The 57,671-nt window shown below is 46.1% G+C and carries 55 protein-coding genes, 1 tRNA gene and 1 CRISPR repeat array (2 of these 57 cut by a window edge); of the genes, 20 read left to right on the top strand and 36 right to left on the bottom strand.

Features of this window, described 5'->3' with window-relative positions; genetic code table 11:
• Together dnaG and rpoD are read left to right on the top strand one after the other, a co-directional pair.
• Nucleotides 1-97, top strand: the end of a protein-coding gene (gene dnaG / locus TRQ2_RS06940; RefSeq protein WP_012311086.1) for a DNA primase. Its footprint begins 1,601 nt before the window's first position; the window shows 97 of its 1,698 coding nt (coding positions 1,602-1,698); its start codon lies off the left edge, out of view; its stop codon occupies nucleotides 95-97.
• 5 nt (nucleotides 98-102) lie between these two features.
• On the top strand, nucleotides 103-1,326 hold the full coding sequence (gene rpoD / locus TRQ2_RS06935; RefSeq protein ID WP_011943816.1) for an RNA polymerase sigma factor RpoD: 1,224 nt from the start codon (nucleotides 103-105) through the stop codon (nucleotides 1,324-1,326).
• 15 nt (nucleotides 1,327-1,341) lie between these two features.
• Here the strand turns inward: rpoD and mfd are convergent, their stop codons facing one another.
• Genes mfd through TRQ2_RS06880 form a run of 11 tightly spaced genes read right to left on the bottom strand, consistent with a single transcriptional unit; the run spans nucleotide 1,342 to nucleotide 13,814 of the window.
• A complete protein-coding gene (gene mfd, locus TRQ2_RS06930; RefSeq protein ID WP_012311085.1) occupies nucleotides 1,342-4,023 on the bottom strand; it encodes a transcription-repair coupling factor in 2,682 nt (893 codons plus the stop codon).
• Entirely contained in the window at nucleotides 4,016-4,438 is a 423-nt protein-coding gene (locus TRQ2_RS06925; RefSeq protein WP_012311084.1) for a tetratricopeptide repeat protein, read from the bottom strand. Before TRQ2_RS06925 ends, mfd begins: the two co-directional genes overlap by 8 nt.
• Complete coding sequence (locus TRQ2_RS06920; RefSeq protein ID WP_012311083.1) at nucleotides 4,425-6,014, bottom strand: hypothetical protein; 1,590 nt, start codon at nucleotides 6,012-6,014, stop codon at nucleotides 4,425-4,427. The genes TRQ2_RS06925 and TRQ2_RS06920 overlap by 14 nt, the downstream gene beginning before the upstream one ends.
• 4 nt (nucleotides 6,015-6,018) lie before the next feature.
• Complete coding sequence (gene plsY / locus TRQ2_RS06915) at nucleotides 6,019-6,609, bottom strand: glycerol-3-phosphate 1-O-acyltransferase PlsY (protein WP_012311082.1); 591 nt, start codon at nucleotides 6,607-6,609, stop codon at nucleotides 6,019-6,021.
• A 4-nt stretch (nucleotides 6,610-6,613) separates the two neighbouring features.
• Complete coding sequence (gene der / locus TRQ2_RS06910) at nucleotides 6,614-7,933, bottom strand: ribosome biogenesis GTPase Der (RefSeq protein WP_012311081.1); 1,320 nt, start codon at nucleotides 7,931-7,933, stop codon at nucleotides 6,614-6,616.
• Between the two features lie 3 nt (nucleotides 7,934-7,936).
• Nucleotides 7,937-9,568 (bottom strand): 30S ribosomal protein S1, encoded by a 1,632-nt coding sequence (locus TRQ2_RS06905; protein WP_012311080.1) that lies wholly within the window; start codon nucleotides 9,566-9,568, stop codon nucleotides 7,937-7,939.
• Nucleotides 9,555-10,382 (bottom strand): 4-hydroxy-3-methylbut-2-enyl diphosphate reductase, encoded by an 828-nt coding sequence (gene ispH / locus TRQ2_RS06900; protein WP_012311079.1) that lies wholly within the window; start codon nucleotides 10,380-10,382, stop codon nucleotides 9,555-9,557. Before ispH ends, TRQ2_RS06905 begins: the two co-directional genes overlap by 14 nt.
• Nucleotides 10,379-11,041: a (d)CMP kinase gene (cmk, locus tag TRQ2_RS06895; RefSeq protein ID WP_012311078.1), complete on the bottom strand. Its 663-nt coding sequence runs from the start codon at nucleotides 11,039-11,041 to the stop codon at nucleotides 10,379-10,381. Before cmk ends, ispH begins: the two co-directional genes overlap by 4 nt.
• Nucleotide 11,042: 1 nt before the next feature.
• Entirely contained in the window at nucleotides 11,043-11,375 is a 333-nt protein-coding gene (locus TRQ2_RS06890) for an STAS domain-containing protein (RefSeq protein ID WP_004081714.1), read from the bottom strand.
• A gap of 1 nt (nucleotide 11,376) precedes the next feature.
• A complete protein-coding gene (aspS, locus tag TRQ2_RS06885; RefSeq protein WP_012311077.1) occupies nucleotides 11,377-13,116 on the bottom strand; it encodes an aspartate--tRNA ligase in 1,740 nt (579 codons plus the stop codon).
• Nucleotides 13,110-13,814 carry a translation initiation factor eIF-2B gene (locus tag TRQ2_RS06880; RefSeq protein WP_012311076.1) on the bottom strand — a complete coding sequence of 235 codons (705 nt, stop codon included), beginning with the start codon at nucleotides 13,812-13,814 and terminating at the stop codon, nucleotides 13,110-13,112. Before TRQ2_RS06880 ends, aspS begins: the two co-directional genes overlap by 7 nt.
• Before the next feature lie 199 nt (nucleotides 13,815-14,013).
• On the opposite strand from TRQ2_RS06880, the gene TRQ2_RS06875 reads away from it, so the two are divergent.
• Genes TRQ2_RS06875 through TRQ2_RS06860 form a run of 4 tightly spaced genes read left to right on the top strand, consistent with a single transcriptional unit; the run spans nucleotide 14,014 to nucleotide 17,654 of the window.
• Nucleotides 14,014-14,769, top strand: a complete 756-nt coding sequence (locus tag TRQ2_RS06875) for a DUF4912 domain-containing protein (protein WP_012311075.1) — start codon at nucleotides 14,014-14,016, stop codon at nucleotides 14,767-14,769.
• A 4-nt stretch (nucleotides 14,770-14,773) separates the two neighbouring features.
• Nucleotides 14,774-16,360: a glycoside hydrolase family 57 protein gene (locus TRQ2_RS06870; protein ID WP_012311074.1), complete on the top strand. Its 1,587-nt coding sequence runs from the start codon at nucleotides 14,774-14,776 to the stop codon at nucleotides 16,358-16,360.
• Nucleotides 16,357-17,139, top strand: coding sequence for a 16S rRNA (adenine(1518)-N(6)/adenine(1519)-N(6))-dimethyltransferase RsmA (gene rsmA / locus TRQ2_RS06865; protein WP_012311073.1), 783 nt, complete (start codon nucleotides 16,357-16,359; stop codon nucleotides 17,137-17,139). Before TRQ2_RS06870 ends, rsmA begins: the two co-directional genes overlap by 4 nt.
• The gene (locus TRQ2_RS06860) at nucleotides 17,124-17,654 is read left to right on the top strand and encodes a glycerol-3-phosphate responsive antiterminator (protein ID WP_012311072.1); all 531 of its coding nucleotides are present in this window, start codon (nucleotides 17,124-17,126) and stop codon (nucleotides 17,652-17,654) included. The genes rsmA and TRQ2_RS06860 overlap by 16 nt, the downstream gene beginning before the upstream one ends.
• On the opposite strand, the gene TRQ2_RS06855 is transcribed toward TRQ2_RS06860, so the two are convergent.
• The 14 genes from TRQ2_RS06855 to TRQ2_RS06790 all read right to left on the bottom strand — a co-directional run bounded on the left by TRQ2_RS06855 (nucleotide 17,611) and on the right by TRQ2_RS06790 (nucleotide 32,856).
• Nucleotides 17,611-18,006, bottom strand: coding sequence for a CoA-binding protein (locus TRQ2_RS06855; protein WP_012311071.1), 396 nt, complete (start codon nucleotides 18,004-18,006; stop codon nucleotides 17,611-17,613). The genes TRQ2_RS06860 and TRQ2_RS06855 overlap by 44 nt on opposite strands.
• On the bottom strand, nucleotides 17,957-18,373 hold the full coding sequence (locus TRQ2_RS06850; protein WP_012311070.1) for a DUF1667 domain-containing protein: 417 nt from the start codon (nucleotides 18,371-18,373) through the stop codon (nucleotides 17,957-17,959). The genes TRQ2_RS06855 and TRQ2_RS06850 overlap by 50 nt, the downstream gene beginning before the upstream one ends.
• A gap of 1 nt (nucleotide 18,374) precedes the next feature.
• Nucleotides 18,375-19,586, bottom strand: a complete 1,212-nt coding sequence (locus tag TRQ2_RS06845; protein WP_041434348.1) for an NAD(P)/FAD-dependent oxidoreductase — start codon at nucleotides 19,584-19,586, stop codon at nucleotides 18,375-18,377.
• Nucleotides 19,583-21,022 (bottom strand): NAD(P)/FAD-dependent oxidoreductase, encoded by a 1,440-nt coding sequence (locus TRQ2_RS06840; RefSeq protein ID WP_012311068.1) that lies wholly within the window; start codon nucleotides 21,020-21,022, stop codon nucleotides 19,583-19,585. Before TRQ2_RS06840 ends, TRQ2_RS06845 begins: the two co-directional genes overlap by 4 nt.
• Nucleotides 21,023-21,102: 80 nt before the next feature.
• Entirely contained in the window at nucleotides 21,103-21,690 is a 588-nt protein-coding gene (locus TRQ2_RS06835) for a glycerol-3-phosphate responsive antiterminator (protein WP_049749668.1), read from the bottom strand.
• On the bottom strand, nucleotides 21,645-23,135 hold the full coding sequence (glpK, locus tag TRQ2_RS06830; protein WP_012311066.1) for a glycerol kinase GlpK: 1,491 nt from the start codon (nucleotides 23,133-23,135) through the stop codon (nucleotides 21,645-21,647). The genes TRQ2_RS06835 and glpK overlap by 46 nt, the downstream gene beginning before the upstream one ends.
• A gap of 72 nt (nucleotides 23,136-23,207) precedes the next feature.
• Nucleotides 23,208-24,908 (bottom strand): methyl-accepting chemotaxis protein, encoded by a 1,701-nt coding sequence (locus tag TRQ2_RS06825; RefSeq protein WP_012311065.1) that lies wholly within the window; start codon nucleotides 24,906-24,908, stop codon nucleotides 23,208-23,210.
• 110 nt (nucleotides 24,909-25,018) lie between these two features.
• Nucleotides 25,019-25,630 carry a redox-sensing transcriptional repressor Rex gene (locus TRQ2_RS06820; RefSeq protein WP_012311064.1) on the bottom strand — a complete coding sequence of 204 codons (612 nt, stop codon included), beginning with the start codon at nucleotides 25,628-25,630 and terminating at the stop codon, nucleotides 25,019-25,021.
• On the bottom strand, nucleotides 25,623-27,560 hold the full coding sequence (locus TRQ2_RS06815) for a [Fe-Fe] hydrogenase large subunit C-terminal domain-containing protein (protein ID WP_012311063.1): 1,938 nt from the start codon (nucleotides 27,558-27,560) through the stop codon (nucleotides 25,623-25,625). Before TRQ2_RS06815 ends, TRQ2_RS06820 begins: the two co-directional genes overlap by 8 nt.
• 13 nt (nucleotides 27,561-27,573) lie before the next feature.
• Nucleotides 27,574-29,454: an NADH-quinone oxidoreductase subunit NuoF gene (gene nuoF / locus TRQ2_RS06810; RefSeq protein ID WP_012311062.1), complete on the bottom strand. Its 1,881-nt coding sequence runs from the start codon at nucleotides 29,452-29,454 to the stop codon at nucleotides 27,574-27,576.
• On the bottom strand, nucleotides 29,447-29,932 hold the full coding sequence (gene nuoE / locus TRQ2_RS06805) for an NADH-quinone oxidoreductase subunit NuoE (RefSeq protein ID WP_011943842.1): 486 nt from the start codon (nucleotides 29,930-29,932) through the stop codon (nucleotides 29,447-29,449). Before nuoE ends, nuoF begins: the two co-directional genes overlap by 8 nt.
• A 12-nt stretch (nucleotides 29,933-29,944) precedes the next feature.
• Complete coding sequence (locus tag TRQ2_RS06800) at nucleotides 29,945-31,084, bottom strand: SpoIIE family protein phosphatase (RefSeq protein ID WP_012311061.1); 1,140 nt, start codon at nucleotides 31,082-31,084, stop codon at nucleotides 29,945-29,947.
• On the bottom strand, nucleotides 31,071-32,636 hold the full coding sequence (locus TRQ2_RS06795; protein WP_012311060.1) for a [Fe-Fe] hydrogenase large subunit C-terminal domain-containing protein: 1,566 nt from the start codon (nucleotides 32,634-32,636) through the stop codon (nucleotides 31,071-31,073). Before TRQ2_RS06795 ends, TRQ2_RS06800 begins: the two co-directional genes overlap by 14 nt.
• Nucleotides 32,629-32,856 carry an NAD(P)H-dependent oxidoreductase subunit E gene (locus tag TRQ2_RS06790; RefSeq protein WP_012311059.1) on the bottom strand — a complete coding sequence of 76 codons (228 nt, stop codon included), beginning with the start codon at nucleotides 32,854-32,856 and terminating at the stop codon, nucleotides 32,629-32,631. The genes TRQ2_RS06795 and TRQ2_RS06790 overlap by 8 nt, the downstream gene beginning before the upstream one ends.
• Nucleotides 32,857-33,122: 266 nt before the next feature.
• Here TRQ2_RS06790 and TRQ2_RS06785 point away from each other — a divergent pair, with 266 nt between their 5' ends.
• The 8 genes from TRQ2_RS06785 (at nucleotide 33,123) to TRQ2_RS06750 (ending at nucleotide 39,592) form a co-directional block, all read left to right on the top strand.
• The gene (locus TRQ2_RS06785) at nucleotides 33,123-34,271 is read left to right on the top strand and encodes an inositol-3-phosphate synthase (RefSeq protein WP_012311058.1); all 1,149 of its coding nucleotides are present in this window, start codon (nucleotides 33,123-33,125) and stop codon (nucleotides 34,269-34,271) included.
• Between the two features lie 40 nt (nucleotides 34,272-34,311).
• A complete protein-coding gene (locus TRQ2_RS06780; protein ID WP_011943847.1) occupies nucleotides 34,312-35,037 on the top strand; it encodes a sugar phosphate nucleotidyltransferase in 726 nt (241 codons plus the stop codon).
• Complete coding sequence (locus TRQ2_RS06775) at nucleotides 35,031-35,648, top strand: CDP-alcohol phosphatidyltransferase family protein (RefSeq protein WP_012311057.1); 618 nt, start codon at nucleotides 35,031-35,033, stop codon at nucleotides 35,646-35,648. The genes TRQ2_RS06780 and TRQ2_RS06775 overlap by 7 nt, the downstream gene beginning before the upstream one ends.
• Before the next feature lie 32 nt (nucleotides 35,649-35,680).
• Entirely contained in the window at nucleotides 35,681-36,412 is a 732-nt protein-coding gene (locus TRQ2_RS06770; RefSeq protein ID WP_012311056.1) for an ABC transporter ATP-binding protein, read from the top strand.
• Nucleotides 36,409-37,365 carry a SufD family Fe-S cluster assembly protein gene (locus tag TRQ2_RS06765; protein ID WP_012311055.1) on the top strand — a complete coding sequence of 319 codons (957 nt, stop codon included), beginning with the start codon at nucleotides 36,409-36,411 and terminating at the stop codon, nucleotides 37,363-37,365. The genes TRQ2_RS06770 and TRQ2_RS06765 overlap by 4 nt, the downstream gene beginning before the upstream one ends.
• A 32-nt stretch (nucleotides 37,366-37,397) precedes the next feature.
• Nucleotides 37,398-37,472, top strand: a tRNA-Val gene (locus tag TRQ2_RS06760).
• A 49-nt stretch (nucleotides 37,473-37,521) separates the two neighbouring features.
• Nucleotides 37,522-38,292, top strand: a complete 771-nt coding sequence (gene suhB, locus TRQ2_RS06755) for a bifunctional fructose-1,6-bisphosphatase/inositol-1-monophosphatase (protein ID WP_012311054.1) — start codon at nucleotides 37,522-37,524, stop codon at nucleotides 38,290-38,292.
• A 1-nt stretch (nucleotide 38,293) separates the two neighbouring features.
• Nucleotides 38,294-39,592: a glycoside hydrolase family 32 protein gene (locus tag TRQ2_RS06750; RefSeq protein WP_012311053.1), complete on the top strand. Its 1,299-nt coding sequence runs from the start codon at nucleotides 38,294-38,296 to the stop codon at nucleotides 39,590-39,592.
• Nucleotides 39,593-40,161: 569 nt separating this feature from the next.
• A CRISPR array of direct repeats spans nucleotides 40,162-40,717; the repeat unit is 20 nt; unit sequence TTCCTTAGAGGTATGGAAAC.
• Nucleotides 40,718-40,798: 81 nt separating this feature from the next.
• Here the strand turns inward: TRQ2_RS06750 and TRQ2_RS06740 are convergent.
• Genes TRQ2_RS06740 through tsaE form a run of 11 tightly spaced genes read right to left on the bottom strand, consistent with a single transcriptional unit; the run spans nucleotide 40,799 to nucleotide 53,269 of the window.
• Nucleotides 40,799-42,382 (bottom strand): bifunctional aspartate carbamoyltransferase catalytic subunit/aspartate carbamoyltransferase regulatory subunit, encoded by a 1,584-nt coding sequence (locus tag TRQ2_RS06740; RefSeq protein ID WP_012311052.1) that lies wholly within the window; start codon nucleotides 42,380-42,382, stop codon nucleotides 40,799-40,801.
• Nucleotides 42,383-42,417: 35 nt separating this feature from the next.
• Nucleotides 42,418-42,927, bottom strand: a complete 510-nt coding sequence (gene folA / locus TRQ2_RS06735; protein WP_008194941.1) for a dihydrofolate reductase — start codon at nucleotides 42,925-42,927, stop codon at nucleotides 42,418-42,420.
• On the bottom strand, nucleotides 42,915-44,321 hold the full coding sequence (gltA, locus tag TRQ2_RS06730) for an NADPH-dependent glutamate synthase (protein ID WP_008194940.1): 1,407 nt from the start codon (nucleotides 44,319-44,321) through the stop codon (nucleotides 42,915-42,917). Before gltA ends, folA begins: the two co-directional genes overlap by 13 nt.
• Nucleotides 44,318-45,151, bottom strand: coding sequence for a sulfide/dihydroorotate dehydrogenase-like FAD/NAD-binding protein (locus TRQ2_RS06725; protein WP_008194938.1), 834 nt, complete (start codon nucleotides 45,149-45,151; stop codon nucleotides 44,318-44,320). Before TRQ2_RS06725 ends, gltA begins: the two co-directional genes overlap by 4 nt.
• Nucleotides 45,135-45,755: an ABC transporter ATP-binding protein gene (locus TRQ2_RS06720; protein WP_008194936.1), complete on the bottom strand. Its 621-nt coding sequence runs from the start codon at nucleotides 45,753-45,755 to the stop codon at nucleotides 45,135-45,137. Before TRQ2_RS06720 ends, TRQ2_RS06725 begins: the two co-directional genes overlap by 17 nt.
• A 17-nt stretch (nucleotides 45,756-45,772) precedes the next feature.
• Entirely contained in the window at nucleotides 45,773-46,393 is a 621-nt protein-coding gene (locus TRQ2_RS06715) for a HEAT repeat domain-containing protein (RefSeq protein WP_008194934.1), read from the bottom strand.
• Complete coding sequence (locus TRQ2_RS06710; protein WP_012311051.1) at nucleotides 46,386-48,944, bottom strand: AAA family ATPase; 2,559 nt, start codon at nucleotides 48,942-48,944, stop codon at nucleotides 46,386-46,388. The genes TRQ2_RS06715 and TRQ2_RS06710 overlap by 8 nt, the downstream gene beginning before the upstream one ends.
• Nucleotides 48,934-50,091, bottom strand: a complete 1,158-nt coding sequence (locus tag TRQ2_RS06705; RefSeq protein ID WP_148202945.1) for an exonuclease SbcCD subunit D — start codon at nucleotides 50,089-50,091, stop codon at nucleotides 48,934-48,936. Before TRQ2_RS06705 ends, TRQ2_RS06710 begins: the two co-directional genes overlap by 11 nt.
• Complete coding sequence (locus TRQ2_RS06700) at nucleotides 50,084-50,470, bottom strand: hypothetical protein (RefSeq protein WP_011943685.1); 387 nt, start codon at nucleotides 50,468-50,470, stop codon at nucleotides 50,084-50,086. Before TRQ2_RS06700 ends, TRQ2_RS06705 begins: the two co-directional genes overlap by 8 nt.
• Nucleotides 50,467-52,830, bottom strand: coding sequence for an endopeptidase La (gene lon, locus TRQ2_RS06695; RefSeq protein WP_012311049.1), 2,364 nt, complete (start codon nucleotides 52,828-52,830; stop codon nucleotides 50,467-50,469). Before lon ends, TRQ2_RS06700 begins: the two co-directional genes overlap by 4 nt.
• Nucleotides 52,784-53,269 (bottom strand): tRNA (adenosine(37)-N6)-threonylcarbamoyltransferase complex ATPase subunit type 1 TsaE, encoded by a 486-nt coding sequence (tsaE, locus tag TRQ2_RS06690; protein ID WP_012311048.1) that lies wholly within the window; start codon nucleotides 53,267-53,269, stop codon nucleotides 52,784-52,786. Before tsaE ends, lon begins: the two co-directional genes overlap by 47 nt.
• 62 nt (nucleotides 53,270-53,331) lie before the next feature.
• Between tsaE and TRQ2_RS06685 the strand changes: the two genes are divergently transcribed.
• The 6 genes in view from TRQ2_RS06685 to pth are tightly spaced (at most 30 nt apart) and all read left to right on the top strand, a layout consistent with a single transcriptional unit that may run on beyond the window.
• Complete coding sequence (locus TRQ2_RS06685; protein WP_011943688.1) at nucleotides 53,332-54,117, top strand: DUF72 domain-containing protein; 786 nt, start codon at nucleotides 53,332-53,334, stop codon at nucleotides 54,115-54,117.
• Nucleotides 54,114-54,416 (top strand): hypothetical protein, encoded by a 303-nt coding sequence (locus tag TRQ2_RS06680; RefSeq protein ID WP_011943689.1) that lies wholly within the window; start codon nucleotides 54,114-54,116, stop codon nucleotides 54,414-54,416. Before TRQ2_RS06685 ends, TRQ2_RS06680 begins: the two co-directional genes overlap by 4 nt.
• An 11-nt stretch (nucleotides 54,417-54,427) precedes the next feature.
• Nucleotides 54,428-55,765: a bifunctional UDP-N-acetylglucosamine diphosphorylase/glucosamine-1-phosphate N-acetyltransferase GlmU gene (glmU, locus tag TRQ2_RS06675; RefSeq protein ID WP_012311047.1), complete on the top strand. Its 1,338-nt coding sequence runs from the start codon at nucleotides 54,428-54,430 to the stop codon at nucleotides 55,763-55,765.
• 1 nt (nucleotide 55,766) lies between these two features.
• Nucleotides 55,767-56,714 (top strand): ribose-phosphate pyrophosphokinase, encoded by a 948-nt coding sequence (locus tag TRQ2_RS06670; RefSeq protein WP_012311046.1) that lies wholly within the window; start codon nucleotides 55,767-55,769, stop codon nucleotides 56,712-56,714.
• A 30-nt stretch (nucleotides 56,715-56,744) separates the two neighbouring features.
• Complete coding sequence (locus TRQ2_RS06665; RefSeq protein WP_012311045.1) at nucleotides 56,745-57,392, top strand: 50S ribosomal protein L25; 648 nt, start codon at nucleotides 56,745-56,747, stop codon at nucleotides 57,390-57,392.
• A 3-nt stretch (nucleotides 57,393-57,395) separates the two neighbouring features.
• Nucleotides 57,396-57,671 carry the 5' portion of an aminoacyl-tRNA hydrolase gene (pth, locus tag TRQ2_RS06660; protein ID WP_012311044.1) on the top strand. Its footprint extends 285 nt past the window's final position, so the window shows 276 of its 561 coding nt (coding positions 1-276); it begins with the start codon at nucleotides 57,396-57,398; its stop codon lies off the right edge, out of view.

Below are 57,671 nucleotides of genomic sequence, written 5' to 3'. Positions count from 1 at the left end.
AATAGATGAGATGATAAAAAAGGTTTCAAACGATGAGGAAAGGCGTCTTCTTCTCTCTATGAAGTTGGATCTCCTCAGAAAAATAAAGAGGAGGTGATCGGTATGGCGAAGAAGGAAAAAGTCACAATGAACGAAGAACAGCAGGTTCTTCAGGAACAGCACCAGGAGCAGACGCAGGAGCAGACACAGGAACAGAAAGAAACGCTTCCTCCTCAGGTAGAAAAACGTATAAAAAAACTCATCAGTTTAGGAAAAAAGAAAGGTTACATAACATATGAGGATATAGATAAAGCTTTTCCTCCAGACTTCGAAGACTTTGATACGAATCTGATAGAGAGAATACATGAAGAACTGGAAAAACATGGAATAAACATTGTGGAAAGTGAATCTGAGGAAGAAGAAATGAGTGTTCCCGGTGACGAACAGGAACTAGAAGAACTTTTGGAGAGAGAATCCCCTGAGATACACGATTCGAGCAACGTAAGGGATTCCATCAAGATGTATCTCAAAGAGATAGGAAAAATACCACTTCTAACACCAGCTCAAGAACGTGAACTCGCAAGACGAGCACAGATGGGCGATAAAAAGGCCAAAGAGAAACTAATAACATCGAATCTGAGGCTTGTTGTCAGTATAGCTAAGCGCTACATGGGACGCGGTCTTTCTTTCCAGGACCTCATACAGGAAGGAAACATAGGACTTCTGAAGGCGGTAGAGAAGTTCGACTGGAGGAAGGGTTACAAATTCAGTACGTACGCTACCTGGTGGATCAGACAGGCAATCACAAGAGCGATAGCGGATCAGGCAAGGACCATCAGGATACCTGTCCACATGGTGGAAACTATAAACAAACTGAACAGGTTGAGAAGAGAGTACTATCAGAAACACGGTGAAGAACCATCCATAGAAGAACTCGCAAAGATGATGGGCAAACCCCCAGAAAAGATAAAGGAAATACTCGAAGCAGCGAAGGAAACCATATCCCTGGAATCTCCTATAGGTGAAGATGAAGATTCTTCCATCGAAGACTTTGTGGCTGACGATTCCATAGCCTCTCCAAAGAAAGAGGCCATGAGGATGCTCATGAGGGAAGAGCTCGAGAAAGTCTTGAAAACTCTGAGCCCGAGAGAAGCGATGGTTCTGAGAATGAGGTACGGCTTGCTTGATGGAAAACCAAAAACGCTTGAAGAAGTTGGCCAGTATTTCAATGTCACAAGAGAAAGGATCAGGCAGATAGAAGTCAAAGCACTGCGGAAGTTGAGACATCCATCGAGGAGCAAGTATCTGAAATCACTGCTCTCTCTGATGGATGAAAACGAAGGGTGAGCCCTGCTCACCCTTTCATTTTTTCAGTAAGTCCATGAGAAACTCCACCGGATTCTCCCTGGTGTAGAGAACAACACTTCCCGACCGTCTATTGTATCTCGGATGATTCAAAAACGGCGAGTCTCTGTTTGGAAAGATTTCCACCATTGAGTGATCGAATCTGATCTTCTTTACTCCCAGCTTCGAAGCTCTGATCCTCAATCTGAAGTAATCAACGAGTAACTTCACTTCTTCGGGTGGTTCTCCGAATCTATCCCTCATTTCCTCCAGTATTTCCTCAAGATCTTCCTCATCAAGAGAGGATGCGAGCCTTCTGTAAAGTCTCAACCTCTCTACAGGATTCTGCACGTAATCTTCCGGTATGAAAAATCTGCCCGGGGGATTTTCTATTTCAACGTTCACAGAGTGTTTCTTTTCGATTCGTCTTTCTTTGAATCTCGTGATGGTCTCTTTCAAGATTTCGTTGTACAGTTTCAAACCAACGGACACAACATTTCCATGCTGTTCCAAACCGAGGACATCTCCCACACCTCTCAGTTCCATATCTTTCAACGCTATTTGAAGACCGCTTCCAAAGCCTGTGTAGGATTTTAGCACCTTCAGTCTTTCAAGAGCGCTTCTTGGAGTACCCTTTGGGTACAGGAAGTACGCAAAGGCCCTTCGGTCGCTTCTACCCACCCTTCCTCTGAGCTGATAAAGCTGTGAAAGGCCGTATCTGTGTGCGTCATCCACTATGAGTGTGTTTGCATTCGGTATATCAACACCATTCTCGATAATTGTGGTACACAGAAGAACATCGATGTTCCCGCGGTAGAACTCGTGGACAATTCTCTCCATAGCTCTTCTAGACATCTTTCCGTGGGCGACTGCTATTTCCAGCTCTGGGAACATCCTTTTCAGTTTTTCGAAAACTTCCGGTAGTTCTTCCACGCGGTTGTGAACGTAGATCACCTGACCTCCCCTGTTTATCTCCCTGATCACCGCTCCCTTGACGAGATCATCGCTGTACTCTGCGACATAAACGTATACTGGTTTTCTTCCAGGGGGAGGAGAATTTATCACAGAAAAATCTTTCATTCCAGAGAGGGCCATGTGGAGGGTGCGTGGAATAGGTGTAGCACTCAGGGTTAGCACGTTCACCGAGAGTCTCAGTTTCTTGAACCTTTCTTTTTGCTCAACTCCAAACTTTTGTTCTTCGTCGATGATGACAAGACCAAGATCGGAGAATTCGATTCTTTCATTCAGCAAAGAATGCGTGCCTATGATGATGTCTATTTCTCCCTTCTTCAGCTTTTCGATGATCTCCTTCTTTTCTCTCGCTGTTCTTGAACTGTCCAGGAGTTCTACTTTTACACCGAACGTTTCCATTCTCTCTTTGAAGTTCTCGTAGTGTTGTCTTGCCAGAACGGTGGTTGGTACAAGCACCGCTACCTGTTTACCAGATACAACTGCACGGAACGCAGCTCGCAGAGCCACTTCTGTTTTTCCAACACCCGCATCTCCGCACAGGAGTCTGTCCATTGGTTTTTCAGAGGCAAGATCACTCATCACTTCCTCTATACTCTGTTGCTGATCGGGGGTTTCAATGTATGGAAAAGATTCCGCGAATTTTTCTTCCAGTTCTGGGTCACCTGGAAGAGAAAGACCCTGGGCCTCCTGTCTTTTCATGTAAAGTTCAACGAGTTCTCTGATCTTTTTCTCGATGTCTTCTCTCACTTTCTTCAGTGTTTGTTTCCATTTTCCGCGGTTCATCCGGTCGAGTTTGACCTGCGAAGGATCACCTATGTATTTATGAACTCTGTCGATCTTCTCGATGGGAACGTACAAAACTGCGTCTTCATATTTCAACTTCAAATAATCCCTCTCTCCGAGAACTCCCTTGAGCCGAACAACCCCTTCGAAAATCGCTATTCCGTGTTCTCTGTGAACTACGAGTCCACCCTCTTCGATCTCATCGACATCCAGAATGGGCAGCGATTCTTTCTTCTCAATACGTGTTGATAACGATACGGAAGCTTTTTCAACGTTTTTGAGTACCACTTCGACTACTCTTTCATCGAAGAAGTCGTTGTAGCGTTCCTTCAAAAGGTCCCTCATTTCTTTCCTGAACTTTCTGTATTCATCCAGAACCTTTTGAAGATCTTCGCAGATGAAGCGAACATCCGTTTTTACGAAATCAAGCAAGGTGCTTTCACCGTATAAATCAACAAAAGGAAGTATCAGAGTCTTGTCAGCACTCTGAAATGAACGCTGGGTGTCTACCTTGAAGAAACGGATTTCTTCGATTTCGTCCCCGAACAGCTCTATCCTCACAGGAAAGTCGTTCCCTGGAGAGTAAATGTCGATTATATCTCCGCGAATGGCAAATTCTCCCACGTTCTGAACAGTGAAAACACGTTCATATCCCATTTCGACGAGTCTTTCTGGGGACAATGTGAGCTTTGTGGATCTTGTTATCATCAGGGAGTTTTCTCTCAGAAAATCGGGTGAGAACACCTTTTCGGTGAGCGCTTTCAGGGTAGTGGCTATCTTGATGTTCTCTCCGTTTAGAAGCCTCCACAGGATTTCTATTCTTTTTCCTTTTATCTCGGGTGACAAAACAACATCTTCGAGAGGCAAAACATCTCTCGAAGGATAGAAAATGTATCCTTCTATATTCGAAAATCTTTCGTTCGGCAGCAGAAGAATCTCAACCATTTTTCATCAGGTCTTTTACAATCCTCTTCTGATCTTCATCGAGTCCTTCCATGGGGTCTGGAAGGTTGAGCTTTATCTTACACAGGGCTTTCACTATCTTCACTCTGGGATCTGTCAATCCCTGTTCCTCGGCCTTTTCCAGCAGTTTCAGAGCCTCGAAGAATTTCCCCATCTGATAGTATGCGCTTCCCAGATTGAAGAGAACGACCGGATTTTTTTGATCTATTTCCAGTGCTCTTTTGTAGCTCTCAATAGCCTTTGCCAGAAGATTCATTCTTCTGTAGATGTTTCCTATGTTGACCCAGACTTCTACTGATTGTTCTTTTTCGGCTATTTTCAAAAATTTTTCCAGGGCACTCTCCAGCTTTCCTTCTTCGAGTTCACGGTATGCTTCTTCAAAGTCACTGGAGACCAAGTTCTATCACCTTCTTTGTGACGTATATGGTATCCGAATAGTTCATGTCGAGTGTTTTGAAAGAAACGGAAATAGGAATGATCTCTTCCGTTATAGGCTTCACATAAGAAAAGCTGAAGACCCAGAGGTTGTGCTTGAGAAAATATGGTTCACCGATGCCTCCTCCTGATTTGTAGCAAAAATCTTTCAGAGCTGCGCTCGCTTCAGGAGAGGTGTAGAGCTTGACATTTTTGAGTTTCAAAACGGCGAGCTGTTCGTTTGAGAAGGTAATATCCGGGGGCACCACAACGCAGTATCCCCTTCGATCGTTTATCTGGTAGACTTTCTTAGAGAGAAACTCCTCATCGCTTATGTATACTGTGTATTCTCTCAGCTCGTGTGAAACCTCGAACGGTACTCTTCCACGCGCTTCGAAAAGATCTGAGAAGAGCTGAACCAGATCGATATCACGTCCAAAGGCATTCTCCACCCTCACGTACAGGAACATTTTATCGACAGTCAATTCAAAGGAATCGATGTGAACAAAGATAGGTTCCGAGGACTTGAGAAGAGAGATCTCAATCGAATTCTTGTCCCAGTTCATTCCAAACAGGTATGGATATTCGTACTCTATGTTCACATACTGGGGAATTTGACCCACTGTTTGAAGTTTTTTTCCATCGAAATGGAAAAGATTTCCAGACTGATCTAAGAGGAGATAAGAACCATCGTAAAAGATTTCAAAGGAACGCGTCGGAACAGGAAGGGGAATGTTTTTCTGTGATTCCGTATCCACGTTGATCACGATGAGAGAATTGCTCCACGTGTCAAGGACGACAACCTGCCTGCAGTACACCTCCGCGTCGACGATCAGGGGTTTCCCATCGATTGGTATTTCTCTCTTCAAACCGTTTTCTGAAATCAAAACGATTTTATCCACATCTGCCAGGGTAAACTCTCCAGAATTCAAAACACCTGCTCCTATCGGATTGAGAAACTTCCCTATTTCCTTTTCATTCTTGAAAACCCTTCCGTCTCTTGAGATCAAGAAGACGTTTCCGTCCCTATTGGTGAACACCTGCTCCGGTTGGAAAGATAAGGTTTTAACATTGAAATTGAAACCATCGCTTTCGATAAGACGGTTGTTGACCGGATCGACGATGTATATACTCTCACCGAAAACTGCCACATCTGTGGGTGTGAGAAAATATTCTATTCCATCTTTAAAACCTTGGAGTGTTTTTAACGTTTTCATGTTGAAAGAATCAGATTCTTTACCCTGCAGTATGAATTCCAGATTGTGAACCAGCGAGAGCACCTCTGGTTGATCCGGTACGATAACAAGCAGGTTTTTCAGATCCTCGTAAGCCTCTCTCACTCTTCCTGTTTCTATCATCAATTTTGCTCTCAAATACCAAAACTCTGCGAGATTCTCAGCGGGGATGGGTTTGTAGAAGATCTCCTCTATCTTCTGCTGTGCGGAAGATATATCTCCCTTTGCCCAGTCTATGATCGCTTCTGAGAACATCTCTCTAACGCTTTGAGAGAAAAGAGCAGAAAAGGTTAGCAGAAACAAAAGCAATATCGTTTTTTTCACGTTTTCACCTCTTGAAGAGGTTTACCTTCCTTTCCGTACCGTTCAGGAGACGCTGGATGTTTTCGGAGTGTCTGAGAGTGGAAAGAACCGCGAGAATGAGAATCAACATTCCCGTATCGTAGCCCTTGAGCAGATATCCCAGAAGAGCAGAAACGTAAAGAGCTACAAGAGATCCAAGCGAAGCGTATTTGGTGAGTATTACGATGACAAGCCAGATCAGTGTGAACACAAGTCCTGTAGGCCACGAAAGACAGAAAATGATTCCAAGAGTGGAAGCGACTCCTTTTCCGCCTTTGAACTTCATGAAGATCGAAAAGTCGTGTCCGAGGACAGTCGCGATCGCCGTGAGTGATACAATCTTCGGATCTCCTGAGAAAGTAGCGGCAATGAACACAGGGAAAAATCCCTTCAAAGCATCCAGAAGAAGGCAAATCCCTCCAACAAGAGGACCTGTGGTTCTTATAGCATTCGTCGCTCCGACGTTGCCACTCCCCACTTTTCTTACATCGATACCCTTCAGCCACTTCGGGATCAAGTAACTGAAGGGGATCGAGCCTATGAAGTAACCGAGAACCGGGAAAAACCACCAGTACACGATATCACCTGCTCCTCTTGAACTTCAAGAATATAGGAGATCCCTCGAACGGAAAGACGTAGTCCCTGATCAGTTTTCTGAGAAAAACCTTTTGTGGATTTTTTATCTTCTCTATACTGTTCACAAAGAAAAGGAAAGTTGGTGGTTTTATGTCCACCTGAAGACCGAAAAAGATCTTGAGACCACGGGGGAGATTCGTGAATGCGAGCACCTTCTGAAGAGCCGAATTAATGGCACTGGACGGTACTTTCGTTGTGTAGGAAGCGTACGCTAAATTGATAGCGTCTATCACTCTGTCTACGTTCCAGCCTTTGTCAGCGGAGGTAAAAATAAGCGGACTGTAATCGATGAAATAGAGCTTCTCTCTGAATAATTTGGTGAATTCGTCGTGTCTTTTTTCGCGGTGTTCCACGAGGTCCCATTTGTTGAAAACAACGACGCTGGCTCTTCCTCGTCTCTCAACAAGGCCGGCTATTCTCTGGTCCTGTCTTGTGATACCTTGAGTCGCATCGAGAACTATCACAACAACGTCCGCTTTTTCTATGCTGTCCACAACCCTGTAGTTGCTGTATTTTTCAACAGTCCTGGGTTCGACCCTGGATCTTCTTCTCAAGCCGGCTGTGTCAACGAATACGTATTTTTTTCCATCTATAAACACTTCCTCGTCAACGGGATCCCTCGTTGTTCCAGGTATTGGTGACACCAGAGCTCGCTCTTTGTTCAATATAGCGTTGAAGAGTGTGGATTTTCCCACATTTGGACGACCAACGATGGCAACTTTTATTGCGTCGGTGATTTCGGGCTTTGATTCTAAATCCAGCCCTTTTTCTTCGAGTTTTTTGATGATCGTCTCCAGGAGAGTATCGAGATTTATGTTGTGCTCTGCGGAAACGGGTATTGGTTCTCCAAACCCCAAACTGTAAAGCTCCGGCTTCACTTCTCTTTCGAACTCTCTGAGATTTTCCGCTTTGTTCGCTACAAGGATGGTATCAACGTTGGATTTCCTGAGAAAATCGGCAAGCGATTCATCTTCTTTTGTGATTCCTCTTTTTCCATCGACAACAAACAGAACGAGATCAGCTTCTCTGATCATGTTCAGGGTAATTTCCTTCATCTTTTGGGAAATGATGTCCTGTGGATTGTCGAAGACTCCACAGGTGTCCACGAGTTTAAAGGTTTTCCCGTACCACTCTACAATATCTTGAACGGGGTCACGGGTGACCCCTTCTTCGTCTTCGACAATAGCCTTTTTCTTCCTCACCAGTTTGTTGAACAGAGTAGACTTTCCAACGTTTGGCTTACCAACTATCAGAACCGTCGCCATATTTCACTCTCCGTTCTTTTTGAGAAGGTCTCCAATGGATTTCTGAGAACTCTCCTTCTCCACCATTTTTTTGTACTCCTCTATGTTCTTTCTCTCTTCATACCGCTTTTCGCTCAGTATCATTCTTCCGCCTAACACCTCGTCGGGGTCTATTCTGAGAACAACGAGGTTTAAAACCTTTCCCGTTTCAGGCTCGCTGAGAAGATGGTTGTTCGGCACGAACCCCTCCAAATCGTACTCTTCGACTTCCACTACCACTCCCGAGTTCACGATCTTCTTTATGGTTCCACTCACAATGGAGTCTGTTTCCAACTCTTTGAGTGCACGTTCCCATGGATTTTCCTGGGTTCTTTTTATGCTGAGAGTGATCTTTCTGTTCTCTTTGTCTATCTTCAAGATCTTCACTTTCACCTTTTCACCGATCTTTAGAATTTCTCCAGGTTCATCAATTCTTTTCCATGAAATTTCAGAGACGGGAACGAATCCTTCGACTCCTTCTTCTAACTCGACAAAAGCTCCCTGTTTTATGATTCCTGTCACCTTTCCCGTCACCACGTTGTTGACATTGTACCTGTCTTCGATGTTTTCCCACGGATCTCCCTTTGCCTTTTTGTAGCTCAAAGTGAGTTTTCTGTTTTCTTTGTCTACATTGATAACTTCAACCTTCACCAGATCTCCTGCACTCACCACTTCTTCAAGACTTTTTCTTGTGTTCCCCCAGAAGACTTCAGACCTTGGCACAAGTCCTTCCACGCCGGGCTCCAGTCTCACAAAAAATCCGAACGGATGAATCGAAATCACTTCTCCATTCACCACTTTTCCAACCGGGTACTTCTCTTCCACTTTTTCCCACGGATCGGGCATGAGCCTCTTCAAACTGAGGATGACGTTCTTTTTCTCCTTGTCCAGTTCGATAATCTTCGCTGTTATGTTCTGGCCAGGTTTCACTATGTCTTCAGGAGATATTCTGGTGTCGTAGCTGAGTTCGCTCCTGGGAATGAACCCCCTCACTCCCTCTGAAATTTCAACTTCGACACCTGCGTTACTGATCCCTTTCACGGTACCTTCTACGATGTCTCCCACTTTCTTCTCTGAGAAGAACTCCTCGATCTTCTTATCCTGGAGAGCTCTTCGCGAAACAACGATTCTTGGTCCCCGTTTCGTCTGTACCATTTCCAGAATGATGACTTCTATTTCTTTTTCAGGTATAGGATCGTTCCTTCTGAGGAGGGAGTGTGATCCTGGAAGAAAGGCAGAGACTACTCCTTTCAATAGAACGTTGTATCCTCCTTTTGTCTGCGAGACGACGCGGGCTTTCACAGGTTTCTTTTCTTCGTAATCTTTTCTCAACTCTTCAAGCGTTTTTCGAAGAACTGGTCTCCTCTCCGAGAGAATAGATCTCTCTTCGTAGTTCAGATTCAGTATTTGAAGGGTGAGATTTTCGCCCACCTTGTACTCATCTAAGGATTTGATCAGTTCGTTCACCGGTACGAATCCCTCGCTTTTTCCCCCGAAATCCACCACCACTCCATCGTCTTCCTTGCCGATAACCACACCTTTTACAATCTGTCCCCTTCTGAACTCCTCAGGCTCGTATTGGCTGAGGATTTCATCGTTGAATTCAAATGGTTCCATCTCTCTTCCCCTCCATCTCTTTCAGTTTTCTGACAACGTTTTCTATCAGAGAATTGGGTGTAGAAGTACCGCTGAACACACACACCGTACCATATTTTACTACGTCCGCTGGTAATTCGTCAGGTGATTCTATCCAGATCGTCTTTGAGTGTTTTGAAGCGATTCTGAAGAGTTTCCCGGTGTTGGAACTGTGCTTTCCTCCGACCACTATGGAAAGATCACAGATCTTCGAAAGCTCCTCCACTTCCCTTTCTCGGTTCACAGTTACGGGGCATATGGTGTTGAGGAAAACGGCTTCTTCGAATTCGTTCATCCTGATCATCGCTGCAACGAACTCTTTATATTCTTCGAGCGAAGAAGTGGTCTGAGAGAGAAAGACCACCTTTTTTTCTTCGAATTTGAATGGAACTTTCGTGACGATGGCAGGAGCATATCCTCTCAGCGCCACCATTTCCGGGTGGTCTTCTTTTCCAAAAACGATGACTTTCCTCTCTTTGGCATATCTTTGAGCGGTCTTGAACAGTTGAGAAACTATGGGACAGGTGAGATCGACGACCTCTGGAAAGATCTTTTTCAGTTCTTCGAGTCTATCTTTCGGGATACCGTGAGCCCTTACAACGAACACCTCTCCATCTGTCATCTCCGAAGACACTTTCAATCCTTTCTTTGTCAACTGCTCCATCACCTGTTTGTTGTGGACTATCTCACCATCTGTTACCACTTTCTTTCCTTCATCTAGTAACTCCTCCACGGTTCTTATCGCTCTTTCCACTCCAAAACAAAAACCGATATTCTTTGCCACTACTATTTTCAAGTGTTCATCCTCTCCCTGACCAGTTTTAGGATCCTGTCGAGCACTTCTTCCACACTCATACTGGTTGTGTCTATGATCACAGCATCTTCCGCTGGTTTCAATGGGGCTACGTTCCGTTTGGAATCCTGCTCATCCCTCGAGATGAGCTCTCTTTCAACTTCTTCTTTTGTGACCTTTAGACCTCTTTTCTGGTACTCTTTCAACTTCCTCTCTACGCGCGCTTCCAGAGACGCTGTGAGAAATATCTTCAGGTGAGCGTTTGGAAGCACAACCGTTCCTATATCCCTTCCCTCGACCACGATGTTTTTGTCGTCACATATCTCTCGCTGGATTCTGACCAGGTGCCTTCTCACAACTTCAAGCCTGGCAAAATTTGAGGCAAGAACCCCCGCCTCTGGACTTTGAATCTTTTCGGTGTAATCCTTCCCGTTGATGTAGACTCTTCCGTTCACATAGTCTATCTTCAGATTTTTCAGCGCGTTCTCGATCTCCTCTTCAGCGGAAGAGGGACTGAGCCCTTTTTCGTGCAGATAAACTGCAACGGCACGGTACGTTGCTCCCGTGTTCAGGTGATCAAAACCAAGCTTCTCAGCAAGAAGCCTTGCTACTGTGGACTTTCCAGACGCTGCGGGGCCGTCTATTGCTATCTGGAACCCCATTTCACGCCTCCTCCACTGTATCGGTGATTTTGAAGATCTTATCGAGATGGGTGAGTTTTAGTATTCTCGATATGCTTTCTTTCAGTGAGCTGAGGATGAACTCCTTTCCGTTGATTTTCGCGTCTTTCAAAATCACAACGAGTGTTCCAAGACCCGCGCTGTCCATGTAGGAGACAGACGAAAGATCGAGGACGATCTTCTTCTTGCTGGTAGTCGAGATGAAGTTTCTAAGCTGTTCCTTCAGCTCCGAAGAATTGTAAGCGTCTATGTCCCCCTGCACTCTCACGATGGCTTTGTCATCCTGTTCAACGATATCGAGCTTGAGGTTGTTCATGTTATCCCTCCTCTATTCTAATTCTGAGTTCTCTGAGTTGCCTTTCATCAACTTCAGCAGGAGCTCCCGTCAAGAGGCACACACCGTTTCCTGTTTTTGGAAACGCTATCACTTCTCTTATAGAACTCTCACCGGCTATGATGCTCACCAGTCGATCCAGTCCGAAAGCTATTCCTCCGTGCGGCGGAACACCGTACCTGAACGCTTCGAGGAAGAAGCCGAATTTTTTCTGTGCTTCCTCTTCACTCAACCCAAGAAGTTCGAAGATTTTCTCCTGAATATCTCTTCTGTGAATCCTGATGCTTCCTCCACCGACTTCGTAACCGTTGATGACGAGATCGTAGGCTTTCGCCCGGACCTTTGTGTAATCATCACCTAAGGTTTCCAGAACGGGCATTGTGAAGGGGTGGTGACGCGCCACAAATCTTTCTTCTTCCTCGCTCCACTCGAAGTATGGAAAATCAACTACCCAGAGTACGTCGAATCCTTTTGCAAGGTGTGAGAAATGCTCTTTTCCGATTTCCAGCCTCAGCGTTCCAAGGGCTTCGTTGAGGAGGTTTCTATCAGTGTGGGCCGCTATGAGACAGACGTCTCCTTCGTTCATGTTTTCCGTCTCTGCGATCTTTCTGAATTCTTTTTCGAGGTGTTTCAGGTGTGGTGACGTGATTCCACCGTCCAATTTGAACCAGATGAGTCCGCCGAGACCGAGTTCTTTCATTCTTTCCATGAGTTCTTCGCCTTTCTTTCTGCTCATCTCCGAAGCGAATCCGGGAACGATGAATCCTTTCACGCTTCCTCCTTCATCGAGGACGTTCCTTATCACCTTGAACTCCGTGGTCTCAAAAGCGTATCCAAAATCTCGAAGTTCCATTCCGTATCTTCTGTCTGGCTTGTCCGTTCCATACTTTTCCATCGCCTCGTCGTACGGGATTCTGTCGAAGGGAACCTTGAGATCGATGCCTGAAGATTCTCTGAACACTCTTGAAACCATTCCTTCGCTCACATTCAGTACATCTTCCACATCGACAAAGGACATTTCCACGTCAACCTGGGTGAACTCCGGTTGTCTATCTGCTCTGAGGTCTTCGTCCCTGAAGCATCTGACTATCTGGAAGTATCTGTCGAAGCCGGAGATCATCAAAATCTGCTTGAAGAGCTGAGGAGATTGAGGCAGCGCGTAGAACTTTCCGGGTCTGAGTCTCGAAGGTACGAGGAAATCCCTCGCCCCTTCCGGAGTGCTTTTTGTGAGAAAGGGAGTTTCTATTTCAAGGAAACCGAGTTCATCGAAGTAATCTCTGATGATTTTCGATATTCTGTATCTCAAAATGATATTTCTCTTCATTCTCTCGGAACGAAGATCTATGTATCTGTACTTGAGTCTCATTTCTTCTTTAGGTGTTTCTCCAGGATAAAAAGGAAGCGGATCGGCAAGAGACAGTATTTCTATTCTTTCGGCGACGACTTCTATTTCTCCTGTTTCGATGTTCGGATTTTCCGTCCCTTCTGGCCTTTTTCTCACGGTTCCCTCAACCAGAACGACGGATTCTCTTGTGAGTTCGTCTACAACACTGTAAGCCTTACTGTTCACATCGCACACGATTTGAGTCTCACCGTATCTGTCTCTCAGGTCGATGAATCTCACACCACCGAGATCTCTGATCCTGTCCACCCATCCGCACAGCTTCACTTTTTTTCCCTCGTCTGCTGCTCTCAGCTCTCCACACGTGTGAGTTCTCAGCATAATGTCCCTCCCTCAGGGTCGGTTATTATCGCCGTTATCAACTCAGACGGTACCACTTCAAAAAGATTTGTATCTTTCAGCTTCTTCGAACCGAATTTGAAGGGATCCGCCACAACGAAGAACGGTTTCCTCAACTCTCTGCTCAGAATGGCCAGGGTGGTGGTTCCCACTTTGTTTAAAACATTTCCCGATTCGTCCACGTAGTCGGCTCCCGTCAAGCAGACGTCAACCATTCTGAGAATCCTGTAGGCCAGCAGATCTTCCACAGGTTCAGCGCGAAGGTGTATCTTCCTCAAAGATTCTACCAGTATTTTCCCCTCTCCACCTGGGTGCGACTCGAGAACGAAAACCATAGGAGGTCTGGCTTTACGAAACACCTCCAGCAGTGTTTTGCTGTTGCTCAGCGTGAGAATTTTTTTATTTTTGAAAAAATTCGACGCGTATTCAATAGTTCGAGTGAAAGATTTTTCCACAGCCCTTTCGAATTTCTCCAGTTCTTTCAGGGAATGATTTTCCAGAAAAAAAGCCAGTTTCTCGAGAACGGCCATGGGTTTCTCTTCACAGAAAATGCCTATCTCTTTCGATACTTTCCCGGAGTCAAGTCTTTCAGAGTGCTCTTTGAGAAATTTTAACAACTTTTCCAGAACTTCCTGGGATCCCTCTGTGTTCAATTCTTTCAAAAAACTCAAAACTTCCATAACCCCACCTCTATAGTATTCTACCTCAAACTTTTTCATTCATAATTTGATAGTTGTAATTGGTCGTTTTCTTTTATGAGCAGTGATTACCAATAATTATTCGCAAATATCTCTTTGAATCTCTGAAAATCTCATGTTTACAACACAATCCATCTGTGTTATAATTTTTTAAAACGAAGATTAACTGGGGGGCGAAATCATGAAAGGAGAAGAGATACTGAAGTGGCTCGACTCAAATCCAAGTATTCAGGAGCTGAAAAAATTCGCTAAAAGTCTGGGTTTGAGAGTGAAAAAGGCCATGAAGAAGAAAGAGGTTATAAAACTCATCAAGGAACATGTGGAATCCGCTTTTTCAATGACAGATTCTTCCTCGGGTGTTTCGACGACCGTTCAAAGGAGAGAAGAGAAAGATCTAAATCTTCCCAAAACCTACGATAAAAACAAGCTCGTTCTCATGCCGGTTAATCCCTACGTGGTTTTCGCTTACTGGGACTTCGATCAAAGAACAAGAGAGCTGATGAAACAAAAAGCCAGAGAAGGAAAGGCAGTGATCAGACTCTACGATGTGACTTTCATCATGTTCAATGGAACCAACGCGCACAGAACGTTTGAACACAGACTCGATGAACTCACGCTCGACGCGGGGAACTTCTACTTCAACGTTCCTATGCCGAGGGCAGATTATCTTTCGGAAATGGGCTACCTTGACGATGAGGGAAAGTTCGTTTCAGTGTTGAGGTCCAACGTCACCAGAACCCCTGCCGCTTCTCCTTCGACCTCTTCCAGGGAAAGATGGTACGACTTGAAAAATAAAAAGCGAACGGTGGTGCTGTCCGAGGGAAGCCTTATAAAGCCTGTTGAGAAAATAAGAGGTGTTACCTCACCCGGATTTCCTTCCGGACAGGGTATGATGGCCCAGGGAATAATGTGGGAAATTTTCAGGAGTGGGAGGTAATCTCATGAGAGGAAAAATACTGATATTTCTGCACGCGCACCTTCCATACGTTCACCATCCTGAATACGATCATTTTTTAGAAGAAAGGTGGCTTTTTGAGGCCATAACAGAAACTTACATACCGCTTTTAATGATGTTCGATGAAATAGAAGATTTCAGGTTGACCATGTCGATCACTCCTCCGCTGATGGAGATGCTCTCCTCCAGAGACCTTCAGGAGAAGTACGAAAGACACATGGAAAAACTGATCGAACTCGCAGACAAGGAAGTGGAGAGAACTAAAAAGGAGCACCCGCTGAAGCATAAGATGGCTAAATTCTACCGTGAACATTTTGAAAAAATTCTGAATGTATTTCGCTCTTACGATGGAAACATCTTGGAGGGCTTCAAAAAATACCAGGAGACCGGAAAGCTGGAGATAGTAACCTGCAACGCCACACACGCGTTTTTGCCGCTCTATCAGATGTACCCAGAGGTGGTGAACGCTCAGATCACAGTTGGTGTGAAGAACTACGAAAAGCACATGAAGAAACACCCAAGGGGTATTTGGCTTGCGGAATGCGGATACTATCAGGGGCTGGATCTGTACCTTGCCCAGAACAACGTTGAGTATTTCTTTGTAGATTCTCATGCCTTTTGGTTCGCCGATGAACAACCCAGATACGGTGTCTACAGACCCATCATGACGCCAAGTGGTGTTTTCGCCTTCGCACGAGATCCGGAGTCGAGCGAACAGGTCTGGAGTGCAGCCGTTGGGTATCCTGGTGATCCAAGGTACAGAGAATTCTACAGAGATATAGGTTTCGACAGAGAGATGGAGTACATAAAAGATTACATAGACCCTTCTGGAGTCAGAATAAACACCGGAATAAAATACCACAGGATAACTTCGAAGAGTCTGGACGCTTCGCAGAAAGAATATTACGATATAGATCTGGCCATGGAAGCGGTGGAAGAACACGCGAGGGACTTCCTTCACAAAAAGGAAAATCAGGCAAGAAGATTGATGGACATAATGGGTGTCGAACCAGTCATCGTTGCTCCATTCGACGCTGAGCTCTTCGGTCACTGGTGGTTCGAGGGTGTGTTCTTCTTGAAGAGGTTCTTTGAACTGGTGAATGAATCAAAAGACCTGAAGCTCGTCACCGCATCCGAAGTTATAGACACTCTCGAAGAGGTTCAGATCGCCACACCCGCCGACTCGAGCTGGGGTGCCGGAGGATACTACGAAACGTGGCTCAACGGAACGAACGACTGGATCTACAGGCATCTCCATGAGATGATCGAGAGAATGATAGATCTTTCGAAAAAGTATTACAACAGTTCCGATCCACTCGTGGAAAGGGTTTTGAATCAGATGCTGAGAGAGCTATTTCTCGCACAATCGAGCGACTGGGCTTTCATTATGACCACAAGAACGAGTGTTCAATACGCAGAAAACAGAACGAAGCTTCACATAAAAAGATTTCTGAACCTCTACGATCAACTCGTTTCTGGAAGAATAGACGAAGAGATGCTAAGATACTACGAGTGGACGGATGCAATCTTTCCGGAGATAAACTTCAGGGTGATGGCGAGGGACGTGATTTGAAGACGTCTGATTATCTGAAAAAGTACGGTGTAAGATTGAAAAAACACCTGGGGCAGGTCTTTCTTTCGGACGATAGGATAGCGAAGCGCATCGTGAAAGCGGCTGATCTGACTCCAGAGGATGTGGTGGTGGAGATAGGAGCCGGAGCTGGAACTCTCACGGAAGAACTCACTAAGACCGGTGCGAGGGTCATCGCCTACGAAATCGATGAGAGCCTTGCTCCGATTCTTCAAGAAAGACTTTCGAAGTATCCCAATGTGGAATTGAGGTTCGAAGATTTCCTGAAAGCGAAAGACGTTCCTGAAGGCGCAATTTGTGTGTCCAACATCCCCTACAACATAACAGGTCCCCTCATGGAAAAGATCATAGAATGGAAATTCAAAAGAGCCATCGTCATGGTTCAGAAGGAAGTTGGTGAAAGGATCCTGGCAAAACCCGGAAAGAAAACGTACGGATACCTTTCGGTTGTGGTTCAGACGTTTTACGAGGTGAAAAAGCTCTTCGATGTTTCAAGATCCTGTTTTGTTCCGAACCCTGAGGTTGATTCCACAGTTGTAGATTTGAAGAGAAAACCTGTGGATCTGGATTTCGAAAAATTCAAAAAATTCGTCTCGATGATATTTGCAAAAAAAAGAAAAACGCTCAAAAATAATCTGAAGCCATTTCTTTCTATCTTCGAGGGAGTAGATTTGTCAAGAAGAGCGGAACAGCTCACCGTTGAGGAAATCGTGGAACTCTATGAAAAATGGAGGAGAGCACTCGAATGTTCAAGGGGATAATAGCTGCGCTGTGGGACATGGATTCCATGGGAGAAATAGAACCCGATGTGGTTTTTCTTTTGAAGAGCGACATTTTGAATCTGAAGTTTCATCTGAAGATTCTCAAAGACAGGGGAAAAACCGTTTTTGTTGATATGGATTTTGTGAACGGACTAGGAGAGGGAGAAGAAGCGGTTCTTTTTGTGAAAAAGGCCGGTGCCGATGGTATCATCACGATAAAGCCAAGAAATTACGTCGTTGCAAAGAGAAACGGAATTCCCGCTATCCTCAGATTCTTCGCTCTCGACTCGAAAGCGGTCGAAAGAGGTATCGAACAGATAGAAACGCTCGGGGTAGATGTGGTGGAAGTCCTTCCAGGAGCGGTGGCTCCGAAAGTGGCCAGAAAAATACCCGGCAGAACAGTGATCGCCGCCGGGCTCGTTGAAACGGAGGAAGAAGCTCGTGAAATCCTCAGACACGTTTCAGCGATCTCTACAAGTTCAAGAATCCTCTGGAAGATGAAGTTTCTACCATGATACACTTTTCAGCGGAATATTCTACGTCTTTCGAAGAGTCGAGGAATCTTTTGATCTCTTCTGAGAACGCTCCCGGTTGATACCAGAATCTTCTGAAACCCACGTCGTACGCCTTCTTTGTTTCTTCAAGTGCGACTTCGGGTGGTACAACGAAGACTATCACATCGATATCTTCAGGAAGTTCCTCCACGCTTTTGTAAACCCTGAAACCTTCTATCTCGTCGTACTTGGGATTCACCGGTAAAACCTCGAATCCCTTGGAAACCAGATCTTTAAGTATCACGTTTCCGTACTTTCTTGGATTAACCGTTGCTCCCACCAGCGCTATCTTTTTGAATTTCTTTGGATCCATCTTCTAACCTCCTCACCGTTCTTGTTACAACAAGATTCGCTCCTGTTCCAAAAAGATCTCTTAGAACAACATCACCAACTTTCACGGGGGCTTCCACTTTGATTTCTCTGACTATCTTCATGAGTTCCGATATGAATCTCTTCGGAATCGGTTTGTCCGTCTTGACGGATGCAAGTGGAAGCTCTCCGTTCAATACTCTGATGCTCGTTGGAACGACTCTTTTTGGATCTTTTATCTCATCCTTTGCGTATTCAACACCTCGTGGGCACCTGTTTCCTGTGATGGATTTTATGTGGCCGTCTTCAGTTAGCTCCACCTTAATTTTACACCCGATTGGGCACTGAACGCAAACGACATTTTTGAACATTTCAATTCACCTCCTCGACGGACACCACGATTTCATCGAGTCCTTCGAGATCCCTGTCGGAAATTTTCACCCTCAGCATCTCACTTGGCACGAGATCTTCGAATTCCCTTGCGAACCTTCCAACTACGAGTCTTCCCTTCTCCATGGGTTTCTTCACTCTCAGGTAGAGAGTGAGAGGTTCTGCAGGGGTGTACCAGATCGGATGAACCACCATCACGTTTTTTCCGGGTCTCACGGGAATCTTTTCTCGCGGGATCTCGCCTTTCACGAACTTTGCGGCGTACCGTCCCGCTGTCTCACCCTCGTAGCTCACGTAATCCACCAGATCGAAGATCACTGTACAGTTTCCAGCGGAAAAGATCCAGTCTCTAGAGGTCTGGCCTATATTTGAAACTCCCACACCTCTGGAGGTCGGATTTTTCACCACCAGGTTTTCTATCAATTCCACCTGAGGAATGAGTCCAACGGACAAAACCAGCGTGTCCACTTTGAACACCCTCTCCGTTCCCGGAATGGGTCTGAACTGTTCATCCAGTTTTGCGACCACGACTTCTTCCAATCTTTCTCTTCCTCTCACCTCAACGACTGTGCTGGAGAGGTACAAAGGTATGTTGTAGTCCTCAAGACACTGTATCACGTTCCTGAGGAGGCCTCCCGCGTACGGCAGACGCTCCACAACACCGACGACTTCCATTCCCTCGAGGGTGAGCCTTCTTGCCATGATGAGACCTATATCTCCGGAGCCCAGTATGAGGGCACGTTTTCCGGGGAGCCTGTTTTCTATGTTGATGAGTCTCTGGGCAACACCGGCTGTGAAGATACCAGAGGGCCTGTCTCCCGGGATCATGAGACTACCAAAAGGTCTTTCCCTGGCACCTGTCGTATAGACTAGCGCTCCCACTTCTACTTCCTCTATGCCTTGTTCGGTGACGAGGATCACCCTTCTGTCCTCAACACGTTTCACATAAGCGTTCGTCAGCGCTCTTATTCCAATCTTTTCCATCTTTTCCTGGAATCTTTCAGCGTACTCCGGTCCTGTGAGTTCCTGCCTGAAATAGTGAAGACCAAAACCGTTGTGTATACACTGGTTCAATATTCCTCCGGTTCTTTCATCTCTCTCGACGAGGAGAACTTCTGCCCCTTCTTCTTTTGCTTTCAACGTCGCCGCCATTCCGGCAGCTCCGGCTCCTATCACCATCACATCGACCCTCATTCTCTCACCTTCCCGTTCACAACCCAGCTATTCTCCGATTTCATCTTTATTTCCGACATATCCACACCGAGTTCTCTCTCCAGAATCTTGAGAATTCGAGCCATGCAGAAGCCCCCCTGACATCTCCCGAACATCGCTCTTGTTCTGAATTTCACACCGTCGAGTGTCCTTGCTCCTCTTCTTATGGCTTCTACTATTTCTTTCTCTGTCACTTCGTTGCAGAAGCAAACGAGTCTTCCCGCACGTGGATCTTTTTCTATTTCCCTTCTCCACTCTTCAAGAGGAAGTTCCGAATAGTGAACGATTCTCTTTCTTTCCGGTTTGAAGTCTTTTTTCTTCTCAAGAGGAATTCTCATTTTTTCCTGGATCAACTCTTCAACAACGTACTTTGCCACCGCCGGCGCTGCTGTGAGACCAGGAGATCTTGTTGCCATAACGTTCACGAAGTTCTTCACCGTCTCGCTCACTTTTATGAAGAAGTCTTTTTGTGGACTTTCCGGTCTCAGCCCTGAGAAGGTTTTCACCACGAGGGAGAAATCGAGGGAAGGTACGAGTTTTTTTGTGAATTCTCGAACTTTTTCGAGACCTTCCCTGGTGGTTATGGGTCTGTCCTTCATCTCTTCGGGAAGATCCTCGGCAGTTGGTCCCAGAAGGATTCCACCATCGACTGTGGGAAGAACGAGTATCCCCTTCGAGACCTTAGTAGGTGTGGGGAATATGACCCTTTTGACCAGACCCTGAAGTTTCTTATCGAGGAGAATGTATTCGCCTTTTCTCGGATGCAGGGGAACGTACTCTGCACCGGCCAACTTTGCTATCTCGTCTGCGTGGAGCCCAGCGCAGTTTATCACGATATCCGCTTCGTATTCACTTTTGCTGGTGTGAACTTTCTTCACTCGACCGTTGACTTTCTCAAAGCCAACGACGCTTTCTCCAAGAACGAGTTTCAATCCGTTCTGGACGGCGTTTTCCACGGCTGCTATGGCAACCATCCATGGTTCTGTGATGCCAGCAGTGGGAGCGTAGAGGGCATATTTGACCTCTGGGTTCAGATTCGGCTCCATGGAAAGAACTTCGTCTCTTTCCAGGATGGTCAAACCTGGAACGCCGTTTTCTTCGCCCTGTTTTAGGAGGCGCTCGAGTTCTTTCAGTTCCTCATCGTTGAACGCCACTACGAAAGATCCAATTCTTTTGAAATCAAAATCCAGCTCTTTCGACAGGTCTTCGTACATTGCATTGCCTGACGCGCAAAACTGTGCACGAACGCTTTCAGGTGGATCGTCGTAACCAGCGTGAACAATAGCGGAATTCGCCTTTGTCACACCCCAGCCCACGTCCAGATTTTTCTCTATGATGGTCACTTCTAGATCGTACTTCGTTAACTCTCGCGCTATCAGAGAACCAAACACTCCGCCACCTATGACGACAGCCTTCATCGTTTGCACCTCCTTAAACAAAAAGAGCCATACCCCACTCTCGTGGGATATGGCTCTCTCTTTTCTCTCTCCTTCAAGAATTATATTATCTTCCATAGATCTTTGCAACTCGTTGATATTGCTTTTGCTCCTGCTTCTAAAGCAGCAAAAACCTGCTCTTTTTTCCTTATCAACCCTCCCGCTATTATGTCTCCAGAATACCGTTTCGTTATCTCCTTGATGAACTCTGGAACTATACCGGGAAGAATTTCTAGAAAATCTGGCTCTAAGTCTTCTGCCTGAGCCAATCCACTTTCTAAAGCACCGGAATCTACCAAGAATACTCTTTGAATAATTCTCATACCCAGTTTTCTGGCTATTTTCAAAAGATGAATGTGTGTAGAAATTATACCGTCGACACCTACAATTTCTCTTAAAAATTCAAGTGAACACCTGTCTAATGAAAGCCCCTTTACGAGATCCACGTGAACGAAAACTTCTTTTTTTCCGTTCTTGAGTTTGTAGACTATTTCTTCGATGTTCATCACAGTTCCTGTTAACAAAAATATCACTTCAGAAGGTGATTCTAAGGCTTCTTCAATATCCTTTTCTGCCCTGACAGCTGGAATTACAGGATACAAGTTCATCGTTTTTCCCATCCAAGGGATCTCGACACTGCCTCTTTCCATTTTGAATACAGCCTCTCTCTTTCCTCGGAATTCATAGAGGGTTCAAATCTTCTGTCGAGTTGCCAGAGAGAAGCTATCTCTTCTTGATCTTTCCAGTACCCAACCGCGAGTCCTGCAAGGTAAGCAGCTCCAAGGGCTGTTGTTTCGTTCACAACAGGTCTTTCCACAGGGATTCCAAGGATATCAGCCTGAAACTGCATCAGAAAGTTGTTCACAACGGCTCCACCATCGACCCGGAGGGTTTCCACCTTTATATCGCTGTCTTTTTCCATGACTTCTACCACATCTCTTGTCTGATAGGCGATCGACTCAAGAACGGCCCTCACTATATGCTCTCTGGTGGTACCTCTGGTTATGCCTATGATCAAGCCTCGAGCGTACATGTCCCAATACGGTGCACCAAGCCCCACGAACGCCGGAACAAAGTACACACCTCCGTTGTCTGGCACTTTTGTGGCGAGTTCTTCGGTTTCTGCGGCGTTTGAGATGATCCTCAGACCATCCCTTAGCCATTGCACAGCGGCGCCAGTAATAAATATGCTGCCTTCAAGGGCATAGTAAACCTTCCCGTTTATTCCCCACGCGATGGTTGTGAGAAGACCGGATTTTGATTCAAATGCTTTCTCTCCGGTGTTCATGAGGAGGAAACATCCTGTTCCGTAAGTGTTTTTCAACATGCCTGGCTGGAAGCAGGCTTGCCCAAACAGTGCCGCCTGTTGATCCCCTGCGTCTCCAGCTATAGGTATTTCCACTCCGAAGATATCCTTTGCTGTGTAACCGTACACGTGACTCGACGGCATCACCTGTGGAAGCATCGCCCTCGGTATGTTTAGAAGTTCCAGTATTTCATCGTCCCAGTCGAGTTTGTGGATGTTGAAGATCATAGTTCTGGAAGCGTTCGAATAATCGGTGACGTGTACTTTCCCGCCCGTGAGGTTCCAGATGAGCCAGGTGTCGACCGTTCCAAAGAGCACCTCTCCCTTTTCTGCTTTTTCCCTCACTCCTTCAACGTTGTCGAGGATCCACTTGATCTTCGTTCCGGAAAAATACGCGTCGATGACGAGCCCCGTTCTTTCGCGGATGAACTCAGCGTAGCCCTTTTCTTTCAACTCATCGCATATGGGAGCCGTTCTTCTGCATTGCCACACGATGGCGTTGTAGACGGGTTTTCCCGTGTTTTTGTCCCAGACGATGGTTGTTTCCCTCTGGTTTGTGATCCCTATGGCGGCTATCTCTTCAGGCTTGATTCCTGCTTCTTCGATCGCCCTTTCTGCAACTTCGATCTGAGACTCCCAGATCTCCATCGGATCGTGTTCCACCCACCCGGGCCTTGGATAGATCTGTTTGAACTCTTTGTTGACCTTGGAGATCACGTTTCCCTTCTCGTCGAAGACGATCGCCCTGGAACTCGTTGTACCCTGATCGAGAGAAAGAACGTATTTCACCTTCTCCCCTCCCCAAACGTGAAAAGCCCTGGGGAATTCCCCAGGGCTCTCTGATTCTCTAAGAGTATCTTATCAGATCTTGAACTTTTCTACATCCTCTTTCAACTCATCCGAGAGTTTCTTCAGTTCTGTTCCAACGTCTGCTATTCTCTTTGCGGCCTTTTCCTGTTCTGTGATGTTAGTGGAGACCTCTTCTATTTCGTCGGCAACCGTTGTTGTTGTCTTGGCAACCGCATCGAGGGCACTGCTCATCTCTTCGGATGCGGCGCTGAGTTCCTGGGCACTCGCGGCGATTCCCTCGATCCTTGCGGCAAGATCCTCTATTCTGGATACGATCTGGTTGAAGTTTTCGTAGGACTCTTCCACCAGTTTTCTCGCATCTTTTGTGATCTCGACGTTTTCCTTCGACATCTCGTTCGTTCTTTCTACACCTTCTCTGATGTTCTCGAGGATCTGACTGATCTCTTCTGTGGCTTTCTGACTCTCTTCAGCGAGTTTTCTGATCTCATCGGCAACCACCGCAAATCCTCTTCCCGCTTCTCCTGCTCTTGCTGCCTCTATAGCCGCGTTCAGTGCTAGGAGGTTCGTCTGCTCTGCGATACTCTGGATGGTTCTTACGATCTCCTCGATGTTTCTTGCACTCTCAGTCACACTCGAAACGACATTGGCCGTTTCTCTGGAATTCTCTGAGACGTCTTCCACCTTTTTGACCGCCTCTTCGAGGACCCTCTGACCGTTCCTCGCGAAATCTGCTATGTTGTCTGCGTTTTCCGAGATTTCTTGAATGAGTTTGGAAATGTTCTGAGAGTTAGCAGAAACCTCCTCGGAACCTGATGTGACTTCCTCTATGGACGCGGAAGCGTTCTGAACCTCTTTGCTGATCGTGTCGGAAGCTCTCGCTATCTCTTCAAGGGCACTGCGAAGCTGCTGGGAGAGGGCAAATAGCTCCTCAGAAACTCTTTCCACCTCGTCCTGGGATTTGTCGATTTCCTGAACCATATTTCTGAGTTTTCCAACGGTTTCGTTCAATTTCTGTGCTATGAGACCGAACTCATCCTTCGATTTTATATCAACAGAAATAGACAGATCTCCACTCGATATCTTCTCGAGGGCAACCAAAACGGCTTTTGTCTTTCTCGAAAGCACTCTTCCATAGAAGAAGACCGCTATTATCACTGCGATTCCTATTACTAGAATTACTATCACATCTTCAAATATGAGATTTCCAACTGCTACTTTCACATCATCCACGTATATTCCAGTTCCGACGATCCATCCCCAGGGTTCGAAGAGTTTCACGTAAGAGACCTTGGGTTCTGGTTTGTCGCTTCCTGCTTTGGGCCAAGAATAAAAGACGAACCCTTCTCCTTTTTCTTTCGCTACTTTCACCATTTCGTTGAACAGGTACACACCGTTCGGGTCCTTGTAGTTGCTCAGATCCTGACCGTTCAATTCTGGTTTGATTGGATGAAACACCATCCTGGGGTGGGTGTCGTTGATCCAGAAGTAGTTGTTGTCGTCGTATCTGATCTTTCCTACGAGGGACTTTGCCAGGTTCTGTGCCTGCTCTCTTGTGAGTTCTCCTTTCTGTTCCATCTCGTATGCTCTCTCCAGAATGCCGTAGACCGTCTCAACCAGGTATTTTGCTTCATCCTTTTTCCTCTCCATGATAGTGTTGTAGACGGTTGTATTCATGAGGACGTACTGTGTCACAAAGAAAGCCAGCACAACCACCACGCCGATTACCAGGACTTTGGCAGAAATACTTCTCATGTCTGAAACCTCCTCTTTGAAGTATTTATGAAATTTTGATGAACATCAGCAAAGAAATTATACCACAAAAGAGGGGGCTGTTCCCCCTCTTTGATCGCTCGAAAATGCGGTTACTTCAGAAGGTGTTTTATCGTCAGGAGGGATTTTGTGAGGTCTTCGTCCACGACAATGACGTTTGAAGGAAGTTCAAGATGAACTCCCGTGAAGTTCCATACGGCTTTTATTCCCTTTTCGATGAGAAATCTGGCTGTAGCCTGCGCTCTGTCCTTTGACACGCACAGTGCGGCTATCTCCGCATCGAACCTTCTGATGACTCTTTCCAGAACGTCCAGTTCTCTGACAGCGAATTCTCCTATGAACTTTCCCACGTTTTCCTTCTCTGTATCGAACACGGCTACGACTTTCACACCGGCTTTCGAAAAGTCCAGGCTCAACAAAGCCCTTGCGAGGTCATTTGCTCCAACGATGATCATGTTAGTGGTGTTGTTCACTCCGAAGAGATCGTCGAGTTCTTTTCTGAGTTCTTCCACATCGTAGCCGACCCTGGGCTTTCCCTGACATTTGAGATAGGAAAAGTCTTTCCTCACGAGGTCCGGGTTTATTTCGAGGAATCTTGCGATCTCATCAGAGGAGATGTAAGGTTTTTTTGTCGCTTCCAGAACTTTTCGGTACATCTTCAACCTTTCAAAGGTAGATCTTGGAAGATGTATCATCTCAGCCATTTTTCGAAAGCTCCTCCAGCACCTTCTCAAAAGTGGCACCACCTATGATTTTATCATCCACGATCACGTTCGGAGAAGCCCCGCAGTTTTCCACACAGAACGTTCCCAGCACTTCTATTTTTCCTTCCCTATCGTTCTCTTTGACGTAATCAACGAGCTTTTTCAGTATTTCGTAAGATCCTTTCGTGTAACAGGAGGTTCCAAGACAGACTTTCACCGTTCTCTTTTCACCGTTTGGAACGGGAAGTATTTCCACATCTTTTTCCGGGTATCTTCTCCTCGGTCGGTAGGTGGTGTGGAGAATCTCATGTCTTGTGTGTTCGTCTTTCAGATCTTCTTCGTAGAGTTTCATGAGGAAGAGGTTTTCCACGGGTGTGAGGAGAGATTTTATTCCCATGGTGTCTCTTAGCACTTTTGCCCTGTGTTCTCTGATTCTGGAATCGTTCGGGTAAGGCTGTCCTCCTCCACCCACACATCCGTAGTTACAGGCCATTACTTCGATAATCTCCACGTCTTTTCTTTCTTCGAGGAACTTCTTCACCTTACCAAGACCGTATATGACGGCTCCTTTGAAAGACGTACCATCTTTGAGTGTAACTTCCGCTACCCTGATGCCATCTTCTGGAGATTTCACGTCGACTTTTTCTATGCCGATTTCCTCGTTCAACACAGAAAGAACACAGGAGAAGACCCCACCGGCTTTTCCAAAACCGAGACCCGCCTGCGAAGACACTCCGTAAGGTCTGTCGAACGGCTGGGGTTCTATTCTGTTTATGTCTATTCTGCTCATCTTGATGAGTTGAGCAAGTTCTCTTGTTGTGAGGACAATGTCAACGATTCCTTTGTGTTCTTCTCTTTCTGCTTCGAACTTTTTAGCGGTACACGGCATGAACGAAACGAGGAAGATCTTTTCTTCAGGAACACCGAGTTTTCTTGCGTAGATCTTCTTTATCACCGTGCCAAGTGCCTGTTGAGGTGATTTCACGCTCGAGAGATTCTGAAGGTACTGAGGATAGGTGTGCTCAGCGTGCTTCACCCACGCAGGACAGCATGAGGTGAACTGTGGAAGTCTTTCTCCTTTTTTGAGTCTTTCGTAGAACTCGTGGGCTTCTTCGTAGGCGACAAGATCTGCTCCGAACGACACATCGAAAACTCTATCGAAGCCTATCGTTTTCAGGAAAGAGACGAGTTTTTCCGCCATTGCGACGTCTTCGTCTATTCCAAACTCTTCCTGAATCGCAGCTCTCACCGCGGGTGCGATCATTCCTATCACGATCTTGTCGCTTTCAAGAGCTTCAATCAACTTGTCTATATCGTTTCTGATGCTCAGAGCTCCCGTTGGACAGTATGCTACACACTGTCCGCAGAGCACACACTCTGTCTCTATGAGGGGAGTATTAAAAGCGGTCGTCACGACGCTTTCAAAACCGCGCTTGGCGAACTCGATAACACCGACTCCCTGGATCTCTTCACACACGCGAACACAGTCACCGCAGAGGATACACTTGGATATATCTCTCACTACCGGAGCGGATTCGTCCCTGACGTGTTCTTTCTTGAGAGCTTCGAATCTGATCTTTCTTATGCCGAAGTCTTCAGCGTACTTCTGAAGTTTACAGCTTCCGTTTCTATCGCAGGTGGTACAGTCTCTGTTGTGAGTTGCAAGGATGAGTTCGAGGATGTTCCTTCTCATTTCGTATATTTCGGGGGTGTTCGTTTTTACCTTCATACCTTCGTAAGGTTTCAGGGTACAGGAAGTGGTGATCTGACCGTCGATCTCCACAAGGCACATTCTACAGGCTCCATATATAGAAGCCTCCGAAAGATAACACAGATTCGGAATCTCTATCCCCACGTTCTTCAGCGCTTCAAGGAGGTTACGCTCGTTGTCATTTATGATAACTTCTTTTCCATCAACGTAAATTTTCATTTTTCTTCCCTCCTCAGACAAGCTCTATGGCTTTGAACGGACATTTACTCGCACAGAGACCGCACTTGACACACTTCTCCTGATTTATCGTGTACGGTTTTCCTCTTTCTCCGGTTATGGCGTTCTGTGGACAGGATCTGGCACAGAGTCCACAGCCTTTACAGATATCCGGGTTGATGACGTATTTCTTGAACGCCGTACACATTCCGCTTGGACATTCTCCTTCGATGTGTGCAATGTACTCCTCTCTGAAGAGCTTCAGGGTACTGAGAATGGGGTTGGGAGCGGTCTTTCCGAGCCCACAGAGAGAAGCGGTCTTTATTGTTTTTGAGAGGTGTTCGAGAGCTTTGAGATCCTCGTATGTAGCTTTTCCGTGGGTGAACTTTTCCAATATGTTGTACGCCTGCATGGTGCCTTCCCTGCACGGCACGCACTTTCCACAGGATTCCCTCTTGGTGAAATCGAGGAAGAACCTTGCAACCTCTACCATACACGTTTTCTTTGTAATCACGACTATTCCACCGGATCCTACCATCGCATCAGCTTTCTTCAGTGTGTCGTAATCGAGGGGCATGTCGATGAAATCTTCGGAAAGACACGCTCCGGACGGTCCTCCAATCTGAACCGCTTTGAACTCTTCTCCTTCAACGAATCCTCCACATATGTTGTAGATGATATCTCTCAAGGTGGTGCCGAATTCAACTTCGATGATACCAGTGGCTTTCAGGGGGCCTGCAACGGAGAACATCTTGGTTCCCGGTGAGTTTTCCGTTCCGCGTTTTCTGTAGTTTTCCACACCGTCTCTGAGTATTCTTGGTATGTTCGCGTATGTTTCCACGTTGTTTATGAGGGTGGGTTTACCCCAGAGACCGGATTGAGCCGGGAACGGTGGCTTTGGTCTGGGCATACCTCTTTTCCCTTCGATGGAGGCAAGAAGTGCCGTCTCTTCGCCGCACACGAACGCACCGGCTCCCTCTTTCACTTCCACGTCGAAGGAAAAGCCTGTTCCGAGGATGTTTTCACCGAGAAGTCCCATTTTCTTTGCATCTTCTATGGCCTTTTTGAACATCCTGACTGCGAACGGGTATTCGGCTCTGATGTAAGCGTACCCCTTCTGTGCGCCGACCGCATACCCGGCTATGATCATCCCTTCCAGAACAAGGTGTGGATCCCTCTTCAGGAGAGTCCTGTTCATGAACGCTCCCGGATCTCCTTCGTCTCCGTTGCACACGACGAATTTTATATCACCCTGCGCTTTTCTGGTGAATTCCCATTTGAGACCTGTTGGAAATCCTCCTCCACCTCTTCCTCTGAGACCGGATGCCTTCACCGTTTCTATGATTTCTTCCGGTGTCATTGAAGTGAGGGCTTTGACGAGAGACTCGTATCCACCCCGTGCGATGTAGTCTTCTATACTGTCACACTCGGACTCACCTATGGCTTCCATGATGTAGAAATCCTGGTTTTTGAAAAGCGTGGTGTCCTCTATTCTGGGAACCTTTTCTCCCGTGAGGGGATCCGTCAGAAAGAGTCTTTCTATGGGCTCACCCTTGAGGACGGTTCTGTCCACGATCTCCGGGACATCTTCGGGTACAACATTTGAATAGAAGAACCTGTAGGGCATGATCTTCACGAGGGGACCGGAAGAACACCTTCCACAGCACCCTGTTCTGTTCAACGTGACTTTGTCATCATCGATCTTTTCCAGCGTGACCTGTCCGAGGAGGTTTCTCTTTTTGAGCTCTTCTTCGAAAGCGCTGTAAACTTTGAGAGCACCTTTCGCAGTACAACCAGTTCCGACGCAGACGTATATAGAGACACCGTTCAGTTTTTTCTCTCTCAGGGTTTTCAGTTTGTTTGCGTACTGGACGAACTCTTTCGCGTTCTTAAACATTGGCGCTCTCCCTCTCTTTCTCTTTTATTTTTCTCAGGATTTCTTTCACCTTATCGGCCGTGAGGTTTCCATAGACCTCACCGTTTATCACCATGACCGGTGCGAGCGCGCAGGCTCCGAGGCATCCAACCTGATCGAGACTGAACATGAGATCTTCCGTGACGTTTCCAGGAGTGAGACCCGTTTCTTCTTCGATTGCTTTGAGTACTTCTGGAGATCCTGCCATGTGACAGGCAGTCCCATCGCACACCATGATCGCGTACTTTCCTTTTGGTTTCAGAGAGAACTGAGCGTAAAAAGTCGCCACTCCGTAGATCTTTGCGGGAGGAATTCCCATAGCGGTGCTCACGTAGTTGATCACATCCTCCGGAAGGTACCTGTAGATCTCCTGGATCTCGAGGAGGATCTTTATCAGATTCTCTCTCTTGTAACCGTATTTCTTCAAAATTTCTTCGACCTTTTCGAAGTGTCTTTCCAACGCCAACACCTCCTAACAGTATTGAACGTTCACTATTTTTCCCCTTTCTCGAAGGATCTGAGCGATATCCTTGACCAGTCTGAACTTCAAAGAGATATCGTGGCTGAACAGAGGATTCTGATGAGCCGGGTTTATTGCCCTTCCAACGAAGAAGTTGATTTCATCGGCCTCCAGAAGACTTTTGACGATGAATTTTGCACCGTACCCCAGTTCGTCCGATTGCCCTTCGAGGTACCTGAACACCTGAGTCAGGGTGACGATTCCTTCCGTCATGAGATCGATTCCTTCCATGTATCCAACAGGCGGAGAGTTTTCCGAGAGGGTGTACAGATCGATCTCAACTTTCTTTCCTGTAACCCTTTCAAAGATCTGACCTGTTGTTCCTCCGCAAACGATCTTTTTTCCAGGAAGGCTGAGAAACGTTCTCACGTACTCTTCGTCTTTTTTTCTGTCCTCAGGTGGTCCGACGAACAGATTCAGAATGCGCTTTTCTCGGAAATTCAAGCAAGCAACAAGTGTATCATCCCCTCTCACTTCTTGGTCCAGTTTTTCTGCGAGCTTTACAAAGTGCCTGACGATGTTTTCGGGAGAAACGTGGTTTTTCAGAAGATGCTTCATCTCTTTTTCTATGTTTTCCACACCGAAACCCAGTGGAAAAAGATCCGTTCCCATTCCCGCCTGAGAGAGTCCATCCGTTGCCAGAAAGAGTAGAGTTCCAGCTTCAGGTTGAAACTGCCATACGAACACTTTTTTTCCTTCTATCTCGAGTTCCAGCTTCTCAGGAAAGACCCTTCTTTCTCCTTTGAACAGCATCACAACCGGAAACTCGTATTCGACGACGGTGCAGGTATTGTTTTTGAAGTCACACACCACGGAGCACAAATTGGAGTAGCTGATTTTTCTTACTCTGCAAATGGGGAGTGTCGCGAGGATCGTTCTGAACACATCTGTTACAGGAAGACCATTCATCAGCATCGTGGAGGCTATGGTCGATGTGAGAGTTGAGAGAATACTCGCTTTTATCCCGCTTCCCAGTCCGTCGGAAACGCTGACCACTATTTTCTCACTCTCTCTCTTGACCTTTATCGAGTCTCCACACACCTCTTCGCCTTTTTTGTTTTTCGAGGCAAAGAAGACATCACAGGTCAGCATTTTCTCCCTCCATGAACATCTTCAGTTCCATGAAACTGCTCTTGGTTTCCGCGATAGATTCACCGAGTATTCCAGCAATTTCTTGAGCGATTCTCATTTGTTTGTTCATCATTTCTTCGACTTTTCTGAGTGTTTCCCTTTTTACCTTGTCGAGTTCTTCGTCTTTCAGTTTTTCCTGTGTGATATCCACTAGCATGATGACTTCTTCTCCATCCTCGAGAGAAAATTCCTTCACGAAGAAGAATCTCTTTCCTTCGATGGTGAGAGTTTCTCCCACAGAGCCCTTCGCACGTTCCAGGATCTCTGGATAATTCTGGATCAGTTCCCCAGCTACCCTGTTTCTGTAGATCACTTTTTCGTCTTTCAAAACGAATACAGCGTTTGGAGACTCTTCAACGACCCTGTAACTGGAAGATTTGACCAGATCAAGCAGGTACACAAAGCACATCTCCTTTTCCGCTTTTCCAAGGACCACGGCCCTAGCTTTTTCACGGCACGAATCGTATCCACACGCACCGCAGTTCAATTCTTTGGATGGATCGTCTTTACCTATGGACACGAGAACCTTTTTTATTTCCTCTTCTGGAACTTCCACGTTCCTGGACTTGTTTCTGTAGTTCCTGAAGGTATCGATCTTGAGGTGATTCACCTTCGGTTCTTTTGGGAGTTTCTTCTGCCATTCAAGAAGCCTTTCTTTTCCGTTGCTTTTTTTCTTCATCACAGGTCCGTTCAAACAGCTGCCGTAGCATGCGGAAGCCTCTATGAAAACACTTTTGTATTCATCTATCCTGGAAAAGACTCTCATCAGGTTCTCGACGCCTTCAACCACGAGCTTTTTTTCCCATGGAACAGAAACGGTGTAGCCTATACCATCTGTTGTCGGATAAAACCGAGCCCTGTCTGGATACGGACCGTCCGGAAGAGCTTCTTTTCCTTCTCTTTCTTCGAGGATCTCCTCGAGTTCTTCGAAGGTGAGTGCAACGTCAACGAGGTCGCTTTCGGATTTCTTTGCTATGCATGGTCCAACAAACACAATTGGGAAGTCACCGTATCGTGTCTTCAAAAACTTCGCGTGCGCCATCAGAGGAGAATCAACGGGTGCAAAGTACTTCAAAACATTAGGAAAATGTTTCTCAGCGAGATTCACAACCACAGGGCAGGCCGTTGTTATGAAGGGACCGGAGTGTTTTTCAAAGACCTCTTCGTACCTTCTGGAAACGATCTCCGCACCCACGGCTGTTTCCTGAACTACCACAGCACCCATCTCTTTCAGAACACCGATAACTTTCAGAGGATTTTCAAAGTAAGCGAAGAAAGACGGTGCTATTGAAACAAGAAACGGTTCGGACAAACTCAGAAATCTTTCGATGTCTTTCCGATAACTTCTCGCATTCTGAGGACAGATATCCAGGCAAGATCCGCAAAAAACACATTCTTCTTCTAAGACTGTCGATTTTCCAGATTTGAAAGATATGGCTTTAACGGGACAGTTTCTCAAGCATTTGTAACAGTATCTGCAGTCCGTTTCTCTCGAGAATATGAGTTCAGCCATTTTGAAGCACCTTCTTTAGAATTTCCTCAGCATTTTCGGGAGTTACTCTGCTGAACAATCGGCCATCTATTTCAACGCAGACTCCCTGAGAACAGTTTCCAAAACACAATGAGCCGTACAGCTTGAAGTTGTATTTCTTTTGAAGCTCTTGAAATCTCCTGACAACCTCGTAAGATCCCTTCAAATGACAAGAACTCCCCATACATACTCTCACAATCATGTCCATCGTTCCTTTCAAATCGTGAACCTTTTCACGTTATATTTTTCACTATTTTTCAGGAGAAGTCAAGGGAATGATATATGTTGTTACCTACTTCACAAGTTTTGTAAACAAACTGATTCACTAAAAAGAAAACTATTGGTAAAGCACTTGAAATATATGACTGTAAAAACATGATATAATAGACTTGGCTTTTAGTCTAATCCCCCATACAATGTTTTTCTTCCAGATAAAATCTGCGAATAAAAGTTAAGGAGGTGAAACGCATGGTCAAGGTCCTGATCCTCGGACAAGGCTACGTTGCCAGTACATTTGTTGCTGGACTTGAAAAGCTCAGGAAAGGGGAAGTAGAACCTTACGGAGTGCCCCTTGCAAGGGAACTTCCCATCGACTTTAAAGACATCAAGATTGTGGGAAGCTACGACGTGGATAGAGCGAAGATTGGAAAGAAACTGAGCGAAGTGGTGAAGCAGTACTGGAACGATGTTGACTCGCTGACGAGTGATCCTGAGATTCGCAAAGGAGTACACCTTGGAAGCGTGAAGAACCTTCCCATCGAAGCAGAAGGACTCGAAGACAGCATGACCCTGAAAGAGGCCATTGAAAGGCTCGTCGATGAGTGGTCTAAACTCGACCCTGACGTGATAGTGAACACCTGTACCACCGAAGCGTTCAAGCCTTTCGGAAACAAGGAAGAACTGCTCAAAGCCATAGAAAACAACGATAAAGAAAGGCTCACAGCCACACAGGTGTACGCCTACGCGGCAACGTTGTATGCGAAAAAACGCGGTGGAGCAGCCTTTGTGAACGTGATACCGACTTACATAGCGAACGATCCGGCTTTCGTCGAACTCGCAAAAGGGAACAATCTTGTGGTCTTTGGAGACGATGGAGCAACGGGTGCGACCCCATTCACGGCAGACGTGTTGAGCCATCTTGCCCAGAGGAACAGGTATGTCAAAGATGTCGCACAGTTCAACATAGGTGGAAACATGGACTTTCTTGCACTCACCGATGAAGGAAAGAACAAGAGTAAAGAGTTCACAAAGTCCAGTATCGTGAAAGACATCCTCGGTTACGATGCACCGCACTACATAAAACCAACGGGCTATCTTGAACCCCTCGGAGACAAAAAGTTCATAGCGATCCACATTGAGTACACGAGTTTCAACGGTGCTACAGATGAGCTCATGATAAACGGAAGAATAAACGACAGCCCGGCTCTTGGAGGTCTCCTTGTTGACCTTGTGAGACTCGGAAAGATCGCACTCGACAGGAAGGAGTTCGGAACGGTCTACCCAGTGAACGCCTTCTACATGAAAAACCCGGGACCGGCGGAAGAAAAGAACATCCCAAGAATCATCGCTTACGAGAAGATGAGAATCTGGGCGGGATTGAAACCGAAGTGGCTGTGAGGGGCTTGAGCCCCTCATTTCTTTTCGTGGAGGTGGTTCTGTGAGAGAGGCCGTTGTGCTGGCTTCCGGAGCTGGAAAAAGACTCAGATCGGTTACCGGAGATGTTCCGAAGGTCTTTTACAGGTTCGACGGTTGTGAGCTCGTAAAATATCCGATGATCTCCCTGATGAAAAACGGTGTTGAAAGATTCGTTCTTGTCGTCTCAGAGGGCTATAGAGATCTCGGAGAGAAGGTTCTGAATGATCTGGGTGTCGAGGGGATTGTCGTTGAGAACAAAAAGGTGGAACTCGGCAACGCGTATTCTTTCTTCCTGAGTGAACCTTACGTGGAGAGCGAAAAATTTTTCCTCTCGTGTGGTGATTCTCTCTTTCCACCTGAGGCACTGAAAAGTGCTTTCAGTGAGGATGAATTCCATATAAAACTCGGTGTGAGTAAGAGAAGTGACCTGATAGACCCTGAAGAGGCGAGTAAAGTATTAGTAAATGAAGATCGGATTGTTAAAATCGGAAAGAGAATCGATGAGTACAACTATTTCGACACGGGTGTTTTTGTGATGACGAAAAAGGTTTACAGCCTCAAGGAGAGTTTTTCATGGACTGAGGAAATTTCTCTGTATCATGTGCTGCAGAAGGCAGTTGACACAGGAATGCTCGTTAAAGTGTTCGATTTTGGAAATGCTCTGTGGACAGAAATAGACTCTCCCGAGGATTTGAATGAAAAGGTTTATGAGTTGATGAAAAAAATAAAGGAGGGAGTGGCATGCTGAGAAAATCCACCGATGGGTGGATTTCTTCTCTGATAAACAGGAGATTTTCCTCAAGGATCACAAATCTCATTCTCGAGAAAAACTGGCAGATAACACCCAATCAGATGTCTTTCATCAGCTTTCTTGTTGGTGTTCTCGCGTTTCCGTTTTATCTTCTCAAAGTTCCATGGATCGCAGGAATTCTTGTTCAGGTTTCTTCTGTTCTGGACGGAGTGGATGGGGAGCTCGCACGCGCAAGAAATGTGTCTTCAAACTGGGGAGCTTTTTTCGATACGATGTTGGACAGGTTCGTGGATATACTGGCCGTTCTTGGGCTGTCTCTTTACGGTTCCTTGAAAGATAGTCCCTCTCTTTCTTTACTCTTCTGGTCGGTTCTTGCCGTCAGCGGTTCTCTCATGGTGAGTTACCTTCACAGTGTTGGGAAGGTGTTTGGTACCCACCCGGCTCTCGTCGGAAAACTATCCGGTTTTGCTTCCAGGGATGTTAGGTTGTTCGTTGTATTCGTTTTTTCTCTCTTTGGAATGTATCTTCCTGCTCTTGTAGTTGTCTCGATCCTGTCGTATGTTTACACTACTGGGAAATTCGTGGAACTTTTGGTGCTCAACAGGTGATTTCGTGTTAGACTCAATTTGAGGTGATGAATGTGCTGGAGCTCATCGATGTGTGGTACGAGGTAGAGGGAAAGGCTATCCTGAAGGGAATAAACGCTCGCTTCGAAAAACAAAGGGTTTACTCCATACTGGGAACCAACGGTGCGGGAAAAAGCACTCTCGCCTATTTGATCATGGGGCTTGAGGGCTACAGACCCACCAGGGGAAAGATACTCCTCGACGGCGAGGACATCACCGATCTTTCCGTAACAGAGAGAGCCAAAAGAGGGATCACTTTGATGTGGCAGGAACCCGCTCGATTCACAGGAATCAAGATCAGAGACTATTTGACTCTCGGTGGAAGAAGGAAAGTATCGAAAGAGGAGCTCGAAAGGGTCCTGGAACTCGTTGGTCTGAACTCAGCACTCTACTTGGAAAGAAACGTCGATGAAAAGCTGAGCGGTGGAGAGAGAAAGAGGGTAGAACTGGCGAGTATTCTTCTTATGAAACCTAGATACACTATCCTCGATGAGCCAGACTCCGGGATAGATATTATGAGCCTTGAGATGATAGAGAAGGTTCTCTCGGAACTCGTGAATGCGGGTGGCTCTGTGATCTTAGTCACTCACAGAGAAGAAATTGCCCTGGAGAGCGACTACGCTTTTCTCATTTGTCACGGCTCCATCTTGAAAGAAGGAAACCCATCTGAGATCGTGCAGTTCTACAAAAACAGCTGTGACAGATGTGATCATCCGAATGAACCATCAGGGGAGATGATCGTATGATCGTAAAAGACTACAGAAAAGAATTCGAAACACTTGCAAAAGCCTACGAAAAGGCAGGGGGAGACGTTTCGAAGTTCCTCGACAGGAGGATAGCCTCCATCATAATAAGCGGTGACAAGGTCATAGGACTCAACGGTGTGGAGGGAGTAGAACTCACTCCCCACAGGATAGAGAACGGTGTTCAGGTGGACATGAGAATAAAAGAAGGTGTGGTGGTGGAGTATCCCGTCCACGTGTGTACGGGGTACCTGGAAAAGAAAGGACTCCAGCGCGTTGTGTTCAATATAAGGCTCGAGAAAAACGCGAAAGCGATCTTTGTGGCACACTGCGTTTTTCCGTGGACCGAAGACTTCACACACGACGCCTTGATGAATGTGGAACTGGAAGAAGGAGCATGGATGGAGTACCATGACGAGCACATGCACAGTGAAACGGGCTCCATAAATCTGATCACCAGATCGATAGCAAGAGTTGGAGAAGGAGCGGTTTACCGAAACACCTTCACTCTCGTGAAAACAAGAATAGGAACGCTGAGGGTCTTCATGGATGCTTCACTTGAGAAAGATGCCGTTGGAGAACTCTACACGAAAGTAAAGGCCATCGAAGACGACGATGTGGAAGTGAAGGAGATCTTGAGGCTGAACGGAATGGGGGCGAGAGGTCTTGCCAAAACGAACGCAGTTGCAATCGACAGAGCGAAAGTTTCTGTGGTGAACGAAGTTTACGGAAACGCGCCGCACACGAGAGGCCACGTGGAGTGTCTTGAAATCGCAAAGGGAGATGGAGTGGACGTGAGAGCTCTTCCCGTGCTGGTTGTGAAGAACGATTCTTCTGAACTAACCCACGAGGCTTCCATAGGAAGGGTGAACGCGAAACAGCTTGAAACACTCATGGCCAAAGGCCTCACAGAAGAAGAAGCGACCGAAATGATCATAAAGGGTATTTTGACATGATGAAGATTTTGTTGTAAAATCCATAAACGGATGGGTGCGTAGCTCAGGGGGAGAGCGCTTCCCTCACGAGGAAGAGGTCGCAGGTTCGAATCCTGCCGCACCCACCAGCAGGCTCCCTCAAGGGAGCCGTTAATTTTTTTAAAGGGAGGGATCGAATTGGACAGACTGGACTTTTCTATAAAGCTTTTGAGAAAGGTAGGACACCTCCTCATGATACACTGGGGGAGGGTAGATAACGTCGAGAAAAAAACCGGTTTCAAGGACATAGTCACAGAGATAGACAGAGAAGCCCAGAGAATGATAGTCGATGAGATAAGAAAATTCTTCCCTGACGAAAACATCATGGCCGAAGAAGGAATATTCGAAAAAGGAGACAGACTCTGGATAATAGACCCGATAGATGGGACGATAAACTTCGTTCACGGCCTTCCGAACTTTTCCATCTCTCTGGCTTACGTTGAAAACGGAGAAGTCAAGATGGGAGTCGTCCATGCCCCTGCTCTCAACGAAACACTCTACGCTGAGGAAGGAAGCGGTGCCTTCTTCAACGGTGAGAGAATCAGAGTGTCTGAGAACGCCAGCCTCGAAGAGTGTGTTGGTTCCACTGGTAGCTACGTGGATTTCACCGGGAAATTCATCGAGAGGATGGAAAAGAGGACCAGAAGGATTCGGATCCTTGGAAGTGCTGCGCTGAACGCCGCTTACGTTGGTGCAGGAAGGGTTGACTTTTTCGTCACCTGGAGGATAAATCCCTGGGATATAGCAGCCGGTCTGATAATCGTTAAAGAAGCGGGAGGAATGGTCACGGACTTCTCCGGAAAAGAAGCGAACGCTTTCTCGAAGAATTTCATCTTCTCGAACGGGTTGATCCACGATGAAGTCTTGAAAGTTGTTAACGAGGTGGTAGAAGAAATAGGAGGGAAGTGATATGTTCAAACCGAATTATCACTTTTTCCCGATAACAGGCTGGATGAACGACCCGAACGGTTTGATTTTCTGGAAAGGAAAATACCATATGTTCTATCAGTACAACCCCAGAAAACCTGAATGGGGAAACATCTGCTGGGGCCACGCGGTGAGCGACGATCTCGTTCACTGGAAACACCTTCCCGTTGCCCTCTATCCCGACGATGAAACACACGGAGTGTTCTCTGGAAGTGCCGTTGAGAAAGATGGGAAAATGTTTCTCGTGTACACCTACTACCGCGATCCGGCACACAACAAAGGAGAAAAAGAAACCCAGTGTGTAGCCATGAGTGAAAACGGATTGGATTTCGTAAAGTACGATGGAAACCCGGTTATATCTAAACCCCCAGAGGAAGGGACGCACGCCTTCAGAGACCCGAAGGTGAACAGAAGCAACGGTAAGTGGCGAATGGTACTGGGATCTGGTAAAGATGAGAAGATTGGAAGAGTGCTTCTCTATACCTCAGATGACCTTTTTCACTGGAAGTACGAGGGTGTGATCTTTGAAGATGAAACCACAAAAGAAATAGAGTGTCCCGATCTTGTGAGAATTGGAGAGAAAGATATCCTCATATACTCGATAACGAGTACAAACAGCGTTCTGTTTTCCATGGGAGAGTTAAAGGAAGGAAAACTGAATGTCGAAAAGCGGGGGCTTCTCGATCACGGAACGGACTTCTACGCTGCTCAAACTTTCTTTGGAACAGACAGGGTTGTGGTTATCGGATGGCTTCAAAGCTGGTTGAGAACAGGGCTTTACCCGACAAAACGAGAAGGATGGAACGGTGTTATGAGTCTTCCAAGAGAGCTGTATGTAGAAAACAACGAGTTGAAGGTGAAACCGGTAGATGAACTCTTGGCTCTCAGAAAGAGGAAGGTTTTCGAAACGGCAAAGTCCGGAACATTTCCGCTGGATGTCGAGAAAAACAGTTATGAAATTGTGTGTGAATTCGGCGGAGAAATCGAACTTCGAATGGGAAATGAATCTGAAGAAGTGGTGATAACAAAGAGTCGAGACGAATTAATCGTGGATACAACGAGATCTGGTGTTTCAGGTGGAGAAGTTAGAAAGGCGACAGTCGAAGATGAAGCTACAAATAGAATACGAGCTTTCTTGGATTCATGCTCTGTAGAAATTTTCTTCAGCGACTCCATAGTTTTTTCCTTTAGGATCCATCCAGAGAAAGTTTACAACGTTCTTTCCATCAAAACGGATCAAGTAAAACTCGAGGTTTTCGAGCTCAAAAACATATGGTTGTAATATTAGATAGAATTTTTATAGCAAATCCTATCTTTGTTTTATGCATCAAAACTAAATTAGTTCCAATCGTTCATAAAGTGGGTGATACGTGTACCTGGCATCGGAAGGACGATACAGAGTATGCAATTACCGGTAACGAAGAATTTCATGCGCCTTTCTGGTACCGGAAGTTATGCGTTAAAAAGAGAATAACAGATGATATGATGAAACAATATGAAGAGAATTCATGGAAAATGGTGACGTGAAGATTGGATGAATAGAGAGTACTGTGACTTAGTCTCTAACTCTTTGAGTAAGACCTTCTTTCATCCATTTGTGAAACATGGAACTAATCGATTTTTACCAAAAACACCTCAAAATGCCCTGACGTAGGTTGATATAATTTATCTTCTGTTTTTGGCTTGTGTTCTTTCGTTGTTAAACTATGCAATTATTCCATTTTTCCAAACAGTACTTGAAGGTGCTCTCTTGTGTGTTAGAATGGTTTATGGAAAGGGAGGATATGGAATTTCAAAAAATATCTTGCTTTCAGAGTGTGTTTGTGGTATAATTTCTCTTGAACTCAACGGGTTTCAATACTTCCTTAGAGGTATGGAAACACAACTATATCTATGTCTTCGAGTGTAATCTCAAAAGTTTCAATACTTCCTTAGAGGTATGGAAACACTACTATCGTGTCATTTCGTTTAACGATAAGGCGTGTTTCAATACTTCCTTAGAGGTATGGAAACTAGACACAGCATTCAGGAAAGCGCTCGAACCGATATGTTTCAATAATTCCTTAGAGGTATGGAAACAAGAATTCGTTGTCTGTGCCGTCGTGGATTAGCAAAGTTTCAATAATTCCTTAGAGGTATGGAAACTAGAGGCTTGACGGCAACAACATCATCGTAGAGAGTTTCAATAATTCCTTAGAGGTATGGAAACCTGTCTTTGTACCTTATCTCGATCACGTTGGCTTTGTGTTTCAATACTTCCTTAGAGGTATGGAAACAATGAGCCTCTTGGCGAGTGAAAGACCTTGTATGGGTTTCAATAGTTCCTTAGAGGTATGGAAACATCTTTGATTCCCTCCCACCACGTGTCCCGTTCTCTGTTTCAATAATTCCTTAGAGGTATGGAAACACTGACCGAGTCCAGATAAGCTTGGCTATAAAATAAAAAAAGCAGGGGAAAATTCCCCTGCTTTCTTTTTTCGCAAATTTCTCAAATACTCCAGATCTCTTCGAAAGAATGCGGTGTTTCACAGTACTCGCATATGAACTGTCCTTTTTCGTTTCTCACAAAGGAAGGTGAAGCGTTTTCGCCGTGTGCGGGATTGGTGATGCAGTTTTCATTTTTACATCGGAGTTCTTCGAATCCATAGATCGTTGGTGGAAGTTTTATTCTGTACTTTTCAACAACCGTGCTGTTTTTTATGATGTTGACTGTGGTGTTTGGAGAAATCGCCGAGAGTTTCTTTATTTCTCTTTTGGAGAGATAGCGATCCGGCAGGCTGATGTAACCCTTGAAGTTTCCATCGCTCGACCGGAAAATACCATCCGCACTGTCCACATCGTAGAGTCTCAGAATTTTCCTTATTTTCACAATTGTTGAGTAAATTTCCTCCGGTGTCTTTCCTTTGGCTATGTGGTCTATCACCGTTCCGTTTTCAATGGGTTTTATACCTCTTTTTCCTTCCTTTTGAACCCCCTTTGATCCGTGTGTGATGGGAGCGGGAATTATGAAGTCTTCTTCTGGTTTTTCTTCTTTCTTCGAGGTATCGAAAGGTGCTTCCAGCGCTCCACCGAACATGGAAAGAAGCACGATCCTCACCCAGTAACCGTTCCTTGCCTGTGTTTCCCATCCGTTCAGAGGAAGTGTGTCCAGAAAGTTCGGTATCGTCGGATAAACCTTGTGCCTTGGAAGCGGATGATAGAACTTCACTCCTTCCGGCAGTGCGTCCAGATACTCTTTTTTGAACGTGACTGCTTCTCTCAGAATATGAACCTTCTCGAGGATGTCTTCTCCCATTCTTTCGAGCTGGAGTCGTGTAAAGTACCAGATCTTTGCCACATCTTTCTGGCTGAGATACTCTCTGATCGAAGAGAAAATCCTGACCTCGAAACCGTTCTTTTTCATCTTCTCTACGTAATGCTCAGGCATCATGAGCTCTTCCGGTGCCACAAGATCCACCTTCACATTTTTGAATATCTTCAAGCCGTTCACCTTGGAGTGAACCGTTCGGCCGTGAAGCAGGTCACCAACGAGTGCCACGTGTATGAACGAGTTGTCGAAACCGTTCTGCTCGAGAAAGGTGTATTCATCCAGAAGTTCCTGTGTTGGATGCTCGTGCTTTCCGTCGCCCGCGTTTATAAAAGAGGGTACTTCTATACCGTTCCTGCTTGCGAATTCTGATATTCTTCTTTCTAGGAGTCTGCAGACTCCTTCGAGTCTTGTTCTCACAACGAATATGGAGTAGTCGCTGTAGCCTGTGAGCATGGAGAAAGTATCCGTGTAGCTCTCTTGTTTGTTGAAGGAGGAATGTTCCGAATCGAAAACGTTCACCTTCACGTTCGGGCCTGAGTGAAACTTCGCAGCGTTTATGAAAGATTCTTTCGTCCTCGTGCTTGGTTCGACGAAAACGATGTATATTCCAACGTTTCTCTTCTTTATCCTGAAATCCGATACATCCTCTCCGCTGTACCATCTCTGTTTGAGCTCCCTGGTTTTCTCATAGAGGAACATCTGCTCCTCCACGCTCAGATCTTCTATGACTGCGAGGGTTCTGCCGAGAAAATCCCGTTTCATTCACGATACCCCCTTCAGACAAAAAAATATCGCACCTAACGGTGCGATTTTTCTACAGAATATTTGAGAAAAAGTGTGCCTCTTTCGTTCAAACGCCTCATCTCCAGAAGTTTCAAAGGAAAGTAACCTTCGAATTCATCGAAGAAAGGTATTCCCTTTCCGAACACGTACGGTTCGACGGTGACGAAAAGCTCATCTACCAGTTTTTCTCTCAGAAATTCCGTGAACACGGTCTTTCCTCCTATGACAGCCACCCTTTCGTAGCCTTTTCCTTCGAGGAATTTTACCACATCCCCAGGTGAACCGTTGAAAAAAACAAGTGAAGGATCATCGGAAGACCTGCGTCTTCTCGTCAAAACAACGTTCAGCCTCTCTGGAAGAGGTCTTCCTATTTCCTCGAAGGTGACCCTTCCCATCACAACGTTTCCGATCTCCGTGGTGATCTCTCTGAAATTTTTTCTGTCCTCAAATGAGTTCCAGCCTTCAACAGAGGAGGCTATCTTTCCGGAGACGTCCATCGCAAGAACGAAAATCACTTTTGCCACGGGTTCCATTCCCCTGTGAGGTAAGAGTGAATGAACTGCGCCGCTTTCTTTCCAGCTCCCATGGCCTTTATCACCGTCGCTGCACCCGTCACGATATCTCCACCTGCGAAGACGCCTTTCACACTCGTTGCTCCTGTGTCCTCGTCTGCTTTGATGTATCCACGTTCGTTCAGTTCCAAGCCTGGGAACTCAGAGAGAAGCACCCTGTTTGGACCCTGCCCTATAGCTTCTATCACCATGTCAACCTTGAGAACAAAATTGCTTCCCTCGATGGGAACGGGTCTTGGCCTTCCCGAACCGTCTGCTTCTTTCAGCTCCATCCTTACGCACTCCACGGCTTCCACGTTTCCGTTGGCGTCCCCGACGTATCGTATCGGGAGGGTGAGCCACAGAAACTCGATTCCTTCCTCAAGTGCGTGATGATATTCCTCTCTCCTGGCGGGCATCTCACGTTCCGTTCTCCTGTAGACAATGTACACCTTTTCGGCTCCCAATCTGAGAGCGCTTCTTGCTGCATCCATGGCCGTGTTTCCAGCTCCTATCACAGCTACCCTCTTTCCCACACGGATGGGTGTGTCGTACTCGGGGAAGAGATAGGCTTTCATGAGATTGACCCTCGTGAGAAATTCGTTGGCGGAGTACACCCCGTTCAGATTCGTTCCCGGAATTCCCATGAACTTCGGTGTCCCCGCACCGGTACCTATGAAGACGGCGTCGTACTCCGAAAGGAGCTCTTTCACTTTGACAGTCTTACCAACAACCGTGTTGAGATAGAAGTTAACCCCGAGTTTCTTTATGTAGTTGACTTCTCTTTCAACGATCCTCTTTGGAAGACGAAACTCCGGAATTCCATACACGAGAACACCACCCGGTTTGTGAAAAGCTTCAAAAACGTCAACGTGGTATCCCATCTTCGCGAGGTCTGCCGCAGCTGTCAGTCCCGCTGGACCTGAACCAACGACGGCGACTTTCTCCTTTTTCAAGCCAGCTAGAGGTTTCACATCTTCTTCGAGGTTCTCGGCCGCCCAGTCCGCGACGAATCGTTCCAGTCTTCCGATCGCAACGGATTCGCTGTCTTTCATTTTTCCCACGACACACCTCGACTCACACTGAACTTCCTGGGGACAGACTCTTCCACAGACCGCGGGAAGGTTGTTGTAGCTTTTGAGAATACTGTAAGATTCCTCGAGTTTTCCCTCTCTGAGTTTCCTTATGAAGCCGGGAATGTCGATTCCCACAGGACATCCGGAGACACACGGATGTGTGGGACACTGAAGACACCTCTGAGCCTCCGCCACAGCCTCTTCGAGCGTGTAACCGAGTGCCACTTCCTCGAAGTTCCTTCTCCTCGATTCCGGTGATTGTTCCTTCATCGGAGTTTTTCTGTTTTTCATTCTGATTCACCTGCCGTTTTCAAAAATCTTTCGTACGAGATCTTTTCCTGCTCTCTGTACTGTGCGAGTCTTTTCAGAAGTTCGTCCCAGTCCACTTCTTCTCCCCTGAACTCTGGGCCGTCCACACAGGCGAACTTGATCTGACCAGAAACCGTGACCCTGCAGGCACCGCACATCCCCGTTCCGTCCACCATTATCGGGTTTAGAGAGACCCATATCGGAACTCCGAATTCTCTCGCTTTCAACGTGCAGAATTTCATCATAATGGTGGGCCCAACAGCCCAGCAGATATCGAACTTTCTTTCCCTGAAGAGTTTATCCATCGCGTCCGTTACAACACCTTTCATTCCAGCGCTCCCGTCGTCTGTCACAAGCAGAACATCAGATATCTCTTTGAATTCATCCACCATGATCAGGTAGTCTTTTGTTCTTGCACCGAGAACGGTTGTGATGTTGTTCCCCGCTTCTTTCAGCGCTTTCGCTATGGGATAGAGCGTTGCTATTCCCACTCCTCCACCCACGAGCAGGACGTTCCCGTAGTTTTCGATCTCACTCGGATTCCCAAGAGGTCCCACCACATCGAGAATGGTGTCCCCTTCTTTTTTCAGAGAAAGCTCGTGAGTGGTTTTCCCGACGACTTTCACGACCATCCTGAACAGTCCTTCATCGGGCCTTGTGTCTGCCACCGTTAGAGGGATTCGCTCTCCCTTTTCGTGGAGCCTTATCACAACAAATTGCCCCGGTCCCGCTTCTTTTGAAACAGAGGGTGAGTGAATCCAGAAATCGAACACGTCTTCTGCGATTTTCGTCTTCTTAACGATCTCGTTCAAGATTGCTCCCCCCACTCTCACCGTTGATCACCAGAATTTCATCGCAGAGTTCTTCGATGTCCTCCCTTATGTGAGAAGATATTATCACCGTGATTCCTTCTTCTTTGAGCCGTTTGAGTTTACTCCTGACGATGCTGGCCGATTCAACATCGAGACCGCTGGTCGGCTCGTCGAGGATCAGAAGTTCAGGGTTTCCAAATAGAGCTACTGCGAGAGCCGTTCTCTGTTTCACGCCTTTTGATGCGTTTCGAACAAAGGTTTCCATGAAAGGCTCCAGCATGAGCTCAGAGACAATGAAGCTTTCCATCTTCACCCCTCTGAGTCTGGAGAAGAAGAGGAGATTCTCACGGACGGTGAGTTCTTCAAGCAGAGCAGGGAACTCGGGAACGAAGGCTATTCTCTTTCGAATGTACGACAAGTCCTTCAGCGCGTTTTTTTCGAAGAGAAAGAGTCTTCCTTCGTCCGGTTTCAGGATGGTGGCGAGTATCTTCAAAAGAGTGGTCTTCCCCGCAGAATTCTGTCCAACAATGCCAAGGGATTTACCTTTCTCGAGAGAAAAAGAAACTCCATCCAGAACCTTCTTCTTCCCGTAGGATTTTTTCAAGTTTTCCGCGACTACGACTATAATCCCAGCTCCTTTCTTTCCTCATCGGTCACATACTTAGAAAGCTCCGGTTTTCTGTACAGAATCATCTCCACTGCCCTTCTGAAAAACTCCTTCTGATCTTCCGAAAACTCTTTGTTCTTCAGAGCCTTCAGGAGGATTCTCAGGGATCTCTCCGTTGGAATGTTGGCAAGCACCATCGCCACTTGTTCGCAAAGTTCCTTTCTGTAGGCATCCTCGAACATCAGGTATTCCAACTCTGGCAGGAAGACTTCCCCTTCACCTATTTTAGCGAGCGCTTCGTATATGATGAGAAGTGCTTCTTCTGAGTCGTATTTTTCCATGAGTTCGTAGAGAACGTTTTTCATTCTTTTTTCACCTAGATCTCCGAGTATATCGATTATGTAGAGATTCGTGATGTCGTTCTTCTCGAAACCTCTTTCCCTTCTCTTTTGAATTTCGTTGAAGAGAAACTCCCTTGCCCGATCACCGAGTCTGTAGAACACTTCAGAGACGATTTCTTTCACTTCCGGGTCTTCGTCCTCCAGAAGCTCAAGCAGTTTCGGAAACGCTTCCTCTCCCTTTTCACTCACGATTCTCTCTATCAGTTCCTCTTTCTTTCTCCTTTCGTCACTCATTCACCACAACTCCTCCCATTATTCTCAGTTTCCTGTCGAAAGCCTCCGAGAACTCCTTGTCGTGCGTGATGAAAACGATCACCTTGTTCAATCTTTCGAGTTCCTTCAGAACGGAAGCGATCTTCTCTTTGTTCTCCGTGTCGAGACTGGAAAATCCTTCATCGATGAAGAACGCGTCCAGCCTGCCGGAGGCTACCTCTGCAAGGGACATGGCAAGAGATATGGAAATGAGAGCTCTTTCTCCACCGGAAAGTCCCCTCGCTGGTCTTTCGATGCCCCAATCTTTTATGATGAAACCACCTTTTTCGTCGTCAAAATCTATGTCGAACCTTCCGTTCGTCAGAATGTCGAGATATGCCTTCGTTCTTTTCAGGACCGCTTCGAGAACTCTCCCTGTGAAGTATCTTGAGAAGTTACTTTTATCGAACAGATACTTCCTCAGAAGATCCAGATTGTTGTATTCATCGCTCAGCTCTTTCAGCTTCTTCTCCAGACTCTTCAACTCTCGCTCTCTTCTGAGTGTTTCTTCGATGAGATGATTGAGCCGTCCTTCTTTTCTCTCAAGATCCGATATTTCCTGTGAGAGAGCTTCCAGTTGATTTCGAACCCTTTCGTAATCTTCACTCACATCTCGAACATTCTCTGATTCGAGCTCCTTTAGGCTTCCCTCAAGAAGCCTGATCTCCGTCTCTACAATTCCCAATTCTTTTTCCGCGTCCTTTACTTCCTCTTTGACGAGGATCCTGAACTCTTCAAAGCCGATTCCTATCTCCCCTAAACGATCGAAGAAATCTCTTTTCAACTGGTCCATCTCTTCGCGCTGTTCTTTCAGAGTTTCCCTTTTGGCTTCGATCTCTCCTTTTATTTCTTTCAGCTGGTTTTCGATCTGCGAAATCTGAACGTCGGCCGCTGTGATCTTCTGGGAAATAGAATGCCTCTCTTCTTCTATTTTTCTAAGCTTTTTTCTTTTTTCATCCAGTTTTTCCTCCAGATCTTCCGAATAACCCAATCTGTGCAGTTCTTCTTCAATTTTTTCAATCTGATTTCGAATGCTCTTCAGATTTTTCTTCCCCTCTTCGGTTTTCATCAGAAGATCTTCTATGAGGCTGGAAAGGCTTTTCTTTCTCTCTTTCAGAACGTTCAAGGTGTTTTCCAGTTCGCTTCTTTTTTGATCGAGCTTCTCGAATTCATCGACATTGAATTCGACGGCTTCCATTTTTCCATGGAACACTCCACCGCATACAGGGCAGGTGTCACCTTCGTTCAGACTGGAAGCTATCTGATAGGCCAGCCATTTCATGTGGTCTTTCTTCAAAACTGAGAGTTCACCGAGCAGTTTTTCCAGCTCATCCTTCGTTTCATTCTCTGTCTTTTCAATCGAAAGCAATTCTTTTTCTCTCTTTTCTTTTTCTCCAACGAGTCTTCTGATCTCTTCCTCGAGCCTCGTGAGATTTTCTTTCAATCTTATTCTTTGCTCAAGAAACGGCCGAGAGACCTTCAAGACCTTTTCAAGAAGATCCAGTTCTTCGTTAAGATTTTCTGCCATCTCCTCCAGCTTGGAAAGTCTTTCCCTGTGAACAGGGATTTCTTTTGAGATCGCTTCCTTTTTCTTTTCGAGTTCTTTGTATCTCTCTTCCCTGCTGTTCAAATCCTGTGAGAGCCTCTCAAATTCCCTCTGTCTGAGGTAGAGTTCTCGAAAGAGCGGTTCCAGTTCCTTCGCTTTTTTCACCTTCTGCTCGTGGACCACTTCTTTTTGCAATTCGTTCTTTCTCAGAGAGAGCGCCTTGAGCCTCTCTTTCTTTTTCACGAGTTCCCGATATTTTTCAAGGAGCCTCTTGAGCTGCTCTTCTTCCTTCTGGAGTTCTTCTCTTTTTTTGAGAAGTTCTTTCTTTTTCTCCGAGACGGTTTTCAGCTCGCTCTTCAGAACTTCCAGATCGTTCTCTTCCAGATACTTCCAGCTGGCGGCGTAGAGAGCTTGCAGGGAGGATATCTCGTTCTCCAACTTTTTCATCTTCTCTTTGAGGAGTTTTTCCAGCTTTTCGAGTGTTTCTTTGCTTTGGAAAACATCGGAGATGATCTCGGTGATCTCCGATGGAGGAGAAGTCAAAAGCTTGTCTATTTCTCCCTGTGGGAGGAAAACCGTTCTTATGAAGGTTCTGTGTTCTATTCCCAGAATTTTTTCCACTTCCTGCTTAACGCTGGCAGGTTTTGCTGCTATGGCCGCTTTCTTTCCGTTTTCCAGTATCTCGGAGAGCTTCGCGTTGTGTTTTCTCTGCAGGGCATTTATCTCTCTTATGATTTCGTATCTTTTCCCTCCACGTTCGAATTGAAACACGAGACGGGCAGTTCCATCGGTGGCGTTCTTGTTCACGTAATCGTACGAGTTGGGATACCTTATCCCGTTCCCGAAAAGTGCAAAAGAAATGGCTTCGAAGAGGGACGACTTTCCGGCACCGTTCGGACCCTCTACAACCGTTATTCCGCTCTGGAACTCTATATCGACATTTTTCAGCCCAAGAAAGTTTCTAACGGTGAGTCTTTCAGGCCTCACTCTTTTTCACCTCATCGAGAAGCTCATCCAGGATTTTCAACAGCTTTTCGTGGTTTTCTTCTCTCTTCTTCAAATACTCCTTGAAGAGTTCGAAGTAATCAATTTTGTCCAGCTCTTCTTTGAACTCTTCCATGCTTTCTCGAAGCACCTCTTCTATCTCTCTTTTTGACTTTCTTTCTATCTTCACCAGATTATCTATCTCTCCCATCAGGTCGGGAAGAATACCGGAGTCTTCTTCATAAACCACCCTCACGTAACCAGGAAAATTCCTGCAGAAATCCCTTATGCTTCTCAGAGCAGAGGTGTCTATCTTTTTGTAGTAGAGAGTTTTCAACGGAAGAGGGACAACGTCTATTCTTTCATACCTGGGCGGTTCTCCTCTTTTCAGCTCAACAAAGACCGCTCCTTTTTCGTCCGCTTCTTCTCCGAAATCTATCTTTATGAGAGAGCCAGGGTATATGGTGAGAGGTTGCTTCTGAATCTCTCGGAAACTATGAATGTGCCCGAGCGCAGCGTAATCAACCACCGACGGAATCAACGCTCTGTTTATAATGATCTCTCTTCCTTGCTCGATTCCAGCATAACCCGAGAGCCCTTCAACAGTGAAGTGACCCATGAAGATAGCGAAATCTTCCTTCTTCAGCGCTTCTTCGTAAAGTTTGTTGAGTCTGGATTCGAGGAAGAACCGGAAGTCTCCCTCGTTTTTTCTCAAAGCTTCCGACTCGTCAGGATACGGGAAGGGGAGAATTCTCACCTTCTGGCCCCGTTTGGCTTCTACATCCACAGGTTCGAAGGACATGACAAAGGTTATGTCACTCGAGATCGATGTTATGAAATTTCCAAAGAGTTTCAAGCCCTTCCAGTCGTGGTTTCCAGGAAGTACTACCACAGGCGCTGTTCTCATCATCCTCTTCAGATAATCCAGAAGATCGTGCAGAGCGACAACCGAAGGATTGTTCCTCGAATGAAGAAGATCACCCGTTAGAAGAATCAGATCGACCCCTCTCTTTTCGGCTTCTTCGACTACTTTATCGAGCGCTTTCTTCAGCTCTTCACGTCGATCTACTGGTCGCGAGCTGGTCCACGAGGTGACACCGAGGTGCCAGTCGGACGTGTGGAGTATTCTGAGCTCCTTCAAATCAATCACCCGCCAGCTTTTTCCTGCATTCTTCCAGATAAAAACTGGCTATTTTCTTTATCTCCTCGTTGTCAGAGAGATTAAAAGCTTTCTCAAAGAAAACAAGGGCTTCTCCATAGTTGGCAGTCTCGAACAGATCCTTTCCTTCAGCGATGAGAGACCTGGCCTTCTTTTCTTTCAAAAGTTCCATTCCTTCTATTTTCAATCCCTCTTTCTTCACGTAGTTTTCAAAACTCTCGTAATCGGAGAAAATGTAAAGCTCGTATGCTTTCAACGTTTTTTCCATACGGGTGAGCTTCACGGCAAGATTTCTGTAGGAAAAATACGTGAGCATAAAAAGAACCGCGAAGACTGTCAGAATGATCACGTAGAATATGTCTCTCTTCACCTCACAATGGCCTCCTTGAGAACTTCCTGTATTTCACTACAGTAAACGATCTCCATCCCGTTCAGATATTCCTTCGGTATCTTTTCCACGTCTGGTCTGTTTCTCGAAGGAAGGATTACTTTTTTTATGCCGGCTCTCTTTGCCGCGAGCAATTTCTCTCTTATCCCTCCCACCGGGAGTATTTTACCCCTCAACGTGATCTCACCCGTCATGGCTACATCCCTTCTGACTTTTTTACCGGTGACGGCAGAGTACAGGGCCACCGTGATCGTTATGCCGGCGGAGGGGCCATCCTTTGGAACGGCTCCTTCTGGAACGTGGATGTGGATGTCGTTCTTCTCGAAGACCTCTCTGCATTCTTCTCCACACATCTTCCTGACCACACTGAGGGCTATTCTGGCAGATTCTTTCATCACGTCACCCATGTTTCCTGTTAAAATGAGATTGCCTTTTCCGGGGACCAGCAGACTCTCCACGATGAGAACACTTCCACCAACTGGAGTCCAGGCAAGGCCTGTGACCGCTCCTACTGTGTCTTCTTCCAAAATCTCCTCCTCCTTGAAAACAGGAGGCCCGAGCAGTTCTTCGACATCTTTAGTGGTTATTTTGAAAGACTTCTTCTCGCCCTTCACAAGACTTTTTCTTATCACCTTTTCTATGACTCTCTCGAGATTTCTCACACCCGCTTCTTTTGTGTACTCCCTGATGATCTTTTTGATCGCTCCAGGAGTAAACATCACCTTTGACAGGCCATAAGCCTGTGCAATCTTCGGTATTATGTAGTCCCTGGCTATGTGGTACTTCTCTGGATCCGAGTACCCTGGTATCTCTATGATCTCCATTCTGTCCCTCAGCGCGGGAGGAATGGTGTGAAGCACGTTCGCGGTTGTAATGAACAGCACCTGAGAGAGATCGAAGGGTACTTCGAGATAGTGATCGACGAAGTCCTTGTTCTGTTCGGGATCGAGAACTTCGAGCAGAGCAGACGCCGGATCACCCTGAAAACTGATTCCCATCTTGTCCACTTCGTCGAGCAGAATAACGGGATTCTTCGTTCCCAGCCTTCTTATGATCTGTATGATTCTTCCCGGAAGCGCCCCCACATAAGTACGCCTGTGTCCCTTTATTTCTGCCTCGTCTCTGAGGCCTCCAAGGGACATTCTTCCGAACTTTCTTCCCATCGCTTCTGCGATGGTTCTGCCCAGCGACGTTTTCCCCACTCCCGGAGGTCCCACAAGGCAGAGAATGGGAGCTTTGAGATTCTTTGAAAACTTCCTGGCCACGAGATACTCCAGTATTCTCTCCTTGACCTCTTCGAGCCCGTAATGGTTCTTATCCAGGATCTTCCCCGCTTCCTTTATGTCGAGTCTATCCTCGCTGGCAGCGCTCCATGGAAGGTTCAGAAGCCAGTCAAGATAGGTCCTGACAACCGTCGCCTCGGCACTGTAGGGCGACATCTTCTCGAGCCTTTGAATCTCTTTGTAAGCCTTTTCCTTCACGTAGTCTGGGTAATCACCTTTTTCTACCTTCTCGTAGAGCTCCTTGATCTCTAACTCCTCTTCCGCTCCGAGTTCTTCTTTTATAGCCCTGAGCTTTTCGCGGAGCACGTATTCTCTCTGGGTCTTCTCTATTCTGTCCTTCACCTTTTTCTCAATTTCTTCTTCTATCTCGAGAATCTCGATTTCTTTCACCAGTATTGAGAGTATCTTCTCGAGACGTTCAAGAGGATGAATCGTCTCGAGGAGTTCCTGCTTCGTCTCCAGAGGAACGGGAAGAATCGAAGCAACGAAGTCTGCGAGCTTGTCCGGATCCTGCATTTCTTTAAGGGTAACGAGCGTCTCCTGAGGAAACCTGTGGGTCAGGTTGAAATATCTGACTGCCTTGTCTTTGACGCTTCTCATAAGTGCTTCGAGTTTCTTCGTTTTTCTGTATTTCACCTTCAGTATTTTTATCTTCGTGAGGAAGAAAGGATCAGTCGAGACGAATTCCTCGATTTGAGCTCTCTCCAGCCCTTCCACGAGCACCTTGAACGTGTCATCTGGAAGCTTCATTATCTGAAGCACCTTCACGACCGTTCCCACTTTGTAGAGGTCTTCCGGTTCTGGTGTCTCAACGGATGGATCTTTCTGATTGACCACCAGAAGAAGTCTGTTGTACTTTTCCATGGCTTCTTCGAGTGCTATAAGAGAGCCGGTCCTTCCCACGTAGAAAGGAACAACGGTGTTTGGAAAAACTCCCATCCCGTTTCTCAAAGGAATACACGGCAAGCTGTCAGGTATCTCCAGTTCTTTTTCCTGCTGACTGGCGTATTTCTCAAGTATTTTGAAGCTCTTTTCGGTATCTTTCGATTTTTTCGGCAAGAAAATTCACCTCCTCGGGTATAAGGATCTCCACGTTTCTGTGACTCTCGTCCGCTATCTCTATCTTCACCTTTATCGAGTCCTCAGGCCAGAATCCATCGAACAGATCTCCCCATTCTACCACCATGATTCCGTCTTCGTCCTCCAGTATGTCTTCAACATCGAGACTGAGAAAGTCTGAGTCCTGAAGTCTGTAAAGATCAAGGTGGTATATTGTTTTCAAACCTGGATAAACGTTCATGAGGGTGAAAGTTGGACTCTTCACCATTTTTTCATCGAGACCTATCGCTCTGATCATACCCTTCACAAACGTTGTTTTTCCAGCTCCGAGATTTCCGGAGAGTATCACCACCTCTCCACCCTTGAGATTCTCAGTGAGAACTTTTGCGAGTCTTTTCAACTGTTCTTCGGTCAAATTTTCAAACCGTAAATGTCTCATTTTCTGTTCCTCCACAGTGTTGTACAATACATATTGAATCCCTCCGGAAGGAGACACAACGAATGGTTTACGTGGGAACGAGCGGTTTTTCCTTTGAAGATTGGAAGGGAGTAGTGTACCCCGAACATTTGAAACCTTCCCAGTTCCTGAAGTACTACTGGGCGGTGCTTGGATTCAGAATCGTGGAATTGAATTTCACTTATTACACCCAACCATCGTGGCGCTCCTTTGTTCAGATGTTGAGAAAGACCCCTCCCGATTTCTATTTTACCGTAAAGACACCAGCAAGCGTCACGCACGTTCTCTGGAAAGAGGGAAAAGATCCAAAAGAGGACATGGAAAATTTCACACGTCAAATAGAGCCTCTAATAGAAGAACAAAGACTAAAGATGACTTTAGCACAGTTTCCATTCTCTTTCAAACTCTCCAGAAAAAACGTGGAATATCTTGAAAAATTGAGAGAAAGCTACCCGTACGAAATCGCTGTGGAGTTCAGACACTACTCCTGGGACAGAGAAGAAACATATGAATTCTTGAGAAATCATGGTATAACCTTTGTGGTGGTGGACGAACCAAAGCTTCCCGGATTGTTCCCCTATCGTCCCATCACGACAACTGATTACGCCTACTTCAGATTTCATGGAAGGAACGAAAGATGGTTCGAAGCCGAAGGGGAAGAAAGGTACGATTACCTCTACAGTGAGGAAGAACTGAAAACTCTCTTTGAAGATGTTGTAGAACTTTCACGAAGAGTGAAGGAAACTTATGTCTTCTTCAACAACTGTTACAAAGGTCAGGCGGCGATGAACGCTTTGCAGTTTAAAAAGATGATGGAGGAGAGAGTGTGAACGCTCTGGATGAGATTCTCAGTGTTCTCGAAGCAACCCAGGAAGATCTCTTTGATCTTGTCGGAAAACACATACACCAGCTCAGAAAGAAGTATTCAGACGATGAAATAAACGAAGCGCTCCAGATGATACTGTTTGCCATGGAGATTTCTCAGAAACCCATAATTCACCGTGTTTTTGAAGATTATCCGAGAGAAAAAAGGATTTTCGTGGAGGAAGATCTGACCAGAGAGGAAATAGAACTCTTCCTGAAAGGGGAAATGAACGAGCTCGATCTTGAAAAGAGAAACTGGTTTTAAGAGGTGAAAGTATGAGAGCCCTCGTTCTCGCAGCGGGAAAGGGTACAAGGATGAAATCAAAGATACCAAAAGTGTTACACCCACTTTCTGGAAAGCCCATGATAGAGTGGGTGGTTGAAACAGCCGGGAAAGTAGCGCAGAAAGTTGGCGTTGTCCTCGGTTTTGAAGCGGAATTGGTCAGAAAAACTCTTCCGGAGTGGGTAGACGTCTTCGTTCAGGAAGAACAGCTGGGCACCGCACACGCTGTGATGTGTGCAAAAGATTTCATCGAACCCGGAGATGACGTTTTGATTCTCTACGGAGACGTTCCTCTCATAAGCGAAAACACCTTGAAAAGAATGATCGAAGAACACAGAAAAGGTGCGGATGTGACCATCTTGGTGGCTGACCTCGAAGACCCATCCGGGTACGGTAGAGTCATACAAGACGGGGACAAATACAGAATAATAGAGGACGCGGATCTGCCAGAAGAATTGAAGAGTGTAACAACGATCAACACCGGATTTTACGTGTTCTCCGGTGATTTTCTTTTAAGAGCACTCCCGGAGATAAAGAACGAGAACGCGAAAGGAGAGTACTATCTCACGGACGCGGTCAATTTCGCCGAAAAAGTGAGGGTTGTGAAAACTGATGATCTACTCGAAATAACGGGAGTGAACACCAGAAAGACTCTTGTCTGGCTCGAGGAACAGCTCAGAATGAGAAAAATAGAAGAGCTTTTGGAAAACGGTGTTACCATCTTAGATCCAGCCACCACTTACATTCACTACTCCGTCGAAATCGGCATGGATACAGTCATTCATCCTATGACTTTCATAGAAGGCAAGAGCCGCGTGGGAGAAAACTGTGAAATAGGCCCCATGACGAGAATAGTCGACTGTGAAATAGGAAACAACGTGAAAATCACAAGATCTGAATGCTTCAAAAGTGTGATAGAAGACGATGTTTCCGTTGGTCCGTTTGCGAGGTTGAGAGAAGGAACGATTTTGAAGAAATCTTCAAAAATTGGAAACTTCGTTGAAATCAAAAAAAGTACAATTGGAGAGGGAACCAAAGCTCAACACCTCAGTTACATAGGGGACGCGTTCGTTGGAAAAAATGTGAACATAGGTGCAGGGACAATCACCTGTAATTACGATGGTAAGAAAAAGAATCCCACCTTCATTGAAGATGGAGCATTCATAGGAAGCAACTCATCTTTGGTGGCACCCGTTCGTATTGGAGAAGGAGCTCTGATAGGAGCGGGATCGGTAATAACAGAGGATGTTCCACCGTATTCCCTCGGTTTGGGTAGAGCGATGCAGGTTGTGAAAGAAGGTTGGGTATTGAAAAAGCGAAAGGAGGAATGATATGTCTTTCTCAAACGAAATGAAAGTTTTTTCTGGGAACGCCAACAGACCTCTGGCCGAGAAGATAGCGAACTATCTCAACCTTCAACTCGGTGACTGTGAGGTCGGAAGATTCGCCGACGGAGAGATAAACGTCCGCATAAACGAAACAGTGAGGGGACACGATATCTTTCTCATTCAGCCCACCTCGCCTCCGGTGAACGAGAACCTCATGGAACTTCTCATAATGATCGACGCGTTCAAGCGGGCATCAGCCAACACCATCGCCGTCGTGATTCCCTACTACGGATACGCGAGACAGGATAGGAAGGCAAAGGGAAGAGATCCCATCAGTGCCAAACTGGTTGCAAACCTTATCACTGTGGCCGGGGCAACCCGCGTTCTGACGGTAGACCTCCACGCGGAACAGATACAGGGGTTCTTCGACATTCCCGTTGACAATCTCTGGAGCTACCCCGTCTTCGCAGAGGAACTCCTCAAAAGAGAAAACATCGTTCCTGAGGAAACAGTGGTTGTGTCACCTGATGTGGGTGGTGTGAGAAGGGCAAGAAGAATGGCCGAAAGGTTGAAAACTTCTCTTGCAATTCTCGATAAAAGAAGACCAAGTGACAACGTCGCGGAAGTGGTCAACATAATAGGAGAGGTTAAAGATAAAGTGGTTATTATGTTCGATGATATAATAGATACTGCTCACTCTATAGTGAAAGGTGCAGAAGCCCTGAAAAAGGCAGGGGCAAAGAAGATCATAGCCTGTGCAACGCACGGTGTCTTTTCCGATAGAGCTCTGGAAAGAATAGAAAATTCTCCGATAGACACTGTGTACATAACCGACACGATATATCACGAGAATCTTCCAGAAAAGGTTAAGGTGATCTCGGTAGCAAATCTCATAGGAGAAGCCATCATGCGAATAAGGAAACATCTGTCTGTGAGCACACTCTTCAGATGACAATGCGAAGACCTACGGGAGGGAGAAAAGATGGTAAGTCTGGAAGCAAGAGTGAGAGAAGTGAAGGGAAAAAGAGAAGCGAGGCGCCTCAGAAGGAGTGGAGAAGTACCAGCTGTAGTGTACGGACCAGCAACTGAACCTATACCCGTGAAAATCAAAAGATCGGTCCTCGAGAAGATATTCCACACCATATCCGAAGCAACACCTATTCAATTGATAATCAAAGACGATCAGGGAAACACGGTGGCGGAAAAAACCGTGTTTCTCAAGATGGTTCAGAGGGACAAGGTCTCCGAAACGGTCGTTCACCTCGACTTCTATGAACCGACAAAGGGCCACAGAATGAGGATCAATGTGCCTCTCAAAGTTGTTGGAAAACCCGTCGGTGTTGAAAAGGGCGGATTCCTCGAAGTGTTCCATGAAGAGATACCTGTTGAAACCGATCCCGACAAAGTCCCACAGGAAATAGAAGTGGACGTTTCTTCTCTCGATCTCGGCGACGTGATTCATGCAAGAGATCTGAAACTCCCAGAAGGTGTCAAGTGCCTTCTCGAAGAAGAAGAGGCAGTTGTTTCCGTACTCGTTCCGAAAGAAGTGGCGATCGAAGAGGCCACGGAAGAAGAGGAAGAAGCTGCAGAACCTGAAGTTATAAAGAGAAAGGAAGAGGAAGAGGAATAACGCATGGTTGTTGTTGGTCTGGGGAATCCAGGCCCACGTTATGCCTTCACCCGGCATAACGTGGGTTTTCTGTTTCTGGACTTTTTGAAAAACAAAGACTGGAAAACTGAAAAATATTTCGCGTGGAACAAAATTAACCTGGCTGGAAATGAAGTGGCTCTGGTGAAACCATTGACCTATATGAACCTCAGCGGTTTGGCGATGCCCCACGTTTTGAAATTCTTCAGCGCCAGTCTGGATGATATAATAGTGGTGTACGATGACGTGAGTTTGAAACTC

The sequence above is a fragment of the Thermotoga sp. RQ2 genome, from assembly GCF_000019625.1.
Lineage (GTDB): Bacteria > Thermotogota > Thermotogae > Thermotogales > Thermotogaceae > Thermotoga > Thermotoga maritima.
This window is presented reverse-complemented; position numbering and strand designations above follow the sequence as displayed.

Excerpts from the sequence above, each read along its gene's own strand:
- nuoF (WP_012311062.1), bottom strand. The coding sequence starts at position 29,454 with ATGTTTAAGAACGCGAAAGAGTTCGTCCAGTACGCAAACAAACTGAAA.
- TRQ2_RS06875 (WP_012311075.1), top strand. The coding sequence starts at position 14,014 with ATGAAAGGAGAAGAGATACTGAAGTGGCTCGACTCAAATCCAAGTATT.
- TRQ2_RS06825 (WP_012311065.1), bottom strand. The coding sequence starts at position 24,908 with ATGAGAAGTATTTCTGCCAAAGTCCTGGTAATCGGCGTGGTGGTTGTG.
- TRQ2_RS06750 (WP_012311053.1), top strand. The coding sequence starts at position 38,294 with ATGTTCAAACCGAATTATCACTTTTTCCCGATAACAGGCTGGATGAAC.
- tsaE (WP_012311048.1), bottom strand. The coding sequence starts at position 53,269 with ATGAGACATTTACGGTTTGAAAATTTGACCGAAGAACAGTTGAAAAGA.
- TRQ2_RS06870 (WP_012311074.1), top strand. The coding sequence starts at position 14,774 with ATGAGAGGAAAAATACTGATATTTCTGCACGCGCACCTTCCATACGTT.
- TRQ2_RS06765 (WP_012311055.1), top strand. The coding sequence starts at position 36,409 with ATGATCGTAAAAGACTACAGAAAAGAATTCGAAACACTTGCAAAAGCC.
- TRQ2_RS06795 (WP_012311060.1), bottom strand. The coding sequence starts at position 32,636 with ATGGCTGAACTCATATTCTCGAGAGAAACGGACTGCAGATACTGTTAC.
- TRQ2_RS06855 (WP_012311071.1), bottom strand. The coding sequence starts at position 18,006 with ATGGATCCAAAGAAATTCAAAAAGATAGCGCTGGTGGGAGCAACGGTT.
- TRQ2_RS06845 (WP_041434348.1), bottom strand. The coding sequence starts at position 19,586 with ATGAGGGTCGATGTGATGGTGATAGGAGCCGGAGCTGCCGGAATGGCG.
- TRQ2_RS06880 (WP_012311076.1), bottom strand. The coding sequence starts at position 13,814 with ATGGAAGTTTTGAGTTTTTTGAAAGAATTGAACACAGAGGGATCCCAG.
- TRQ2_RS06815 (WP_012311063.1), bottom strand. The coding sequence starts at position 27,560 with ATGAAAATTTACGTTGATGGAAAAGAAGTTATCATAAATGACAACGAG.
- aspS (WP_012311077.1), bottom strand. The coding sequence starts at position 13,116 with ATGCTGAGAACTCACACGTGTGGAGAGCTGAGAGCAGCAGACGAGGGA.
- glmU (WP_012311047.1), top strand. The coding sequence starts at position 54,428 with ATGAGAGCCCTCGTTCTCGCAGCGGGAAAGGGTACAAGGATGAAATCA.
- TRQ2_RS06800 (WP_012311061.1), bottom strand. The coding sequence starts at position 31,084 with ATGCTGACCTGTGATGTCTTCTTTGCCTCGAAAAACAAAAAAGGCGAA.
- TRQ2_RS06775 (WP_012311057.1), top strand. The coding sequence starts at position 35,031 with ATGCTGAGAAAATCCACCGATGGGTGGATTTCTTCTCTGATAAACAGG.
- mfd (WP_012311085.1), bottom strand. The coding sequence starts at position 4,023 with ATGGTTGAGATTCTTCTGCTGCCGAACGAAAGATTTTCGAATATAGAA.
- gltA (WP_008194940.1), bottom strand. The coding sequence starts at position 44,321 with ATGAAAAACAGAAAAACTCCGATGAAGGAACAATCACCGGAATCGAGG.
- TRQ2_RS06820 (WP_012311064.1), bottom strand. The coding sequence starts at position 25,630 with ATGGCTGAGATGATACATCTTCCAAGATCTACCTTTGAAAGGTTGAAG.
- TRQ2_RS06905 (WP_012311080.1), bottom strand. The coding sequence starts at position 9,568 with ATGGAACCATTTGAATTCAACGATGAAATCCTCAGCCAATACGAGCCT.
- TRQ2_RS06740 (WP_012311052.1), bottom strand. The coding sequence starts at position 42,382 with ATGAAACGGGATTTTCTCGGCAGAACCCTCGCAGTCATAGAAGATCTG.
- TRQ2_RS06670 (WP_012311046.1), top strand. The coding sequence starts at position 55,767 with ATGTCTTTCTCAAACGAAATGAAAGTTTTTTCTGGGAACGCCAACAGA.
- TRQ2_RS06890 (WP_004081714.1), bottom strand. The coding sequence starts at position 11,375 with ATGAACAACCTCAAGCTCGATATCGTTGAACAGGATGACAAAGCCATC.
- TRQ2_RS06850 (WP_012311070.1), bottom strand. The coding sequence starts at position 18,373 with ATGTTCAAAAATGTCGTTTGCGTTCAGTGCCCAATCGGGTGTAAAATT.
- TRQ2_RS06860 (WP_012311072.1), top strand. The coding sequence starts at position 17,124 with ATGTTCAAGGGGATAATAGCTGCGCTGTGGGACATGGATTCCATGGGA.
- TRQ2_RS06785 (WP_012311058.1), top strand. The coding sequence starts at position 33,123 with ATGGTCAAGGTCCTGATCCTCGGACAAGGCTACGTTGCCAGTACATTT.
- der (WP_012311081.1), bottom strand. The coding sequence starts at position 7,933 with ATGGCGACGGTTCTGATAGTTGGTAAGCCAAACGTTGGAAAGTCTACT.
- TRQ2_RS06835 (WP_049749668.1), bottom strand. The coding sequence starts at position 21,690 with ATGGAAAGAGGCAGTGTCGAGATCCCTTGGATGGGAAAAACGATGAAC.
- TRQ2_RS06840 (WP_012311068.1), bottom strand. The coding sequence starts at position 21,022 with ATGAAGGCTGTCGTCATAGGTGGCGGAGTGTTTGGTTCTCTGATAGCG.
- cmk (WP_012311078.1), bottom strand. The coding sequence starts at position 11,041 with ATGGGGTTCCAGATAGCAATAGACGGCCCCGCAGCGTCTGGAAAGTCC.
- TRQ2_RS06685 (WP_011943688.1), top strand. The coding sequence starts at position 53,332 with ATGGTTTACGTGGGAACGAGCGGTTTTTCCTTTGAAGATTGGAAGGGA.
- TRQ2_RS06665 (WP_012311045.1), top strand. The coding sequence starts at position 56,745 with ATGGTAAGTCTGGAAGCAAGAGTGAGAGAAGTGAAGGGAAAAAGAGAA.
- rpoD (WP_011943816.1), top strand. The coding sequence starts at position 103 with ATGGCGAAGAAGGAAAAAGTCACAATGAACGAAGAACAGCAGGTTCTT.
- TRQ2_RS06715 (WP_008194934.1), bottom strand. The coding sequence starts at position 46,393 with ATGAGTGACGAAAGGAGAAAGAAAGAGGAACTGATAGAGAGAATCGTG.
- TRQ2_RS06790 (WP_012311059.1), bottom strand. The coding sequence starts at position 32,856 with ATGATTGTGAGAGTATGTATGGGGAGTTCTTGTCATTTGAAGGGATCT.